This is a genomic window from Mesorhizobium sp. CNPSo 4671 (genome assembly GCF_057784245.1).
Genome location: NZ_JBWLUW010000004.1, coordinates 114881 through 171406, shown reverse-complemented (window position 1 = coordinate 171406; position 56526 = coordinate 114881). Strand labels below are relative to the sequence as shown.

At 64.5% G+C, this 56526-nt stretch carries 53 protein-coding genes (2 of these 53 only partly in view); 26 read left to right on the top strand and 27 right to left on the bottom strand.

All coding sequences use genetic code 11. The features are described 5' to 3' along the window. The 3 genes from AC04SF_RS12885 to AC04SF_RS12875 form a co-directional block, all read right to left on the bottom strand. On the bottom strand, nt 1-495 hold the 5' portion of the coding sequence (locus tag AC04SF_RS12885) for an MBL fold metallo-hydrolase (protein WP_488478595.1). It extends 225 nt beyond the left edge of the window; 495 of the gene's 720 nt are visible here — the first part of the coding sequence; the start codon lies at nt 493-495; its stop codon lies beyond the left edge, outside the window. Nucleotides 496-530: 35 nt separating this feature from the next. Next, the gene (locus AC04SF_RS12880) at nt 531-1697 is read right to left on the bottom strand and encodes a diphosphate--fructose-6-phosphate 1-phosphotransferase (RefSeq protein WP_096452713.1); all 1167 of its coding nucleotides are present in this window, start codon (nt 1695-1697) and stop codon (nt 531-533) included. Nucleotides 1698-1783: 86 nt separating this feature from the next. Continuing rightward, nucleotides 1784-2554, bottom strand: coding sequence for a L,D-transpeptidase (locus tag AC04SF_RS12875; RefSeq protein ID WP_488478101.1), 771 nt, complete (start codon nt 2552-2554; stop codon nt 1784-1786). 239 nt (nt 2555-2793) lie between these two features. Here AC04SF_RS12875 and AC04SF_RS12870 point away from each other — a divergent pair, with 239 nt between their 5' ends. Both AC04SF_RS12870 and AC04SF_RS12865 read left to right on the top strand, forming a co-directional pair. Then, nucleotides 2794-2916 carry a hypothetical protein gene (locus tag AC04SF_RS12870; RefSeq protein WP_488478100.1) on the top strand — a complete coding sequence of 41 codons (123 nt, stop codon included), beginning with the start codon at nt 2794-2796 and terminating at the stop codon, nt 2914-2916. Nucleotides 2917-3065: 149 nt separating this feature from the next. Continuing rightward, on the top strand, nt 3066-3689 hold the full coding sequence (locus AC04SF_RS12865; RefSeq protein ID WP_488478099.1) for a LysE family translocator: 624 nt from the start codon (nt 3066-3068) through the stop codon (nt 3687-3689). 51 nt (nt 3690-3740) lie between these two features. Here the strand turns inward: AC04SF_RS12865 and AC04SF_RS12860 are convergent, their stop codons facing one another. Then, nucleotides 3741-6587, bottom strand: a complete 2847-nt coding sequence (locus AC04SF_RS12860) for an autotransporter family protein (protein WP_488478098.1) — start codon at nt 6585-6587, stop codon at nt 3741-3743. 227 nt (nt 6588-6814) lie between these two features. Here AC04SF_RS12860 and AC04SF_RS12855 point away from each other — a divergent pair, with 227 nt between their 5' ends. Both AC04SF_RS12855 and xylB read left to right on the top strand, forming a co-directional pair. Further along, the gene (locus AC04SF_RS12855; protein ID WP_488478097.1) at nt 6815-8137 is read left to right on the top strand and encodes a tetratricopeptide repeat protein; all 1323 of its coding nucleotides are present in this window, start codon (nt 6815-6817) and stop codon (nt 8135-8137) included. Between the two features lie 81 nt (nt 8138-8218). Beyond that, on the top strand, nt 8219-9673 hold the full coding sequence (gene xylB, locus AC04SF_RS12850; protein WP_488478594.1) for a xylulokinase: 1455 nt from the start codon (nt 8219-8221) through the stop codon (nt 9671-9673). 197 nt (nt 9674-9870) lie between these two features. On the opposite strand, the gene AC04SF_RS12845 is transcribed toward xylB, so the two are convergent. Next, the gene (locus AC04SF_RS12845) at nt 9871-10233 is read right to left on the bottom strand and encodes a nuclear transport factor 2 family protein (protein ID WP_096452727.1); all 363 of its coding nucleotides are present in this window, start codon (nt 10231-10233) and stop codon (nt 9871-9873) included. A 113-nt stretch (nt 10234-10346) separates the two neighbouring features. Between AC04SF_RS12845 and xylA the strand changes: the two genes are divergently transcribed. The 3 genes from xylA to AC04SF_RS12830 all read left to right on the top strand — a co-directional run bounded on the left by xylA (nt 10347) and on the right by AC04SF_RS12830 (nt 12900). Continuing rightward, nucleotides 10347-11672 carry a xylose isomerase gene (gene xylA / locus AC04SF_RS12840; RefSeq protein WP_488478096.1) on the top strand — a complete coding sequence of 442 codons (1326 nt, stop codon included), beginning with the start codon at nt 10347-10349 and terminating at the stop codon, nt 11670-11672. Between the two features lie 202 nt (nt 11673-11874). Beyond that, nucleotides 11875-12078 (top strand): hypothetical protein, encoded by a 204-nt coding sequence (locus AC04SF_RS12835; protein WP_096452731.1) that lies wholly within the window; start codon nt 11875-11877, stop codon nt 12076-12078. Between the two features lie 60 nt (nt 12079-12138). Further along, nucleotides 12139-12900, top strand: a complete 762-nt coding sequence (locus AC04SF_RS12830; protein ID WP_488478095.1) for a TIGR01458 family HAD-type hydrolase — start codon at nt 12139-12141, stop codon at nt 12898-12900. Here the strand turns inward: AC04SF_RS12830 and AC04SF_RS12825 are convergent. Beyond that, complete coding sequence (locus AC04SF_RS12825; RefSeq protein ID WP_258587981.1) at nt 12881-13861, bottom strand: GlxA family transcriptional regulator; 981 nt, start codon at nt 13859-13861, stop codon at nt 12881-12883. The genes AC04SF_RS12830 and AC04SF_RS12825 overlap by 20 nt on opposite strands. Nucleotides 13862-13938: 77 nt before the next feature. On the opposite strand from AC04SF_RS12825, the gene bcoG reads away from it, so the two are divergent. From bcoG to AC04SF_RS12790, 7 genes are all read left to right on the top strand, one after another. Continuing rightward, nucleotides 13939-14862, top strand: a complete 924-nt coding sequence (gene bcoG / locus AC04SF_RS12820) for a 3-dehydrocarnitine:acetyl-CoA trimethylamine transferase BcoG (RefSeq protein WP_488478094.1) — start codon at nt 13939-13941, stop codon at nt 14860-14862. Between the two features lie 15 nt (nt 14863-14877). Continuing rightward, nucleotides 14878-15507 (top strand): HD domain-containing protein, encoded by a 630-nt coding sequence (locus AC04SF_RS12815; RefSeq protein ID WP_488478093.1) that lies wholly within the window; start codon nt 14878-14880, stop codon nt 15505-15507. Continuing rightward, entirely contained in the window at nt 15504-16616 is a 1113-nt protein-coding gene (locus tag AC04SF_RS12810; protein ID WP_488478092.1) for a carnitine 3-dehydrogenase, read from the top strand. Before AC04SF_RS12815 ends, AC04SF_RS12810 begins: the two co-directional genes overlap by 4 nt. Nucleotides 16617-16620: 4 nt before the next feature. Further along, nucleotides 16621-17784, top strand: a complete 1164-nt coding sequence (locus tag AC04SF_RS12805) for an acyl-CoA dehydrogenase family protein (protein WP_488478091.1) — start codon at nt 16621-16623, stop codon at nt 17782-17784. Nucleotides 17785-17848: 64 nt separating this feature from the next. Further along, nucleotides 17849-19927 (top strand): acetate--CoA ligase family protein, encoded by a 2079-nt coding sequence (locus AC04SF_RS12800; RefSeq protein WP_488478090.1) that lies wholly within the window; start codon nt 17849-17851, stop codon nt 19925-19927. After that, nucleotides 19920-20702, top strand: coding sequence for a carnitinyl-CoA dehydratase (locus tag AC04SF_RS12795; RefSeq protein ID WP_172220876.1), 783 nt, complete (start codon nt 19920-19922; stop codon nt 20700-20702). Before AC04SF_RS12800 ends, AC04SF_RS12795 begins: the two co-directional genes overlap by 8 nt. 115 nt (nt 20703-20817) lie before the next feature. Then, complete coding sequence (locus AC04SF_RS12790; protein WP_488478089.1) at nt 20818-21756, top strand: alpha/beta hydrolase; 939 nt, start codon at nt 20818-20820, stop codon at nt 21754-21756. Between the two features lie 34 nt (nt 21757-21790). On the opposite strand, the gene AC04SF_RS12785 is transcribed toward AC04SF_RS12790, so the two are convergent. The 5 genes from AC04SF_RS12785 to AC04SF_RS12765 all read right to left on the bottom strand — a co-directional run bounded on the left by AC04SF_RS12785 (nt 21791) and on the right by AC04SF_RS12765 (nt 27082). After that, nucleotides 21791-23449 carry an FAD-binding dehydrogenase gene (locus AC04SF_RS12785; protein ID WP_488478088.1) on the bottom strand — a complete coding sequence of 553 codons (1659 nt, stop codon included), beginning with the start codon at nt 23447-23449 and terminating at the stop codon, nt 21791-21793. 40 nt (nt 23450-23489) lie between these two features. Beyond that, entirely contained in the window at nt 23490-24479 is a 990-nt protein-coding gene (locus tag AC04SF_RS12780) for a Gfo/Idh/MocA family protein (protein ID WP_488478087.1), read from the bottom strand. A 265-nt stretch (nt 24480-24744) separates the two neighbouring features. Then, complete coding sequence (locus AC04SF_RS12775) at nt 24745-25320, bottom strand: YceI family protein (protein ID WP_488478086.1); 576 nt, start codon at nt 25318-25320, stop codon at nt 24745-24747. Between the two features lie 70 nt (nt 25321-25390). Further along, complete coding sequence (locus AC04SF_RS12770; protein ID WP_488478085.1) at nt 25391-25963, bottom strand: cytochrome b; 573 nt, start codon at nt 25961-25963, stop codon at nt 25391-25393. 228 nt (nt 25964-26191) lie between these two features. Next, nucleotides 26192-27082: a LysR family transcriptional regulator gene (locus AC04SF_RS12765; RefSeq protein WP_488478084.1), complete on the bottom strand. Its 891-nt coding sequence runs from the start codon at nt 27080-27082 to the stop codon at nt 26192-26194. Nucleotides 27083-27179: 97 nt separating this feature from the next. On the opposite strand from AC04SF_RS12765, the gene AC04SF_RS12760 reads away from it, so the two are divergent. Then, entirely contained in the window at nt 27180-28175 is a 996-nt protein-coding gene (locus tag AC04SF_RS12760) for an aldo/keto reductase (RefSeq protein ID WP_488478083.1), read from the top strand. Between the two features lie 222 nt (nt 28176-28397). On the opposite strand, the gene AC04SF_RS12755 is transcribed toward AC04SF_RS12760, so the two are convergent. The 7 genes from AC04SF_RS12755 to AC04SF_RS12725 all read right to left on the bottom strand — a co-directional run bounded on the left by AC04SF_RS12755 (nt 28398) and on the right by AC04SF_RS12725 (nt 34607). Continuing rightward, the gene (locus tag AC04SF_RS12755; RefSeq protein ID WP_202351864.1) at nt 28398-29000 is read right to left on the bottom strand and encodes a nucleotidyltransferase family protein; all 603 of its coding nucleotides are present in this window, start codon (nt 28998-29000) and stop codon (nt 28398-28400) included. 84 nt (nt 29001-29084) lie between these two features. Then, nucleotides 29085-31493, bottom strand: coding sequence for a phenylalanine--tRNA ligase subunit beta (pheT, locus tag AC04SF_RS12750; RefSeq protein ID WP_488478082.1), 2409 nt, complete (start codon nt 31491-31493; stop codon nt 29085-29087). Then, on the bottom strand, nt 31490-31912 hold the full coding sequence (locus AC04SF_RS12745; RefSeq protein WP_096452763.1) for a GFA family protein: 423 nt from the start codon (nt 31910-31912) through the stop codon (nt 31490-31492). The genes pheT and AC04SF_RS12745 overlap by 4 nt, the downstream gene beginning before the upstream one ends. Beyond that, a complete protein-coding gene (gene pheS / locus AC04SF_RS12740; protein WP_488478081.1) occupies nt 31909-33006 on the bottom strand; it encodes a phenylalanine--tRNA ligase subunit alpha in 1098 nt (365 codons plus the stop codon). The genes AC04SF_RS12745 and pheS overlap by 4 nt, the downstream gene beginning before the upstream one ends. Nucleotides 33007-33153: 147 nt before the next feature. Continuing rightward, complete coding sequence (gene rplT, locus AC04SF_RS12735) at nt 33154-33555, bottom strand: 50S ribosomal protein L20 (protein WP_006201247.1); 402 nt, start codon at nt 33553-33555, stop codon at nt 33154-33156. A 39-nt stretch (nt 33556-33594) separates the two neighbouring features. Continuing rightward, the gene (gene rpmI / locus AC04SF_RS12730; RefSeq protein WP_006201248.1) at nt 33595-33798 is read right to left on the bottom strand and encodes a 50S ribosomal protein L35; all 204 of its coding nucleotides are present in this window, start codon (nt 33796-33798) and stop codon (nt 33595-33597) included. Between the two features lie 182 nt (nt 33799-33980). Next, complete coding sequence (locus AC04SF_RS12725; protein ID WP_488478080.1) at nt 33981-34607, bottom strand: methyltransferase family protein; 627 nt, start codon at nt 34605-34607, stop codon at nt 33981-33983. Nucleotides 34608-34676: 69 nt separating this feature from the next. Here AC04SF_RS12725 and AC04SF_RS12720 point away from each other — a divergent pair, with 69 nt between their 5' ends. Beyond that, nucleotides 34677-34802 (top strand): hypothetical protein, encoded by a 126-nt coding sequence (locus AC04SF_RS12720; protein WP_274608644.1) that lies wholly within the window; start codon nt 34677-34679, stop codon nt 34800-34802. A 29-nt stretch (nt 34803-34831) separates the two neighbouring features. Here AC04SF_RS12720 and infC read toward each other — a convergent pair whose 3' ends face one another. Beyond that, complete coding sequence (infC, locus tag AC04SF_RS12715; protein ID WP_010912915.1) at nt 34832-35368, bottom strand: translation initiation factor IF-3; 537 nt, start codon at nt 35366-35368, stop codon at nt 34832-34834. Between the two features lie 221 nt (nt 35369-35589). Between infC and AC04SF_RS12710 the strand changes: the two genes are divergently transcribed. From AC04SF_RS12710 to AC04SF_RS12695, 4 genes are all read left to right on the top strand, one after another. Beyond that, entirely contained in the window at nt 35590-36360 is a 771-nt protein-coding gene (locus tag AC04SF_RS12710) for an alpha/beta hydrolase (protein WP_488478079.1), read from the top strand. Nucleotides 36361-36362: 2 nt separating this feature from the next. Next, entirely contained in the window at nt 36363-37505 is a 1143-nt protein-coding gene (locus AC04SF_RS12705; RefSeq protein WP_488478078.1) for a benzoate/H(+) symporter BenE family transporter, read from the top strand. A gap of 117 nt (nt 37506-37622) precedes the next feature. After that, nucleotides 37623-38105 (top strand): DUF2852 domain-containing protein, encoded by a 483-nt coding sequence (locus AC04SF_RS12700; RefSeq protein WP_488478077.1) that lies wholly within the window; start codon nt 37623-37625, stop codon nt 38103-38105. A 100-nt stretch (nt 38106-38205) separates the two neighbouring features. Next, nucleotides 38206-38964: a M48 family metallopeptidase gene (locus AC04SF_RS12695; protein WP_488478076.1), complete on the top strand. Its 759-nt coding sequence runs from the start codon at nt 38206-38208 to the stop codon at nt 38962-38964. On the opposite strand, the gene AC04SF_RS12690 is transcribed toward AC04SF_RS12695, so the two are convergent. Continuing rightward, nucleotides 38965-39183 (bottom strand): hypothetical protein, encoded by a 219-nt coding sequence (locus tag AC04SF_RS12690; RefSeq protein WP_096452773.1) that lies wholly within the window; start codon nt 39181-39183, stop codon nt 38965-38967. 121 nt (nt 39184-39304) lie between these two features. On the opposite strand from AC04SF_RS12690, the gene AC04SF_RS12685 reads away from it, so the two are divergent. The 6 genes from AC04SF_RS12685 to AC04SF_RS12660 all read left to right on the top strand — a co-directional run bounded on the left by AC04SF_RS12685 (nt 39305) and on the right by AC04SF_RS12660 (nt 45141). After that, on the top strand, nt 39305-39964 hold the full coding sequence (locus tag AC04SF_RS12685; protein ID WP_488478075.1) for a phosphoribosylanthranilate isomerase: 660 nt from the start codon (nt 39305-39307) through the stop codon (nt 39962-39964). 151 nt (nt 39965-40115) lie between these two features. Then, nucleotides 40116-41366: a tryptophan synthase subunit beta gene (gene trpB, locus AC04SF_RS12680; RefSeq protein WP_488478074.1), complete on the top strand. Its 1251-nt coding sequence runs from the start codon at nt 40116-40118 to the stop codon at nt 41364-41366. Nucleotides 41367-41428: 62 nt separating this feature from the next. Continuing rightward, on the top strand, nt 41429-42268 hold the full coding sequence (trpA, locus tag AC04SF_RS12675; protein ID WP_123168647.1) for a tryptophan synthase subunit alpha: 840 nt from the start codon (nt 41429-41431) through the stop codon (nt 42266-42268). Between the two features lie 48 nt (nt 42269-42316). Continuing rightward, complete coding sequence (accD, locus tag AC04SF_RS12670) at nt 42317-43243, top strand: acetyl-CoA carboxylase, carboxyltransferase subunit beta (RefSeq protein WP_488478073.1); 927 nt, start codon at nt 42317-42319, stop codon at nt 43241-43243. 123 nt (nt 43244-43366) lie between these two features. After that, complete coding sequence (locus AC04SF_RS12665) at nt 43367-44692, top strand: bifunctional folylpolyglutamate synthase/dihydrofolate synthase (RefSeq protein WP_488478072.1); 1326 nt, start codon at nt 43367-43369, stop codon at nt 44690-44692. Nucleotides 44693-44721: 29 nt separating this feature from the next. After that, on the top strand, nt 44722-45141 hold the full coding sequence (locus AC04SF_RS12660) for a VOC family protein (RefSeq protein WP_488478071.1): 420 nt from the start codon (nt 44722-44724) through the stop codon (nt 45139-45141). Nucleotides 45142-45179: 38 nt separating this feature from the next. Here the strand turns inward: AC04SF_RS12660 and AC04SF_RS12655 are convergent, their stop codons facing one another. The 7 genes from AC04SF_RS12655 to AC04SF_RS12625 form a co-directional block, all read right to left on the bottom strand. Then, nucleotides 45180-45461, bottom strand: a complete 282-nt coding sequence (locus AC04SF_RS12655) for a cupin domain-containing protein (RefSeq protein WP_010912930.1) — start codon at nt 45459-45461, stop codon at nt 45180-45182. 190 nt (nt 45462-45651) lie between these two features. Next, nucleotides 45652-45975: a thioredoxin gene (gene trxA / locus AC04SF_RS12650; RefSeq protein ID WP_096452785.1), complete on the bottom strand. Its 324-nt coding sequence runs from the start codon at nt 45973-45975 to the stop codon at nt 45652-45654. A 77-nt stretch (nt 45976-46052) separates the two neighbouring features. Then, complete coding sequence (gene addA / locus AC04SF_RS12645; protein ID WP_488478070.1) at nt 46053-49583, bottom strand: double-strand break repair helicase AddA; 3531 nt, start codon at nt 49581-49583, stop codon at nt 46053-46055. Continuing rightward, the gene (addB, locus tag AC04SF_RS12640; RefSeq protein WP_488478069.1) at nt 49580-52714 is read right to left on the bottom strand and encodes a double-strand break repair protein AddB; all 3135 of its coding nucleotides are present in this window, start codon (nt 52712-52714) and stop codon (nt 49580-49582) included. The genes addA and addB overlap by 4 nt, the downstream gene beginning before the upstream one ends. After that, on the bottom strand, nt 52711-53436 hold the full coding sequence (locus tag AC04SF_RS12635; protein WP_488478068.1) for a nucleotidyltransferase family protein: 726 nt from the start codon (nt 53434-53436) through the stop codon (nt 52711-52713). The genes addB and AC04SF_RS12635 overlap by 4 nt, the downstream gene beginning before the upstream one ends. Next, nucleotides 53433-54944: a tRNA (adenosine(37)-N6)-threonylcarbamoyltransferase complex ATPase subunit type 1 TsaE gene (gene tsaE / locus AC04SF_RS12630; RefSeq protein ID WP_488478067.1), complete on the bottom strand. Its 1512-nt coding sequence runs from the start codon at nt 54942-54944 to the stop codon at nt 53433-53435. Before tsaE ends, AC04SF_RS12635 begins: the two co-directional genes overlap by 4 nt. Before the next feature lie 8 nt (nt 54945-54952). Then, nucleotides 54953-56526: the 3' portion of a sensor histidine kinase gene (locus AC04SF_RS12625; RefSeq protein ID WP_488478066.1), read on the bottom strand. Its footprint extends 982 nt past the window's final position; only the last 1574 of its 2556 coding nucleotides appear in the window; its start codon lies beyond the right edge, outside the window — the gene reads right to left on this strand; it ends in the stop codon at nt 54953-54955.

Sequence of the window (56526 nt, the reverse complement as noted above, 5' to 3'; positions counted from 1 at the left end):
CGCGATCGAATCCGGTGAATGCCCGGGCAGATGCAGGACGCGGAATTGCCGGTCGCCGAGATCGATCAAATCGCCCTCGTCGAGGGTCCGCGTCAGCGGCGCCGTTGGGATCTTGTAGTCGGCGGCTTTCCAGCCCGGCGCCGGTAGTTTCGAAACGGCGCCTTCGAGATCGTGGAACATCCAGGCGTAGGTCGCCGCCTCATCCATGCTCTCGAAATGCGCCGCACTCATCTTCGGCCCCGCCCGCCACGGAAATTCGTGCAGCGAGCCGACGTGATCGAGATGGATGTGCGTGGCAACAACCAGCAGCGGTTTGCCCCGAGGCATCTCGATCTCCGGCGCCAGCGGGCAGATGCCCATGCCGGTGTCGACCAGGAGGTCGGTGTCGCGGCCGCGCAGATGCCAGATATTGGCACGCACATACTCATGCACGAACGGCTCGGTCAGCATCGTCGTCCTGTCGTCGACGATGCTCTTGCTGAACCAGCCCGGCATCACAAGTGAGCCCGGCATCAGGTGTGAGCCTGACATCAAACGAACGGCTTCCCGACCTTGTACTTTTCCGGCACCAGCCGCTTGAGATAGGCCATGCCGGCCTCCGACAGTTGGTTGACGTCGGGTTTCATGAAATTATCCGGCATGTGGCGGGTCTTGCCGGCGACGTTTTTCAGCGGCACCTTCTTCAGCACGGTTTTCGTTCCGTCAAATTGCAGCGCCACCGAGCCGCCACCCTGTTCGGCGACGGAGACGGCGAAGGCGCCGGCATCGAATGCCTCCTGCGCGTCGACGGCGCTGATGGCGCCGACATAGCCGCGCGGCATGTAGCCGAGTGCGTCGACGCGGGCCCGCTTGCCCGGCAGCCCCTCGGCCAATGCACGTTCGAGTGCGGCCGGCAGGTCGCTGCCCGACAATTTGACGTTGCCATGCGCGTCGCGCTCGAGCTTTTCCGGCGGCACCAGGCTTTCGACCAGTGCCTTGCCGTCGGCGGTGCTCACCCCTTCCGACACGGCGACGATGCAGCGCTTGTGGCGGTCGAGCGTGGCGCGCACGTCGTCTATGAAACCGGCCGCGGAGAATGGTCGTTCCGGCACGTAGACCAGATGCGGTCCGCTGTCTGGATCGAGTTGCCAGGCCGCGGCGGCTGCGGTGAGAAAACCGGCATGCCGGCCCATGACGATGCCGACATAGATGCCGGGGAGCGCACGGAAATCGAGATCGACGGACAGGAAGGCGCCGGCGACGAACTCGGCCGCCGAGATGAAGCCCGGCGTGTGGTCGTTTTCCTCGAGATCATTGTCGATCGTCTTCGGCGCATGGACGAAAGCGATGGAGCCGCCGGCGGCATCGGTCAGGATCTGCTGCGTGCCCGACGTGTCGTTGCCGCCAATATAGATGAAGGCATCGGCGCCGGCTTTCTTCAGCCCGTTGAGGATCACGTCGCAATAGGCGGCATCCGGCTTGTCGCGCGTCGAGCCGAGCGCTGCACTCGGCGTTCCGGCAATCAGCCGCAGCCGGTCTTCCGGGATGGCGGAGAGGTCGACATAATTGCCGTCACGGATGCCGCGCACGCCATGGATGGAACCCAGCACCTTGGCGCCGGGATGCCGCTTACGGATCTCCAGCGTGGCACCGACCACAGTCTGGTTGATGACGGCGGTCGGGCCGCCGCCTTGCGCGATAACAAAAGTTCCGGCCATTCCTGACGTCTCCCGAGCGATGGTTTTCAAGGCACCTTGGCCTGTCTTGCCGCATCACGCAACGGGAGAAACAGAGGGATAAAGGATCACATGACGACGACCGGGTTTTTCTTCGAAACGCGGCTGTAGAGGTCGATAATGTCCTGGTTGATCAGGCGCACGCAGCCCGACGACATCGCCTGGCCGATGCTCCACCATTCGGGCGAGCCATGGATGCGGTAGCCAGTGTCCTTGCCGTCCTGGTAGATGTAGAGCGCGCGCGCCCCAAGCGGATTGGTGAGGCCGCCGGGCTGGCCGCCTTGCCACTTCACCAGTTCGGGCTTGCGCTGGATCATTTCCGGCGGCGGCGTCCAGGTAGGCCATTCCTTGCCGTACTGGATGTTGGCGCGGCCGGACCAGCGGAAGCCGTCCTTGCCGATGCCGACGCCATAGCGGATGGCGTCACCACCCGGCTGGACGAGATAGAGCATGCGCTCCTTGAGGTGGACCACGATGGTGCCGGGCGCCTCGCCGGTGGTGTCGACGACGATCTGGCGGCGGAATTCCGGCTTGACCTTCAGGTACGGCACCTCAGGCACGTTGAAGCCGTTGTCCGTCAAAGCGGCATACATGACATCAGCGCTGGTGATGTTCTTGTCGACGCTGATCGCGGGCCGCATCGGCGGAACTGAACCGGTGACCGTATTGTCGAGCTGGAGCGCCGGCATACCGCCGTCACCCGAGGTCGAACAGCCGGCGGCGCTGAGCAGTGCCAGCGCGCCTGCTCCGGACAGGATGGCGCGGCGGGAAAGAACATGATCGGTATCGATTGCGTCGCCGTTTCGTGGCGGCGTCAGACCTTGCGGCAACTCACGCATATACCCAAACCCTACGCTGTCGGCGGGAAGCACGGTCCGGCCGGATAGTGGGCATTTTCATCATTCATGGTTGATAAAGCGTGAATGCCTTGCGCCGCCTGCATTGCGCCTTGCCTGGCAGTCTCGGGCCGTCGCGAATGATGCGCCAACCGGGCGCTCCTGCACAAAAAGACCCAGTTCGGGTCATAATCCCGGCACCGGTCTCTCCTACCCCATCAGGCGATCAGCGAGGGGCCTCCATGTGCAAGACGTTAAAAACCGACATCACGCTTTTTGCCGCTGCCATTGCCGCGGTCGCATTGGTTTTCGGTGCCGATGTCAGCCTGGCCGATATCGTGAGCACGCTGGGTGGCGCGAACTGACGCCGACCTGCCTTTGGCGCAATTGATATCGCGGCAATTCCGGCGCGGCGGGTTGCCTTCCGGAATTGCGTAAAAAACAAAAATCAGGCCTCTTTACATTCTCCCTGGGCTGAGGATTTATCCTTTTCCTTAACCCAAGGGAGACAGATATGTCCTTCGAGAACTGGGCCGCTTTCGCCGCCGCGTCGACCATCCTCCTCATCATTCCGGGTCCGACCATCCTGCTGGTCGTGTCCTATGCGCTGGGCCAGGGCTGGCGCACCGCCCTGCCGATGGCGGTCGGCGTGGCGTTGGGCGACTTCACCGCCATGACCTTGTCGATGCTCGGCATCGGCGCGCTGCTCGCCGCTTCGGCTGGTGTCTTCACCATCCTGAAGCTGATCGGCGCCGGCTATCTGATCTATCTCGGCGTAAAGCTGTTCCGCGCCGGCGACGCGCTGAAGGCAGAACCGCGAACCGATGCGGTATCCTCGGCCAAGATGATGGCGCATGCTTGGCTGGTCACCGCGCTCAACCCGAAAAGCATCACCTTCTTCGTCGCCTTCCTGCCGCAGTTCCTCGACCGGCATGCCAATTTCTGGACGCAGATGCTGATCTTCGAGACGACCTTCCTGGCGCTCGCCTTCGCCAATGCCTTCGGCTATGCGCTGGTCGCGGCACGCGCCCGCAATGTCGTGCGCAATCCCAAGGCAATCCGCATCTTCAACCGCACCGGCGGCACGCTGCTGGTCGGCGCTGGCATCGCCACAGTGGCGATGCGTTCGGGTAACTAGCCCGTCTATATTCGATCATCCGAAACCGGTTCCGGTTTCGGATGATCTGGTTCACCACTTGACGCTGATCCCGAGATTGCCCTCGAGGATGCGGCGCTTGTCGCCGCCGAGATTGGTCGTGTAGTCGCCGGTGGCAAAGAGGCTGACCTTGTCGGTCAGCTTGGCGACCACGCCGCCGCCGAACTCGAAGGAGGTCGACCGGCCCTCGGTCGAGATGTCGGTGGTGCCGAAATTGACATGGCTGGTGCCGCCGAAATCGTGCCAGATGTTGGCTTTGAGGTAAGGCTGCAGCGCCACGCCGTTGATGATGGTCTCGCCCTGCAGCCGCGCACCCAGCCGACCGCTGACGCTGTCGTCGGTGTCGAAGGAAACCGACGAGAAGCGGTCGTTGGTGTCGTCGAGCGACAGATGCTGCCAGACCAGTTGCGCCTGCGGTTCCAGCGTCCAGCCCTGCGCCAGCGCGATGGGATAGCCGCCTTCCAGCGAAGCGGTGACGCCTGTTCCGCCGACATCGATGCCGATGTCGCGCGACGACGTCGTGTCGCCGCCAAAAAAGGTGGCCATCAAGACACCGTCAACGTACCAGCCGCCCTGGCCGATGCGTGTCCAGTAACCACCGACGCTGGTGCCGCTGACATCGAGGCTGCCGACGGACAGATCGTTCCATCCCAGCGCCTGGCCGCGCACATCGCCCTTTATGCTGGCATAGGCTACGAACAGGCCGGCGCGATCGATCCCGCCTGAGGCGGTCTCGCGTCCGAACACGTCGAAGCCCGCCTGGAGGCCGAACAGCGTGCCGCCGAAGGAGGGCGACACCGTTCCCGACCAACCCATCTTGGCGTCCTGGCCAAAAATGCGGCCCCAGACCGGCGACAGCTCCGGGTCCGATAGCAGGCTTTGCTCACCCCGCCGTTCGTGGAACGTGCCGAGCGTCGTCATCGCCAGGTGCTCGGCCACCGGCGGCAAGGCCGAATAGACCGGCACCTCGATGCGGTAGAGTGGGATCACGGCTGCCTGCACCGCGGTCGCTCCCGGTGTCGGCGGCGTCGGCTGGACCGGCGGCGGACCGGGCAGCGTCGGCACCGGCAGCACGGGCGCCGCGGTCGGCACCACCGGCGGAGGTGGCGGCGGATCGGCGGGTGGCGCCGGCGGTGGTGGCGGTGGCGGCTCCGGTTCCGGGTCGCTGGCCTGCACCGGCGGTGTCGGATCGACCGGCGGGGTGTTGATGTCGCCCTCGGTCGGCGGTGGTGTCGGCGGCAGTTCCGAGGGCGGCGGTGGCGGCGGTTCCGCCGCGGGCGGTACCGGTTCCGGCGGCGGCGTGGGTTCGAGCGCCGGCGGGGCTGCCGCCGGCGTCGCCGGCGTGGTCAGCGTCGAGCGCAGGTACCAGTTTTCTTCGCTGCCGGCGCTGACGCCGCCCTTGAACAGGTAATATTCGAACGCGCCTGCGGCGACCGGCGCGTCGAGCGCGAAGGTCGTGGCGCCCGAGGTGGCGCCGTTGATGGACTGGACGACCATGATGCCGTCCTGCGCGGTCGCGGCCCCCGCGCCGCCGACATTGACCACTGAAATGCCGGTCGAGCCTGAGGCTGTGCCGCCCGACAGGACCAGCCTGTCGGATGCGGAGGAATCGTCACCGAGTTCGGTCTGGACAAGCAGCAGGCCACCGGCGCCGACATAATTGCCGGAGATCGTCAGCCGGTCGGTCGCGCCCGTGGTGCCGTTGGTCAGGTCGATCCGCCCGGCATTGGTGACCTGCGCCAGCTGGCCCGCTGTGAAGGCCTGGATCGCGGCGTTGAAGCCGCCGCCATAGAGCGTGCTCGAAGCATCGACGCTGAGCGAACCCGTGCCGGTGCCGCTGTCGCCGAGCACGAGATTGCCGTCGAGCGTCAGCTGTGTGTCGTTGGTGGCGCCGATGCTTTCCCAATTCTGAACCCGGCCGATCCCGTCCAGTTTGACGTTGTCGAAGGTCAGCGCATCGGTGCCGAGGCCGCCATTTATAGCATCCGTGCCGCCAAGATTGGCGTTGGTGAGGTTGCTAAGCTTGGCGGTATCATTGTCGGCGCCGAGATCGACCGCGCCGTAGATGATGCCGCCGCCATTCCAGACGAAACTGTCGGAACCAAAGCTCATCAGTACGTCGCCGCCGACGGTACCGCCGGTGATCGTGACGCTGTCATTGCCGCCGCTGACGCTGATGTTGCCACCGATCGTGCCGCCCGACAGGATGATGGTGTCCTGATCGAAGCCGGTAACGAGGTTGCGGTCGATGGTGCCGCCGGACATGTTGAAATAGTTCTTGTCGAGCTTCATGTTGACCCGGCCGATGCGGCCGCCGGTCATCACGGCACGATCGCCATCGTCGAAGAAGTCGACGATGCGCCCGCCTGTCATAGTGAATGTGTCTAGTCCGTCGCCCTGGTTGAGCGATCCGATCTGGCCACCGCTCATGTTGAAATCGTCGATGCCGGCGCCCTGTTGGACATTGCCGGTGACAGTGCCGCCGCCGATGGTGAAGAAATCCGTGCCGTCGCCCTGGTCGACCGTGCCGGTGATGGTGCCGGACTGCATGTTGATGCGGTCCGTGCCGGCGCCGAAGACGACGTTGCCGCTCACCTGCCCGGTGCCGCCGGCGGGAAAGGTCAGCGTATTGTCGCCGCTGGTATCGGTAAGACTGCCGCCCGAATCACCGCTGTCGCAGGTGAAGGTGGTATTCCCTGCCGACGGAATCAGCACGCAGGCCGCCAAGGCCGCGGAATTGGGCAGCAACGCAAATGCTGTAGCTGCAAGTAAGCTAATAAACCATGGATGGATTTGCCGCTGGCCTCGCCGCAACAAAGAAATCGAGTCACTAGCGTATTCCGAACAGCCGTTCGGACGCTGTATTTCAAAATGCCGCATCGCGTCCTCTCTCAGATCGCGATTACAAGCCCTTCGCCGCGCCGCAATGAAGCCACAATTCGTTCGCTTTTACAAAGCCTAATCTGCAGCCCATGGTTGATGAACTGCAAAGGCTACTGGGATAGACCTTATAGAGTGCGCGATTGGCACGTCTGTGGCCCATGCTTTAAGATCGCCTTGGCCCGAAGGGCCGAGGGGCTTATCCCGGGTCGATCAGAGGATGTTGCATGGGAATCAGGGACACATTCGGCCTGACATTTTCAGGCGCCACCGAAGCGGGGTTCACGCCATACAGCCAGGCCGTGCGTGAACTGGCGTGCTTCATCGGCGATCCCGTCGCCTCCGTCGACCGTGCCATATCGGAGGATCCCGGTTTCGTCATGGCGCATGTCTTCAAGGGCTATCTCTTTGGCCTCGCCACCGAGCGTGACGCGACGGCGGTGGCCAGGGCCTGCCATGAGGCGGCGCTGCCGCTTGCCGCGACGGCGCGCGAAGCGGCGCATGTCTCAGCCCTCGGCCATCTCGCCAATGGACGCTGGCATGACGCCGCCAGAATCCTTGAGGATATCGCCATCGAGACCCCGCTCGACGCCGTGGCGCTGCAGGTCGGGCACCAGATCGACTTCTTCACCGGCAATGCCCGCATGTTGCGCGACCGCATCGCCCGCGCCTTGCCGTCCTGGCAAAGCGACATGCCGGGATACCACGCCATCCTCGGCATGCAGGCTTTCGGGCTGGAGGAGATGGGCGACTATGCCAGGGCCGAAAAGCTTGGCCGTGCGGCCGTCGAGATCGAGCCGCGCGATGGTTGGGCGCAGCACGCCGTGGCGCATGTCATGGAAATGCAAAGCCGGCAAAGGGACGGCATCACCTGGATGCGCGCCAATCCCGAAGCCTGGACGAAGGAAAGTTTCCTGCAGGTGCACAATTGGTGGCATCTGGCGCTGTTTCACTACGATCTCGGCGAGATCGACGACGTGTTGGCGCTCTATGACGGACCGATCTATGGCACGCCATCGGCGATGGCGTTGAACATGGTCGATGCGTCGGCCATCCTGTGGCGGCTGCATCTCGGCGGCGTCGACGTCGGCAACCGCTGGGCCGAGGTCGCCGCCAACTGGCCCAGGGCCGGCCTCGGTGACTACGCCTTCAACGATGCGCACGCGATGATGGCCTTCGTCGGCGCCGGCCTCGACGGACCCGCCCTTGCCTTGCTGGAGACGCAGCGCGAGGCGATGCGTGGCAGCGGCGACAACGTCGCTTTCACCCGCGATGTCGGCCATCCGCTGACACGGGCGATCAAGGCATTCGGCGAGGGCAAATACACCGAGGCCGTGCAGCTGATCCGGCCGATCCGGGCGATCGCCAGCCGTTTCGGCGGCAGCCACGCACAGCGCGATGTCATCGACCTGACGCTGATCGAAGCGGCCTTGCGGGCCGGTGACCGCGCGTTCGCCGGGGCGCTCACGGCGGAGCGTTCGATGGCGCGGCCGGACAGTCCGCTGTCGGCGCTGCTCGCACGACGCGCGGCCGATTTGTCAGAGAATTGACCGCAAGCGGATCTTGCCTTAAAAACTGGCTCAGCCAGATTTTTTCGAGATCCGAAAAAAATAATGGCATGGGAGGAAAACATGTATCTCGGCCTCGACCTGGGCACGTCGGGCGTCAAGGCGCTGCTGATCGATGCCGGACAGAATGTCGTCGGCTCCGGCCATGGCGCGCTTGACGTTTCGCGGCCGCATCCCGGCTGGTCCGAACAGGATCCGTCGCACTGGATACGCGCCTGCGAAGACGCGATCGCCGAACTGAAGGCTTCCCATCCCAGAGAGTTCGCGGCTATGAAAGGCATCGGCCTGTCCGGCCAGATGCATGGCGCGACCTTGCTCGATGCGGCTGATCATGTGCTGCGCCCCTGCATCCTGTGGAACGACACGCGCAGCCATGTCGAGGCAGCAACGCTCGACGCCGATCCGCGCTTCCGCGCGCTCACCGGCAACATCGTTTTCCCCGGCTTCACCGCGCCCAAGCTCGCCTGGGTGAAGAACAACGAGCCCGCTGTCTTCGCCAAGGTTGCCAAGGTGCTGCTGCCGAAGGATTTCCTGCGGCTTTGGCTCTCCGGCGAGCACATTTCGGAGATGTCGGATTCGGCCGGCACGTCCTGGCTCGATGTCGGCAAGCGCCGCTGGTCGCCTGAACTGCTGGCGGCTACATCGCTTGACGAAAAGCAGATGCCGTCTCTGGTCGAAGGGACAGAGAAGGCCGGCGGGTTGCGCAGCGAATTGGCGTCGAAATGGGGCGTCGAGGCCGGCATCCCGGTTGCCGGCGGCGCCGGCGACAATGCGGCTTCCGCCTGCGGCATGGGCACCGTCGGCGCCGGCCATGCCTTCGTCTCGCTCGGCACGTCGGGCGTGCTGTTTGCAGCCAACGCGTCCTATCTGCCCAACCCGGCAAGTGCGGTCCACACCTTCTGCCATGCGCTGCCCGACACCTGGCACCAGATGGGCGTCATCCTGTCGGCGACTGATTCGCTCAACTGGCTGTCGGAGATCACGGGCAAAGGCGCAGGCGAACTGACATCGGAACTCGGCGATACGCTGAAGGCGCCGACCGGCGTGTCCTTCCTGCCTTACCTCTCTGGCGAGCGCACGCCGCACAATGATTCGGCCATTCGGGGTTCCTTCACCGGGTTGGCGCATGAATCGAGCCGTGCGGTGCTGACGCAGGCAGTCCTCGAAGGCGTCGCCTTCGCCTTCCGCGACAGCCTCGAAGCCTTGAAAACAGCCGGCACCACATTGACGCGCGTCACGGCGATCGGCGGCGGCTCACGCTCGCGCTACTGGCTGAAATCGATCGCCACTGCGCTGCAGGTGCCGGTGGACATACCCGCCGACGGCGATTTCGGCGCCGCCTTCGGTGCTGCCAGGCTCGGCCTGATCGCGGCGACGGGTGCGGATCCGTTGGCCGTCTGCTCAGCGCCCAGGACGGATGCCACGATCGAACCGGATGCCAAGCTTGGTGGGGCGTATGCGGACGCTTATCAGCGCTACCGGGCGCTGTATCCGGCGATCAGGGCGGTAACCGCGTGAGCATGTGCGAGGCCCCCCTCTCTGCCCTGCCGGGCATCTCCCCCTCAAGGGGGGAGATTGGCAGTGGGGGTGCCCCGCTCATTTCTGCAACGCAGGAGATTGGCGAAAGCCGACGCGACATCCGATCTCCCCCCTTGAGGGGGAGATGGCCGGCAGGCCAGAGAGGGGGGCCTCGCGCCGCCTCTACGAAATTGCCCTCACTGCGCCGGCACCTTGTCCAGAAACCCGGTGACGCTCTTGAGCCGCCCGTTCTCGATGATGCCGATGTCGGTGCCTTCGATGACCGAAGGGACGCCCTCGGGGCCGAGATTCCAGGAGAAGCGGATCTTGTCGGCGAAGCCGTCCGGCGTGCCCTTCAGCGAGAACCGGAAGCCGGCAAAGCGCTGCTGCACCCCGTCGATCAGCGCCGCGACGCCTTCATGGCCGTCGCCCTGCATCAGCGGATCGCGATAGCTGACGTCTTCGGTGAAAGCGGCCTTGAGCAATTCCGCACGGCGGCTGGCATCGCTTTCGTTCCAGGCGGTGATGTAGCCCTCGGCGATTTTGTTGAGGTCGGTCATGGTCTGTCTCCTTCGTTGAGTGGCTTTGACACGACCCTTTTCACCCCACGGCAGAGCGAAACCAATTACGCCTGAGGTAATCAGGGCGAACTATTCGAGAGAGGACAGAAATCATGAGCAGCGGATTTTTCGGCGACATCCAGAAGATCAAATATGAGGGGCCGGATTCGACCAATCCGCTGGCCTACCGCTTCTACAATCCCGACGAGGTGGTCGCCGGCAAGCGGCTGGAAGACCATCTGCGCTTCGCCGTCGCCTACTGGCACTCCTTCGCCTGGCCGGGCGGCGATCCCTTCGGCGGCCAGACCTTCGACCGTCCCTGGTTCCCCAAGGCGGGTGGCATCGACACGATGGAACTGGCGAAACTCAAGGCCGATGTCGCCTTCGAGATGTTCTCGCTGCTCGGCGCGCCCTATTTCTGCTTCCACGACGCCGATGTCCGCCCCGAGGGCAAGGACTTTTCCGAAAGCGCTGCCCGCCTCGATGAGATCGCCGATTATTTTTCGGCCAAGATGAAGCAGACCGGCGTCAAGCTGCTCTGGGGCACGGCCAACCTGTTCTCCAATCGCCGCTTCATGTCGGGTGCCGCCACCAACCCCGATCCAGACGTCTTTGCCTATGCGGCCGCGACGGTGAAGAGCTGCATCGACGTCACCAAGCGGCTGAAGGGCGAGAACTACGTGCTGTGGGGCGGGCGCGAGGGCTATGAGACGCTGCTCAACACCGATCTTGCCCGCGAGCAGGAACAGGCCGGTCGCTTCCTCAGCCTCGTCGTCGACTACAAGCACAAGATCGGCTTCAAGGGCACCATCCTGATCGAGCCGAAGCCGCAGGAGCCGACCAAGCACCAGTATGATTATGACGTCGCCACGGTCTATGGCTTCCTCAAGCGCTTCGGCCTGGAGAAGGAAGTAAAACTCAACATCGAGCAGGGCCACGCCATCCTCGCCGGCCATTCCTTCGAGCACGAGCTGGCGCTGGCCAATGCGCTTGGCGTCTTCGGCTCGATCGACATGAACCGCAACGACTACCAGTCCGGCTGGGACACCGACCAGTTTCCCAACAACGTGCCGGAAATGGCGCTGGCCTATTACCAGGTCCTGCAGGCCGGCGGCTTCAAGACCGGCGGCACCAATTTCGACGCCAAGCTGCGCCGCCAGTCGCTCGATCCGCAGGACCTGCTGATCGGTCATATCGGCGGCATGGATTCTTGCGCACGCGGTCTGAAGGCTGCGGCGCGCATGGTCGAGGACAAGGCGTTGTCGGGTCCGCTGGCCGAGCGCTATGCCGGCTGGAATACCGCCGAGGCCAAGGCGATGCTGTCGGGCAAGCGCACGCTGGAGGACATCGCCGAACGCGTGGTGAAGAAGAAGATCGAGCCGCAGCCGCGCTCCGGCCGCCAGGAATTGCTGGAAAACATCGTCAACCGCTACGTCTGACGCCGGACTCGCTGATTTGTACCTTTTCCCGGGCGGCGAGATAGCCAAACCGTCGCCCGGAACGCCTTTGCGCACGAGGCGGACCTACAACAAGGTTCTGCCCAGAACTGCCCCTCAATCGCCCCGCTCTTGCCTTCAAACAGCCGTCACGTACCTCGTATAGTGTTGGCATGTGGCGGGAAGGAAAGAAGGAGGCGAACACATGCAGCACGAGCGCGAAATCGACGCCCTGCTCTCTCCTGGCGAGGCCGGATCGATCATCGATCGGCTGATGGCGCTGCCACATTCGAAGGACAGTGCCCGCAAAGCAAATGAATGGGATCGCGCGGTCGCCGCGCGACTTGAAACAGTGTTGGCCAATAGCATGCGCTCGCGCATTGTCGGCGAAAGTCGCGACGCCGCCTGATAATGCCAATGATTTGACGAACGGAGGCAGTTTCTCCATCCTTCATCCATGATACGCGCGGTGCTCCTGGATCTTCTGGGTGTCATCTATGATGCCGACACCCCGATCGCGGGCGCCGTGGCCGCGGTCGAGCGCCTGCGTCGGGCCGGCTTGCCGCTCCGCTTTGTCAGCAACACGACACGCACGCCGCGCAAAGCAATGATCGATCAGCTTGCTGCTCTGGGAATCGAGGTGACCGATGCGGAATTGCTGACGCCGGCCCGTGCCGCTGTCGAATGGCTGCGCCGCCATGAATGCCGGCCCCATTTGCTCGTCCATCCTGACCTGGAAGCCGAGTTCTCCGGACTGGAGGGCGGGAACGGGTGTGCTGTCGTCGTCGGCGATGCCGGTGACGCCTTCGACTATGCTGGTCTCAACCGGGCGTTTCGCGAACTCGTTGCCGGCGCCGATTTCGTGGCGCTTGCCACCAACCGTACCTTCAAGGATGCGGACGGCCTGTTTAGCCTCGACGCCGGCGCGTTTGTTGCGGCGCTCGAATTCGCCAGCCGCCGTCCCCCCGTAGTGCTCGGCAAGCCGTCGCCGGATTTCTTCCTTTCGGCGCTCGCCGACGTGAACTGCCCGGCGGCCGATGCGGTCATGGTCGGCGACGATGCGGAAAGCGATGTCGCCGGCGCGCTGCGTGCGGGACTTGGCGCGGCACTGCTCGTTCGGACGGGCAAGTATCGCCCGGGCGATGAAACACGCTTCGATCCGCCCCCGACGGCGATCGTCCACGATCTCGCCGCTGCGGCGGATTGGATACTCAACCGCGCCGCAGCCTGACCGGCGCTTCGCCGAACGCTCTTGAAAACGCTCTTGAAAATGCCGCGGCGGACGAGAAACCTGTCCGCCCGGCAATGTCGGCCATGGCCACCCTGGTGTCGACCACCAGCCTGCGCGCGGCACCCAGGCGCAGCCTGAGATAATAGGCACCCGGCGTTTCGCCGATCGACTTGCGAAAAATGCTTTCCAGGGTGCGTGCCGTCACCCCGGCACGCTTGGCGATGGCCTCTATGGTCAGCGGCTGGTCGACATGCGCTTCCATCAGCCGGATGGCCTGCGCCAAGCGTGGGTCGTAGCCGTCGAGCCGGCCAAGCGAGACCAGCGGCTGCGCATCGGTCGCCACGCGCGCTTGGTCGTAGATGAAGGCGCTTGCCACATCGAGCGCCACAGCCATGCCGAGCCGGGTGCGGATCAGGTGCAGCATCAGGTCGAGCGTCGGCGACGCACCGCCTGTGGTGAAGACCGGCCCATCGATGATGTATCGATCGGGGCGCACGTCGACGCCGGGAAAGGCCGACGAAAAATCCTCCATGTCTTCCCAATGGGTGGTGGCGCTGCGCCCTTCCAGCAGGCCGGCGCGCGCCACCAGCCAGGTGCCCGCCTCGACGCCGCCGCAGGCGCGGGCCGACCGTGCCGCCCGCCGCAGCCCGGCGAGCAAGGCTGACGTGGCATAGTTCTGCGTGCCGAAACCCGCGACCACGACCAGGACGTCGGTAGGCTCCGTCGCATCGAACCGGCCGCTGACCGCCACGGGCAGCCCACATGTCGTGACCGGGGCCTCCCCGGTCACCGAAACCAGTTTGAAGTCGAACAGGGTTTCGCCGGCGATGCGGTTGGCGGCGCGTAGCGGATCGACCGCGCATGCCACGCACATGATGGACGCCCCGGAAAACACCAGCAACGTCACCTTCAGCGGCGATTGCTCTGAGCGAAAGATTGTCATCTTTTCGTTTTTTATCATGTCGTCTTCGTAAAGCGCAAAGCAACCTCCCGCAAGTCGCGCAATGCTGTGCTCTCTGTTTGATTAGGGAGAATTCCATGCCGCTTGCGATGAACCGTGAGGTTTTCATTACCTGTGCCGTGACCGGGTCCGGCGGCTCGCAGGATCGCTCTCCGCATGTGCCGCGTTCGCCCAAGCAGATCGCCGATTCGGCCATCGACGCGGCCAAGGCCGGTGCGGCGATCGTCCACTGCCATGTGCGCGATCCCGAGACCGGCAAACCGCGCCGCGATGTGCATCTCTACCGTGAAGTGACCGAGCGCATCCGTGACGCGAACGTCGATGTCATCCTGAACCTGACCGCCGGTATGGGCGGCGACATGGTGTTCGGCTCGCCGGAAGCGCCGCTGCCGCTCAACGAAAAAGGCACCGACATGGGCGGCGCCACCAACCGCATGGAACATGTGCGCCAGTGCCTGCCGGAAATCTGCACGCTGGATTGCGGCACCATGAACTTCGCCGAAGCCGACTACGTCATGACCAACACGCCGGGCATGCTGCGCGCCATGGGCGGCATGATGACGGCGCTCGGCGTCAAGCCCGAGATCGAGGCCTTCGACACCGGCCATCTGTGGTTCGCCAAGCAGTTGGTCGACGAGAAGGTGCTCAACCCCGACGCGCTGGTGCAGCTCTGCATGGGCGTGCCGTGGGGGGCGCCGGACGATCTCAACACCTTCATGGCCATGGTCAACAATGTCCCGTCGACCTGGAACTGGTCGGCTTTCGCCATCGGCCGCAACCAGATGGCCTATGCGGCGGCGGCGGTGCTCGCCGGCGGCAATGTCCGCGTCGGTCTCGAAGACAATCTGTGGCTCGACAAGGGCGTGCTCGCCACCAACGCGCAGCTGGTCGAGCGCGCCGCCAGCATCGTCACCAATCTCGGTGCCAGGATTTTGGGGCCGGAGGAAGTGCGCAAGAAGCTCAACCTGACCAAGCGGGCGCCGATCGCAGCCGCGGCATAAAGACGGGAGTGCACCATGGCTACCGTCAAATTCTCCGCGATGAAGGATGGCGACAAGGACGACTACGAGTTCCTGACCGCCCATGAAATCGACTATGCCGCCAAGACCGGCGAGCGGCTGCTCGACGCGCTGGTGCAGCTCGACGAAGGCTTGTCGGGCTACAAGATCACCCGGCTTGGCCATTCGCTGCAGGCGGCTACGCGCGCCTGGCGCGACGGCGCCGATACCGACTGGATCGCCTGCGCACTGCTGCATGATATCGGCGACATCTACGCGCCCTACAATCACGACGAATACGCCGCTTCGATCCTGAAGCCCTTCGTGCGCGAGCAATGCACCTGGGTGGTGGAAAAGCATGGCGATTTCCAGCGGCTCTATTACGCCCACCATCTTGGCGGCAACCGCCATGCCCGCGACCGGTTCGCAGGCCATGCCTTTTTCGACGATTGCGACCAGTTTTGCGAACGCTGGGACCAGTCGAGCTTCGACCCCGATTATGAGACGTTGCCGATCGACTTCTTCCGGCCCTTCGTGCTCGAAGTCTTTGCCCGCAAGGCTTACGACCCGGCCGTGATCCGCGCCGGCGAGCGTGTGCCTCTCATCGATCCCGAAACTGCCAGGACAAGAACCGGAGCCTCAGCATGAGCATCATCAACAAGGCGGCCGCCATTGGCGGCGGTGTCATCGGCGCCGGCTGGGTGGCGCGGCTGCTGCTCAACGGCATCGACGTCTCGATCTTCGATCCGGATCCCGAAGCCTCGCGCAAGGTTTCGGAAGTGATGAAAGGTGCACGCCGCGCCTATAAGCAGATGGTTCCCGGCGGCCTGCCGAAAGAGGGCAAGCTGACCTTCGCCAAGACCATCGCAGAGGCGGTGGCCGATGCCGATTTCATCCAGGAAAGCGTGCCGGAACGGCTCGACCTCAAGCACAAGGTGCTGGCCGAGATCGATGCCCATGCCCCGGCCAATGCTATCGTCGGCTCGTCGACCTCCGGCATCAAGCCGACCGACATGCAGGTGGCGATGAAGAAGCACCCCGAGCGGCTGGTCGTCGGCCATCCGTTCAATCCGGTCTATCTCCTGCCGCTGGTCGAAATCGTCGGCGGTGATCAGACTTTCCCCGAGGCCATCGAGGTCGCCAAGGAGATCTATGCCTCGATCGGCATGAAGCCGGTCGTCATCCGCAAGGAGATCGAAGCTTTCGTCGGCGATCGCCTGCTCGAAGCGGCCTGGCGCGAAGCGCTGTGGCTGATCAAGGACGGCATCTGCACCGTCGAGGAGCTCGACGACATCATGCGCTACGGCTTCGGCCTGCGCTGGGCGCAGATGGGCATGTTCCAGGTCTACCGCGTCGCCGGCGGCGAAGCCGGCATGCGCCACTTCATGGCGCAGTTCGGCCCGTGCCTGAAATGGCCGTGGACCAAGCTGATGGACGTGCCGGAGTTCAATGACGAACTGGTCGACCTGATCGCCACCCAGTCGGACGACCAGGCGCATGGCCTGTCGATCCGCGAGCTGGAAAAGATCCGCGACGACAATCTGGTTGCGATCATGGATGCGCTGTCGAAGCAGAACAAGGGCAAGGGCTGGGGCGCCGGCGCCTTGCACAAGGATTACACCAAGCAGCTGGCCAAGCTGGCGGCGAAGAAGCCGGCGGCTTCCAAGGCCGCCGAGAAGGCCAAGGCCTCCAAGCCGGTGAAGAGGGCCGAAAAGCCGGCAAAGGGCGGCAAGGCGAAGAAAAGCAAGAAAGGCTGAGACGATGGATTTCGGTCTTTCGGAGGAACAAAAACTCATCGTCGAGACGACGCGCGCCTTCGTCGAGAACGAGCTTTACCCGCATGAGCGCGAGGTCGAGCGCACCGGCGTGCTGCGCCGCGATCTGATCGAGGAGATCAAGGCCAAGGCGATCCAAGCCGGCCTCTATGCCGCCAACATGCCGGCGGACGTCGGTGGCGCGGGCCTCGATACGGTGACCTGGCTGCTCTACGAAAAGGAGCTCGGCCGCGCCAACTACGCGCTGCACTGGACCTGCGTCGCGCGTCCCTCCAACATCCTCTTGGCCGGCACGCCGGAGCAGCGCGAAAAATACCTGTTCCCCTGCATCCGCGGCGAGAAATGGGACTGCCTGGCAATGACCGAGCCGGGCGCCGGTTCCGACCTGCGCGGCATGAAGGCATCAGCCGTGCAGGATGGCGACGACTGGGTGCTCAACGGCACCAAGCATTTCATCTCCCACGCCGATCTCGCCGATTTCGCCATCGTCTTCATGGCTTCCGGCGAAGAGGATTCGCCGCGCGGCAAGCGCAAGAAGATCACCGCCTTCTTCGTCGACAAGGGCACCAAGGGCTTTGCGGTGCGCGACGGCTATCGCAATGTCTCGCATCGCGGCTACACCAACGCCATCCTCGAATTCGACGATTGCCGGCTGCCGGCAAGCCAGGTGCTCGGCGAAGTGCATAGAGGCTTCGAAGTCGCCAATTCTTGGTTGGGCGCCACCCGCCTGCAGGTTGGCGCCACCTGTCTCGGCCGGGCCGAGCGGGCGCTCGGCCACGCCATCGAGTATTCCGCGCAGCGCCAGCAATTCGGCCAGCAGATCGGCAAGTTCCAGGGTGTGTCGTTCAAGCTTGCCGACATGGCCACGGAACTGAAAGCCGCCGACCTGATGGTGTTCGAAGCCGGCTGGAAATACGATCAGGGCACCGTCACCGACCAGGACATGGCCATGGCCAAGCTGAAGGCCACCGAAATGCTGGCCTACGTTGCCGACGAAGCGATCCAGATCCATGGCGGCATGGGGCTGATGGACGATCTGCCGCTGGAGCGCATCTGGCGCGACGCCCGCGTCGAGCGCATCTGGGAAGGCACGTCGGAGATTCAGCGACATATTATTTCGCGGGCGCTGCTGCGTCCGTTCGGAGCTTAGAGCATGATGCGCCAAAGCCGGGATTCGGCTCTGGCAGACATCGCGCTCAAACGAAAAGATGACCATGCATAAACTTGAACGTCTCCTGCGCCCGAAATCGATCGCCGTCTTCGGTGGTGTGCAGGCCGCCGCCGTCGTCGCGCAATCGATCAAGATGGGTTTTGCCGGCGAAATCTGGCCGGTGCACCCGACCAAGGACGAAGTTGCCGGGCGCAAGGCCTATCGGTCCGTCGCGGATTTACCCGGCGCGCCGGATGCCGCCTTTGTCGGCGTCAACCGCCATCTGACCATCGAGGTCGTCAAGGCGCTGGCCGAGCGCGGCGCCGGTGGTGCCGTCTGCTTTGCCGCCGGCTTCCTCGAGACCGAGGCCTATGATGACGATGGCGAACGATTGCAGGCCGAGCTCGTCGCCGCAGCCGGCGAGATGCCGATCATCGGCCCAAACTGCTATGGCCTGATCAACTATGCCGATGGCGCGCTTTTGTGGCCGGACCAGCATGGCGGCATCAGGTTGGACGAGGGCGGCAAGGGTGTCGCCATCATCACCCAGTCCTCCAACATCGCCATCAACATGACGATGCAGAAGCGCGGCCTGCCGATCGCCTTCCTGATGACCGCCGGCAACCAGGCGCAGACCGGTCTTTCCGAAATGGCGCTCGGCCTGATCGAGGACGATCGGGTGACATCGCTCGGCTTGCACATCGAGGCTTTTGACTCCGTAGCCGGCTTCGAGAGGCTGGCGGCACGGGCGCGCGAACTGAAAAAACCGATTATCGCCATGAAGGTCGGCCGCTCCGAGCAGGCGCGGCAGGCGACGGTGTCGCATACCGCCTCGCTGGCCGGCTCGGATGCGGCATCGGGTGCCTTCCTGAGGCGGCTCGGCATTGCGCGTGTCGATTCCATTCCCGCCTTCATCGAGGCGTTGAAGCTGCTGCACATCACCGGTCCGCTGCCCGGCTATAGGCTGTCGTCGATGAGCTGCTCCGGCGGCGAAGCCTCCGTCATGGCCGACAGTGCCGAAGGCCGCTGGGTCAATTTCCCGGTTCTGACGGAAACGCACCGCGCCCATGTCAAATCGACGCTCGGGCCGCTGGTCGCGGTCGCCAACCCGTTGGATTATCACACCTTCATCTGGAACAACGAGCCGGCGATGACCGCCACCTTCACCGCCATGGTGTCGGGCGGCTTCGACCTCAACATGCTGGTGCTCGACTTTCCGCGCCCCGACCGCTGCTCGGTCACCGACTGGTGGGCGACGCTGCGCGCCTTCGAATCGGCGCTGAAAACCAACAAGGCGCATGGCGCCATCGTCTCCTCGCTGCCGGAAAACCTGCCGGAAGAATACACCGCCGAACTGATGGCGCGCGGCATGGTGCCGTTGTTCGGCATTTCCGAGGCGATGGATGCCGCAGGCGCAGCAGCCTTCATCGGCTGGGCGTGGGCTGAGCCGCAGGCGCAGCCGATCGACACCTCCGCTTCCGGCGCCGCCGGCGGCGAGCATGTCACGCCCGATGAGGCCGAGGCCAAGGCGCGGCTGATCAAGGCCGGGCTGCCAGTGCCCAAGGGCGAGCGCGCCGGCAATGCGGTCGAGGCGGTGATCTCGTCGATGGCGCTAGGCTTTCCCGTCGCGCTGAAGGCGCTGGGTGTCACCCACAAATCCGAGGTCGGCGCTGTCAGGCTCAACCTCAAGGACGCGGAATCCGTGAGCACGGCGGCGCATGATCTGCTGCCGCTGGGCACCGGGCTTTATGTCGAGCGCATGGTGCGCGACGGCGTCGCCGAACTGATCGTCGGCTTCACCAGGGATCCGATGTTCGGCGCGGTGATGACGCTGGGCACAGGCGGCGTGCTGGTCGAGTTGCTGCGCGACAGCGTCACGTTGATGCTGCCGGCGACCCGCGACGACATCGAGGCGGCATTGCGCGGCCTCAAACTGTTCCCGCTGCTCGAAGGCTATCGCGGCCGGCCGAGGGCCGACGTCGCGGCCGCCATCGACGCCATCGCGGGCATTGCCGGCTTCGTGCAGAAGAATGCCGGCGAGATCGAGGAACTCGACATCAACCCACTGATCGTCTGCGTCGAAGGCAAGGGCGCCTGGATCGCCGACGCGCTGCTGGTGCTGGGAGAGAACAAGAATGTCTGACGTCATTTCGACCCGCCGCGAAGGCTCGATCCTCGAGGTCACACTCGACCGGCCCAAGGCCAACGCCATCGATCTGAAGACGTCGCGGCTGATGGGTGAAACCTTCAAGGCGTTCCGCGACGATCCGGAGCTGCGCGTCGCCATCGTCAAGACAGCCGGCGACAAGTTCTTCTGCGCCGGCTGGGACCTCAAGGCGGCCGCCGGCGGCGATGCGGTCGATGGCGACTATGGCGTCGGCGGCTTTGCCGGCCTGCAGGAACTGCGCGACCTGAACAAGCCCGTCATCGCTTGCGTCAACGGCATGGCGGTGGGCGGCGGCTTCGAACTGGCGCTGTCCTGCGACCTCATCTACGCCTCCGACCACTCTTCCTTCGCGCTCCCCGAAATCCGCGCCGGCACGCTGGCCGATGCCGCGACGATCAAGCTGCCGAAGCGCATTCCCTACCACGTCGCCATGGACCTTCTGCTCACCGGCCGCTGGATGGATGTCGCCGAAGCGCATCGCTGGGGCCTGGTCAACGAGGTGCTGCCCAAGGAGAAGCTCGAGGACCGCGTCTGGGAGATCGCCCGGCTTTTGGCCAGCGGCCCGCCGCTGGTGTTCGCCGCGATCAAGGAGACGGCGCGAGTGGCCGAGGCGCTGACCTTCCAGGACGCCATGAACCGGGTGACGCGCCGCCAACTGGCAACGGTCGATGCGCTCTATGGCTCGGAAGACAACATGGAAGGTTTCCGCGCTTTCGCCGAAAAGCGCGATCCGGTGTGGAAGGGGAAGTGAGCCGTTTTGCCCTCTCCTTGATGGGGAGGGTCGGACCGAAGGTCCGGGGTGGGGTGAAGCGCCGCCCTCCGCCACTTCGCGGCGACCTCCCCGATCACGGAGGCAAAGGAATTCCATGACCGACTACACAAAGCTCATCGACGCCGAGACCTGGGCCTTCATCGAGCGGACCAATTCCTATTACCCGCCGGATACGATCGACTACACCATCACCCAGCAGCGCGAGATCTATGACCGCATGTGCCGGGAGTTCTTTGCCGGCTACCCCCAGGGCGTGACGGTCGAAACCTCCGCCATAGCAACGCCCACGCACGACATCCCGATCCGCACCTACCGCACCACGCCGCAACCGGCAGCCACCGTGCTCTACATCCATGGTGGCGGCTTCATCCTTGGCGGGCTGGACAGCCATGACGATGTTTGCGCCGAGCTCTGCGCCCGCACCGGCTACGAGGTGGTTTCGGTCGACTATCGGCTGGCGCCGGAGCATCTGCATCCGGCCGCCTTCGACGACGCCATGAGCGCCTTCGCATGGGCTGCGTCCAGCCGCGACCAGCCCATCCTACTCTGCGGCGACAGCGCCGGCGGCAATCTCTGCGCCGCCGTTGCCCACGCCACGCGCGGCCACGCGAAGCGGCCGGTCGGCCAGGTGCTGATCTATCCAGGCCTCGGCGGCGATCGCTCGCAAGGCTCCTACGTGACGCATGCCGAAGCGCCGATGCTGACCATGCGCGACCTCGAATTCTACAAGCACATCCGCACCGGCGGCGCGGACCGGGCCGGCGGTGCGACGCTGGCGCCGTTGGCCGACACCGACTTCGCCAATCTGCCGCCGACAGTTCTCATCACCGCCGAATGCGATCCGCTGTCTTCAGACGGCGAAGCCTATCGCGACCGGATCACCGACGCGGGCGGGAGGGCCGCTTGGTTCGAGGAGGCGGGCCTGGTGCACGGCTATCTCAGGGCCCGCCACACCGTCGGCCGAGCTCGCAAAAGTTTCACGCGTATCGTCGATACCGTAGCCGCCCTAGGGAAGGGCACCTGGCTTTGGTGAGCGGGTTCGCGTCTCACCACGGACCAAGGTCGGCTCACGCCACCGAGCGTCCGGATGCCCTGCCGGCGCTGCGGCCGGAAAAGATGCAGCCGCCAAGGAACGTGCCTTCAAGCGCCGCATAGCCATGCACGCCGCCGCCGCCGAAACCGGCGGCTTCACCCACCGCATAAAGGCCGGCGACCGGCTGGCCATCGGCGCCCAGAACGCGGCTGTCGAGATCGGTCTGCAGGCCGCCCAGCGTTTTGCGAGTCAGGATGTTGAGGCGCACCGCGATCAGCGGGCCGTTCGCCGGGTCGAGCATCTTGTGCGGCTTGGCCGTGCGGATGAGCTTGTCGCCGAGATAGGCCCGAGCCCCGCGCAGCGCGGTGATCTGCATGTCCTTGGAGAACGGATTGTCGAGTTGTCTGTCGCGGGCACGGATCTCACGCTCGACCTCAGCGACATCGAGCAGCGGCTCGCCGCCGGCCAGCGCATTCATGCGCGCCACCAGCGTCGAAAGATCGGCCTCGACGATGAAGTCCTCGCCCTTCTCCATGAAGGCTTTTACCGGTCCCGGAATGCCTGAGGTGGCGCGGCCGAGCACCTGGCGCCAGCTCTTGCCGGTGAGGTCCGGGTTCTGTTCGGAGCCCGACAGGGCGAACTCTTTCTGGATGATTTTCTTTGTCAGGATGAACCAGGAATAGTCGAAGCCGGTGCTCATGATGTGGCTGAGCGTGCCGAGCGTATCGAAACCGGGATAGAGCGGCACCGGCAGGCGTTTGCCCCGCGCGTCGAGCCACAGCGAGGACGGGCCGGGCAGGATACGGATCGCATGCTCGGTCCAGATCGGCGCCCAGTTCCTGATGCCCTCGACATAGTGCCACATGCGGTCGCGGTTGATGATCGAACCGCCGGCAGCCTCGGTGATCGCCAGCATCCGGCCGTCGACATGGTCGGGCACGCCGGTGATCATGCGCTTGGGCGCGGCGCCCAGCCGCTTGGGCCAGTTTTCCCGCACCAGCTGATGATTGGCGCCGATGCCGCCGGAGGCGACGATCACGGCTTGCGCATGCAGCTCGAAATCGCCCGATATGTCGCGCGAGCTCTTATGGCCGCGCTCGACCGTGCTCGGCTGGAGGATATCGCCGTGCACGCCGGTCACGGCGGCGCCCGTTCGCGTCAGTTCATTGACCCGGTGGCGAAACCTGAAGCTGATCAGTCCACGTTTTTGCGCCTCGCGCACGCGCAGGACAAAAGGTTCGAGCACGCCGGGGCCGGTGCCCCAGGTGATGTGGAAGCGTGGCACCGAATTGCCGTGGCCGATGGCATTGCCACCGCCGCGCTCGGCCCAACCGACGACGGGAAAGAATTTCAGGCCGCGCTGCAGCAGCCAGGAGCGCTTCTCGCCGGCGGCGAAACCGACATAGGCTTCCGCCCATTTGCGCGGCCAGAAATCCTCCGGCCGGTCGAAAGCAGCAGTGCCCATCCAGTCCTCGAGCGCCAGATCATGCGAATCGCGGATGCGCATCCGCCGCTGCTCGGGCGAATCGACGAGGAAAAGCCCGCCGAACGACCAGAACGCCTGGCCGCCGAGCGACTGTTCCGGCTCCTGGTCGACGATAATGATTTTCTTGCCGGCCTCGGCAAGCTCGGCGGCGGCAACCAGCCCGGCCAGGCCGGCGCCGACAATGATCACGTCCGCATCATCAGCCATTTTCCCTCCCAGGATTAGCCGGCTATTTTAATGCAGGCAGTTAGACGGTCTCCCAGTTGCCGTCCTTGCCGCCGGCGCGGAAGATGGCGTCGATGACCTTCTGGTTGAGCACGGACTCCTCCAGCGTGAAGACGCGCTCCTTGCCGCCCTGTGCGGCGCGCGCGAAAGTTTCGACCTCCAACCGGTATTGCTGCGTGCCGGGAAAGCGGAACACTTGTGCTTCGGTGTGGTTCTGATTGTGCAGTTCGACGCGGTGATGGTCGTAGAGCCCGGCATTGAACGGCGAAAACACCTCGATGAAACCCTTCTCGCCGTGGAACACCATCACCTGGCGTGCCGCCATCTGCGTCGACAGATAGAAGGACAGTTCGAAATCGCCGAAATCGGCGCGGATCGAGGAATAGATGTCGGTGCCGAATTTCTTATCGCGCTCGATTGTCGCTTGCACGCGTAGCGGCTCCTTGCCGGTCGAAAATCGCGTCGACACGGTCGGGTAAACGCCGATATCGGGCAGCGCGCCGCCGCCGAGATCGAGCTGGTTGCGCATATTGTTGGGATCGACATTGTAGTAGGAGAACGCGCCCTGCACATGGCGCAGCCGGCCAATAGCGCCGCTGGCGATGAGGTCGCGCACCTTGATCCATTGCGGGTGGTAGATGACCATGAAGGCTTCGCAAACCAGCACCTTCCTGGCATCGCGCAGCTTGATCAGCGGCGGGATATCCTTGGCGTCGAGCGCCAGAGGCTTCTCGACCAGCACATGTTTTCCGGCTTCGATAGCCTTTGCCGTCCATTCGACATGCTGCGAGGTCGGCAGCGGGATATAGACGCCGTCGATGTCCTTGGAAGCCAGCAATTCCTCATAGGAGCCGAACGCATGGCGCGCGCCAAACCGCTCGGCCAGGGCCTTGGCCTTCGACAGGTCGCGGCTGGCGATCGCCGACAGCACGCCGTTCTCCGCCTCGACCATTGCCGGCAATAAATGCTCGCGGCCGATCTTGGCCGTCGACAACACACCCCATCGGAACATCACGCTTCTCCATGTCGGTTATATCGATGGAGGTGTGCCCCAATTTCGGAGAAAAGCCAATCGCAGACGCGGATCACAAAGCGCCTTCGTCATCCTCGGGCTTGACCCGAGGATCCAGGCCGTGACCTATGACACAAAGTGCAATGGTGCAGAATCTTGTAACCGTTGCAACGCCTTAGCGTCACGGAATGGATCCCTTGGGCTGCGCGCGTCGCTGCGCTCCTTGCTTCGCCCTAGGATGAATCCGAGGAGGCGGAGCTTAGAGCTAGCCCCGCTTCCCCGTCAGCGTCATGTCGAAGTCGACGACGTTGGAGTAGAGCGGCGTGCCGACATCCATGCCGTAGCGCGACCGCAGCACCTTGCCGGTGACGTGGAATCTGATCGTGCCGCCCTTCAAACCGTCGAGCTCTGCGGTGAACTTTTCCGCAAACGTCTTGCCGCGCGCCGTCAACCTGCCGGTGACAAGCGCCGACGTGTCGCCGGTGCGGGTCACGCTGGTCGAGCGGAACTGGATCTCCGGGCTGTTGGCCGCATCGAACACCGCGTCGGAGCGCAGAAAGGCGTCGATGCGGCTCTGGCCGGTGCCGACGCTTTCCGGATAGATGGTGAGATCGACCTTCGAGCGCCCGACATCATCATTGTCGATGCGGATCGTGCCCTTGAAGCGGGCGAAGGCGCCGTCGAAGCCGCCGCCGCCGGCCTTGCCGATGGTGAAACGGATGCTGGAGCCTGCCGGACTGACGGTGTAGCTGCCCGCGGCGTCGCTCAACGCCACTGCCGCGGCTGCGGGCACGGCAAGGCATGCAGCAAAAGCCGCGAATCCAAGGATGCGCGCATGCATGGGATTGTTCCTTTCCTGGAGGCAACGCTTGTTCGCGTCCTCACCCCCACAAACGCGCGGGGCCTCTGCTCTATTCCCCACCTGACGAAGGTGTGATCATACGCCTGAGCACGCTGTCGCGCAGCAGGAAGTGGTGGCGCAGCGCGGCTGCGACATGCAGCGCGACGAGCGCGATGCCGGCATAGGCGAGATACCAGTGCGCCGCCGCCCAGAAGCTTTCGGCGGCATCGGATTCGGTGAGCGGCAGATTGGGCATCACGAACAGGTTGAACGGCATGGTCGGAATTTCCAGGGTCGAAACCGAAACCAGCGCCCAGCCCGACAAGGGCAAGGCGACCTGGAAGGCATAGAGCGCCAGATGCGCGAGCGGCGCAGTACGCCGCTCCAGAACGCCGACCGAAGCCGGCAGAGGCGGCGCCGCATTGCCGAGCCGCCAGGCGATGCGCACGATGATGAGGCCAAGCAGCAGAAAGCCCAGGGATTTGTGCAACTGGATCAGCTCGAAGGCCGTGCGCTGGCTGGTCAGCCGCACCATGATGAAGCCGAGGGCGAACTGGCCGATGAAGAGGACGCCGATCAGCCAGTGGAGGAGGATCGTCGCCCAGCCGTAGCGGGTTGGCGTGTTGGTGATTGAGTCTTGCATAGCACTTGAACGAACGCCGGGTCGGCTTTCTTCCAGCGCCCTTCACCCTCCCCCTTGTGGGGGTCTGGAAGACGGGCGAGACACGCGGCTCGCCCAGGCAAGTCGATCCGCGAAGCGGATCGGGGTGGGGGTCCTCGTAGGGCGCTTACCCCACCCCGTCTCGCAATCTCCGCTTCGCCGCGACTGCGAGCCGACCCTCCCCACAAGGGGGAGGGTGAGGGGCGCTCCCTACCCACTCACCTTGAAAAAATCCACAAACGCCCTGAGCGCTGGCCGCATCTGTCGGCGGCTGGGATAATAAACGAAGAACCCGTCAAAGGGCGGGCACCAGTCCTCCAGCACGCGGATCAGCCTTCCGTCGGCGAGCGGGGCCTGGACATACGGCTCGAAGACGAAGGCGAGCCCGGCGCCGTCGCTCGCTGCCTGCGCGATCAGATGGTCCTCGTCGAGGATCAGCGGCCCTTGCGCGGCGATCTCGATCTCCTCGCCGTCTTTCTCGAACTCCCAGCGGTAGAGGATGCCGCTGGAAAAGCGGAAGCGGAGGCAGCGATGATCGGCAAGGTCGCGCGGATGGCGCGGCTTGGGGTTCGCCGCGAAATAGGATGGCGCGCCGACCACCGCGCCGCGCATGTCCGGCCCGATGCGCACCGCGATCATGTCGCGCTGCAGGCTCTCGCCAAGCCGCACGCCGGCGTCGAAACCGCCCTCGACAACGTCGGTGAAGCGGTCCTCGATGACGATCTCCAGCACGATGTCGGGATAGGCCCTGGCAAAGGCGCCGAGCCGCGGCGTCAGCACCAGATGCGCCGCTGTGCGCGGCACGCTGAGCCGCAGATTCCCGGCCGGTCGCTCACGCGACTCGACCGCCGTCTCCAGAGCCAGGTCGATCTCGGAAAGGGCCGGCCGCAGCCGCTCCAAGAGTTGCGCGCCTTCTTCCGTCGGCGCGACACTGCGGGTGCTGCGCGCCAGCAGTCGCACGCCGAGCCGCGCCTCCAGGCTGGACACCGCATGGCTGACCGCCGATGGCGCGATGGCCAATTCCCTGGCCGCGCCGCGAAAACTGCCGCATTGAGCTACAGTTGCCAGCACGGCCAGTTGTGAGAGATGCGCTCGGTTCATTGATCTATTTCTTAGAACGACCCGTGCGCAGATGAGCCGATTATCGAGCATGGCGCAAGGTGCTACATCAGCGGCATCACAACAAGGAGATCTCGTGATGCAAACCCGCAAGCTAGGAACTGAACTGAACGTCTATCCCGTCGGCCTCGGCTGCATGGGCATGAGTTTCGCCTATGGCGGCCAGCCGGAGGCAGAGGCGATCTCCACGTTGCACCGCGCCGTCGAGATCGGCGTCAACTTCTTCGACACGGCGGAAGTCTATGGCCCTTACGAGAACGAGATCCTGCTCGGCAAGGCGCTGAAATCGGTGCGGAACAAAGTGACGATCGCCACCAAATTCGGCTTCAAGATTCTGGAGGAAGGCACCGGCCTCGACCGCATGGCCGGCGTCGACAGCCGCCCCGAGCACGTCAAGGCGGTGGCCGAAGCCTCGCTGAAGCGGCTCGGCACCGATGTCATCGACCTCTACTACCAGCACCGCGTCGACCCCAACGTGCCGATCGAGGACACGGTCGGCGCCATGGCCGAGCTGGTGCGCGAGGGCAAGGTGCGCGCGCTCGGCCTGTCGGAGGCAAGTGCGGCGACCATCCGCCGGGCGCATGCCGTGCATCCGATCGCGGCCGTCCAGAGCGAATATTCGCTGTGGAGCCGAGACCCGGAAGAGGAGGTGTTTGCCGTCTGCCGCGAACTCGGCATCGGCTTCGTTCCCTACAGCCCGCTCGGCCGCGGCCTGCTCACGGGCACCATCGCCAAGCCCGAAACGCTCGATGACGGTGACTGGCGCCGCACCTTGCCGCGCTTCCAGGCCGAGGCCATGGAAGCCAATGCCAAGGTGATCGCCACGCTGGAAAGGATGGCGGCGGAAAAGGGTGTGACCTCGGCGCAGCTGGCGCTCGCCTGGGTGCTGCACCAGGGCGATTTCATCGTGCCGATCCCGGGTGCGCGGAAAATTCGTCATCTCGAGCAGAACACAGCGGCGGCGAGTATCGAGCTGAGTGCTGCCGAGATCGCGGCGATCGGCGATGCGCTGTCGCCGGATAAGGTGATCGGCAAGCGCTATACGGAGGAGCTGCTGGCACTGGTGAATGGGTAGGCAATGGGGCGCATCGGCGCCCCATTTTGTTGAGACGCCAACGCGAGGCGCCCCCCTCTGTCCTGCCGGACATCTCCCCCACAAGGAGGGAGATTGAATGTCGTCGCGGCTTTCGCCAATCACCAGCGCTTGAAGGAAGGGCGGCACGGCCAAGCTGCCAATCTCCCTCCTTGTGGGGGAGATGGCCGGCAGGCCAGAGGGGGGCGCCTCGCGCCTACTTCTCTACCACGGCACCAACTCAATCTCAGGCCAGTTCTCCTTTGCCCGCTTCCCCTTCGCCTCATGGGTCTGCCGGTTGTCCATCATCCGGTTCGGCGTGATGCGAAACGAAAAAATGTCGCTCAGCCCGAACGGCGCCACCAGCTCCAATTGCCCGTCAGCATCGTATCGCACCCCAACCGCATGCGTCTTCGAGGCGAAATGGCTGACGGATTGGCTGGAACTGGTGTAGCGCGGGCAGGGCTGCCCGAACTTTTGCGGATACCACAGATGCACCCGCGCCTGGTTGCGCACCTCGACGGGCAAGGGCAGCCCCTCGAAATGTCCTGCCGCCCGGCGGATGACCGCATCCTCAGCCTCGTAAGACAGGTCCGACTCGTCGAAATAAAACAGGTCGACATCCCTAATGCCGTAACCTGACGGCTTGCCGGTCAGATGGTTCCAGACGCTGTTATAGAGCGCGCCGGAAACCACCAGCCAGTCCGGCAGCGCCAGCGCGCGAGCCCGCACCAGCGCGTCGCGAACCAGCGGGTCCGCCGACACGATGTCGAGAAACGCCTCTCGCTGTGCTTCGAACGGCAGCCCGGAATAGCGCAGATGGTCCATCACCCTTTGGAGAACGATTCGCCATCTGCTCGCAATCCGTAGTTTCCCGTGGGAAAAACGCTAAGCACTTTTCCTGGAATTGCTTCAGCCGCGCAGCACGCCACCCGTCTGCTTGCCGACATTCTCGACGACGCGCTTGGCCAGCGCCTCGAAATCCTCGTCGGTCAGCGTCTTCTCGACCGGCTGGATCGACACTTCGATGGCGATCGACTTCTTACCCTCTCCGAGCGACGCGCCTTCGAAGATGTCGAAGACCGAGACGGCTGTGATCAGCTTCTTGTCGGCGGCCAATGCGGCGCGCACCAGCGTGCCGGCTTCCACCGTCTTGTCGACGACGAAGGCGAAGTCGCGCTTCACCGCCTGGAAAGCGGAGAGCTCCAGCTTCGGCTTGGTCTTCGTTGGCTTGGCCTTCGGATCCGGCACGGCGTCGACGAACACTTCGAAGCCGCACAGCGGACCGGAAACATCGAGCCCTTCCATCGTCTTGGGATGGAACTCGCCGAACGTGCCGAGCACGGTTTTCGGCCCGAGCTTGATCGTGCCGGAACGGCCGGGATGATACCAGGCCGGACCGCCGGCCTCGATCTGCAGCCGCTCGACCGGCGCACCGCAAGCTTCCAGTGCCGCGATCGCATCGGCCTTGGCATCGAACACGCCGACCGGACCTGAATTGCCGGCCCAGTTGCGGCCCGAGCCGTCGAGCTTGGCGGTGCCGCGGCGCACGCCGGCGGCGACGCGCCGCTGCTGGTCGGCGCCGTCGCCCTCATAGGTGCCCGACACCTCGAACAGCGCGACGTCGCCAATGCCCTTGTCGGCATTGCGCTGCGCGGCTGCGATCAGCCCCGGCAGCAGCGACGGCCGCATGTCGGACATGTCGGCGGCGATCGGGTTGGCAAGCTTCAGCGCCGTCTGGCCGCCGCCGAACAGTTCGGCGTGTTTGGCCGGGATGAACGACCAGGTGACTGCCTCCATCATGCCGCGCACCGCAAGCGCCCGCTTGGCCGTGCGAGTGCGGACCTGCAGTGTGGTCAGGATTTTCGAATTGACCGCGTCATGCGCGCCGAGCGGCTGCGGCGCGATGTTGTCGACGCCGTGAATGCGCATCACTTCCTCGACGAGATCGGCCTTGCCGTCGACATCCGGCCGCCAGGAGGGCACCTTCACCTTGACGATGTCGCCCGAGCCCTGCGGCTCGAAGCCGAGGCGAGTGAGGATGTCGAGGCTTTCCGCCTTCGGCACCTCGATGCCCGTCAGCCGCTTCACTTCCGACAGCGGGAAGGACACGATCTTCGGCTTGTGCCCGGCATAGCCGGCCACTTCCATTTCCGTCGGCGTTCCGCCGCAGAAATCGAGCACCAGCCTGGTCGCGAGTTCGACGCCCGGCACCATGAATTCGGGGTCGACGCCGCGCTCGAAGCGATAGCGGGCGTCGGTGATGATGCCGAGCGCACGGCCGGTGCGGGCGGTTGCGATCGGGTCCCACAGCGCTGATTCGATCAGCACGTCGGTGGTGCTCTCATCGCAGCCCGAATGTTCGCCGCCCATGATGCCGGCGATCGATTCGACACCGTTGTCGTCGGCAATCACGCACATCTCCGGCGTCAGCGTGTATTCGCGGCCGTCCAGCGCCAGCACTTTTTCGCCGTCCCTGGCGCGGCGCACCACGAGGTTGCCGGCCACCTTCGCGGCGTCGAACACATGCAGCGGCCGGCCGCGGTCGAAAGTGACATAGTTGGTGATGTCGACCAGGGCGCTGATCGGGCGCAAACCAATGGCGATCAGCCGCTGCTGCAGCCATTTCGGTGACGGGCCGTTCTTGACGCCCCTCACCATCGTCAGCGCGAAGCCGGGGCAGAGTTCCGGCGCCTCGATCGTGACCTTCACGGGGCACAGCCCGTCGCCGACATGCGGCATGATCGCGCCACCCACGAGCCGTCCGAGCCCGCTCGCCGCCAGATCCCTGGCGATGCCGTAGACGCTGGTGGCATCGGGCCGGTTCGGCGTCAGATTGATCTCGATCACCGGATCGTCGAGATGCGCGTAGGACGCAAAGCTGGTGCCGACCGGCGCGTCGGCCGGCAGATCGATGATACCGTTGTGCTCGTCCGACAGTTCCAGTTCGCGCTCGGAACACATCATGCCATGGCTCTCGACGCCCCGGATCTTGCCGACCGTCAGCGTCACGTCGATGCCGGGCACATAGGTGCCGGGCGCGGCGAAGGCGCCGATCAGCCCGGCGCGGGCGTTCGGCGCGCCGCAGACGACCTGAACGGGCGCTTTGCCGTCGCCGGTATCGACGGTGAGCACGCGCAGCCTGTCGGCATCAGGGTGCTGCACCGCCGTCAGCACCTTGGCGATGACGAAGGGTTTCAGGCTCGACTTGTCGTCGACATGCTCGACTTCGAGGCCGATCGAGGTCAGCCGCTCGACGATCTCGTTGAGCGAGGCGTCGGTCTCGAGATGATCCTTGAGCCAGGAGAGGGTGAATTTCATGGGACTGTTCCGTCTGGTCTTTTGACGCTTGATTTCAGATGTCTGGGCAGGTCGTCGGACATGTGCAGGAAGGGAAGCTGCTCGCTGACATAGGCATGCAGCCTTGGTTTGAAATCGGCCGGCGCGTCCATGGCGCCGAGCATGAAGTAGATGTCATCCTCCAGCCGCTCGTCGACATAGGCGATGGGCGAGCCGCAGACGCCGCAAAACGAGCGCGTCACCGGGCCGTTCTCATACATCTTCAGCGCCTTGCCGGTGAACGCCACCTGGTCAACCAGGAAGCCGACAAAGGCCGAGACCGGCGCGCCGCTCGCCCGCCGGCAATCGCCGCAATGGCAATAGCTGACGTGATGCGGTTCAGCCGAAGCCTCGAACCGCACGGCGCCGCAGCGGCAGCCGCCGAGATGGGGCGCTGTCACGCGCTCAGGCCTCCGAACAGCGTCGGCATATCGAGCGGCCGGAAACCGTAATGCGACAGCCAGCGGACATCCGCGTCGAAGAAGGCGCGCAGATCCGGCATGCCGTATTTCAGCATGGCGATGCGGTCGATGCCCATGCCCCAGGCAAAGCCCTGATATTCGTCGGGATCGAACCCGCCGGCGCGCAGCACGTTGGGGTGCACCATGCCGCAGCCGAGGATCTCCATCCAGTCGGAGCCTTCGCCGAAGCGCACTTCGCCGGGCCGCGAGCGGTCGCACTGGATGTCGACCTCGAGGCTTGGCTCGGTGAACGGGAAGAAGGACGGCCGGAAGCGCATCTTGACCGAGGGCACCTCGAAGAAGGCCTTGCAGAACTCTTCCAGCACCCACTTCATGTTGGCGATGTTCGCCGTCTTGTCGATCACCAGACCCTCGACCTGATGGAACATCGGCGAGTGCGTGGCGTCGGAATCCTGGCGGTAGGTCTTGCCCGGAATGACGATGCGGATCGGCGGCTTCTGCTTCTCCATGGTGCGGATCTGCACGGGCGAGGTGTGCGTGCGCAACAGCTTGCGCTCGCCCTTCTCGTCCGGCTGGAAGAAGAAGGTGTCGTGCATCTCGCGCGCCGGATGGCCCTCGGGGAAATTCAGCGCGGTGAAATTGTAATAGTCGGTCTCGATATCGGGACCTTCGGCGATGGCGAAGCCGAGATCGCCGAAGATCGCGGCGATCTCGTCGATGACCTGGCTGATCGGATGGATGCGGCCGCGCTCGGCCGGCGACTGCCGCACCGGCAGCGTCACGTCGACCTTTTCGGCGGCGAGACGCGCGGCGATCGCCACATCCCTGAGTTCCGCCTTGCGGGCCGTCAGCGCCTCGGTCACCCGGTTCTTGAGGCCGTTGATGACAGGGCCCTTGAGCTGGCGCTCCTCGGCGGTCATCGCGCCAAGCGTCTTCAGCATCTCGGACACGGTGCCCTTCTTGCCGAAGGCGGCGATGCGCACGGCCTCGATGGCCGGCTCGTCAGCGGCCGATGCGATGTCGGCCAGAAGTGAATCTTCCAGGGCTTCAAGATTTCCAGCGGTGGCGTTCACAGTGAAGCTCTCTCGATAGGGCGACCGACACCATTTTGGTTCGTCGTCACCATTTTGGTTACATCAGGGTCAAAAAAGAACCCGCGCCAGCCGTGCCAGCGCGGGTTCCCCATAATCAGAATTGCGAATGCTTGGGAAGCGCTGGTCTTAGGCGACAGCGCTTTCAAAAGCGTTCGGCGTGGTGTTCTTCAGATATTCGAGCGCCACCTTGGCCTTGGCCACGAGCGCGGCGAAAGCCTGCGGCTCATGGATGGCCATGTCGGACAGGATCTTGCGATCGATCTCGATGCCGGCCTTGTTGAGGCCGTCGATGAAGCGGCCATAGGTCAGGCCATGCTCGTGGGTCGCTGCATTGATGCGCTGGATCCACAGCGCGCGGAACGAGCGCTTGCGGTTCTTGCGGTCGCGGTAGGCATACTGCAGCGACTTTTCCACCGCCTGCTTGGCGATGCGGATGGTGTTCTTGCGACGGCCGTAGAAGCCCTTGGCGGCTTTCAGGACCTTCTTGTGCTTGGCGTGCGAGGTGACGCCTCTCTTTACGCGTGCCATGTCATGATCTCCTTAAACGCTGTTCCTGAAACCGAATGCTCAGAGGCCGTTCGGCAGAAAATTCTTGATGACCTTCTTGCCATCCGGTTCAGCCAGAACCATCGTGCCGCGGGCATTTCGAATGAACTTGTTGGAACGCTTGATCATGCCGTGACGCTTGCCGGCCGCAGCCGACAGGACTTTACCCGTACCTGTGATCTTGAACCGCTTTTTGGCGGCCGACTTGGTCTTCATCTTGGGCATTTTGCTACTCCGTATTGTTGGCGCACTATCGCGCTTCTTGTTCGCTCCGGGCCGACCAAAGCCCGAAAAGCAAATGAAACCGCCACGGCATGCCCTGCCGGGCGGTTTTCTTGAACGGCGGTCCTATACGTCAAAGACGGCCTGTGCGCAACACCTGAAGCCGTGCGAGGCTCTGTCCCCACTCAGGGCAGCGTGAACCACACCGGCAGCATGCCCGACTGCTGCGCGCCGTCGATCAGTTCGAAGGCCGGTAACGCAACCAGGAACACCAGCCCGTCGAGCAGCGTGGTCAACAGCAGGCGTGGCTTGAAGCTGCCTGTGTCGCCCTCCCGGTAGAGGGAGAGCTTCGGGAAGAAGCGCGGCACCTTGTTCAGATAGGCCTGATAGGGAGCGCCGAGCGCTTCCTTGAGGAATTTCTCTTCGCGCAGGATGACGATATGGAAGGCGCCCGCGCACAGCACCGCGAACAGGATGATGCCGGAAAACGAGCCGATCTGTGCGCCGACGCCGGCCGCGGCCACCGTCGAGAACACATAGAGCGGGTTGCGGGTGATCGAATAGGGCCCGCCGGTGACCACCTCGGACGATTTGCGCCCGCCTATATAGAGCGTCGCCCAAAGCCGTCCGACGATGCCGAGGAAAATCAAGAGCACGCCGAACATCTCGATCGTTTCATGCACCGGCGTGTCGGGCGGGAAGGTCGACTGGCCAAACAGCAGCGCCAAAAACAGCACCACCACGAGCACGGCAAGCACCAGCCGACGCATTTGCTGGTAATTGCCCAGCCCGTATTTGAGTTCGTTGTCCAAGGGGGTGTCCGATCGTCGAAGAGCCAATTGCATGTCGCCCAAAAGTGGGTCCGGTTTTGGGAGGACGACATGCATAAAAACAAAGCCGGCGATCGCAGCTTTAGCCGAGAAACAGGCGTCCCGCCGATCGCCGGGACGCTCTGCAAGACAATTCAGGCGGATTTGGAGCGCTGGCCACGCCTGACTTTATCGTGATCTCAGGTGGTGTTGATATTCAGCACACCTTAGCGCGGCGCCAGCACCATCATCATCTGGCGGCCTTCGAGCTTCGGCTCCGCCTCGACCTTGGCGATGGTCGCCACTTCCTCGCGCACCTTGTTCAGAAGCTGCATGCCGAGTTCCATATGCGCCATCTCGCGGCCACGGAAGCGCAACGTCAGCTTGACCTTGTCGCCTTCCTCGAAGAAGCGGCGCACCGCCTTCATCTTGGTCTCGTAGTCATGGCTGTCGATGTTCGGGCGCATCTTGATCTCCTTGATCTCGATGACCTTCTGATTCTTGCGCGCCTCGGCCGCCTTCTTCTGGTTGGCGTATTTCAACTTGCCGAGATCGAGGATCTTTACGACGGGGGGCACCGCATTGGGCGATATCTCGACGAGATCGAGCCCGGCCTCTTCGGCGAGCAGCAATGCGTCGTTGATGGAAACATCGCCACGGTTCTGGCCTTCGGCGTCGATAAGCTGGACCCGGGGAACCCGGATATCACGGTTGGAGCGCGGCCCATCCTTGGTCGGCGCCGCTGCTTTGAAAGGTCTGCGAATGGTCGTGGTCTCCTTGGGCCGTTTCGTTCAGGATTTGTCGGTCTTGATGCGTGGACGCGCCAATGTGGGGAGCGCGCGGGCGGAGTCAATAGCACAGCATTGACAGAAAATCACCCTGATCACCGCCTGCACCAAACAAAGAAACAGCGCGAGCACTTTTCGCCACGCCCGTGGCTGTGCCACAAGAACCCGAGCCAGAAGAGGGGCCTGAGGAAAAAGCCATGACCGTCACGCCTCCAACCTTTCTCGATGTCGATGGGTCGCGCATTGCAGTACGCCACACGGCAGGCTCGACGCCCGGCTTTGTCTGGCTGGGCGGCTACAAGTCGGACATGCTGGGCACGAAAGCGCAGACGCTGTCGGACTGGGCGGCAAAAGAAGGCCGCGCCTTCCTGCGCCATGACTATTCCGGCCATGGCGAATCCGGCGGTGCGTTTGCCGACGGCACGATCTCGAAATGGCTTTCGCAGAGCCTTGCCGTGTTCCGGCATTTCACCAGCGGCAGCCAGATCCTGGTAGGCTCGTCGATGGGCGCCTGGATCGCGCTGCGCATGGTGCAGGAATTGCGCAAGGCGGGCGACGCCAGCGTCGTTGGCCTGGTGCTGCTGGCGCCGGCGCCGGATTTTACCGCCGAACTGGTCGAACCCGTGCTGACCGCGGCGCAAAAGCGCGACCTCGCCGAAAAGGGGTTCTTCGCCGAGCCCTCCGACTATTCGACTGAGCCCTACATTTACACGCGCGCGCTGATCGAGGACGGGCGCAATAACCGGGTGATGACCGGGCCGATCGACACGCATTGCCCGGTCCACATTCTGCAGGGCCTGGCCGATCCGGACGTGCCGTCGAGCCACGCATTGAAACTGGTCAGCCTGCTGCCGGCCGATGACGTCACGCTGTCGCTCATTCCCGACGGCGATCATCGCCTGTCGCGGCCGCAGGATCTCGACATGCTGGTGCGGGCGGTCGGCGACATGGCCGGGCGGGGCAGGTGACGATGCGCCTTTCCATTCCGATCTCGGCCTTCGTCGCGGCTATCGTCGGCTTTGGCGGCACGCTGGCCATCGTCATTGCCGCCGCCCACGCGGTCGGCGCGACGCAAATTCAGACGGCGAGTTGGGTGACGACGATTTGCCTGGCCATGGCGATCGAGAGCCTGTGGCTGTCCTGGCGCACGAAAATGCCTGTCATCACCGCATGGTCGACGCCAGGCCTGGCGTTGATGGCGGCGTCGACCGGCTTTTCGATCGGCGAGGCCGTCGCCGCCTTCATCGTCACCGCCATCCTGTTGATCGCCACTGGCCTGTTCCGGCCCCTGACGCAATTGATCTCCAGGATACCGCCCTCGGTCGCCTCAGGCATGCTCGCCGGCATCGTCGTCACCTTCGCCCTCAATGCGGTCAAGACCGTTCCTGTCGACCCCTGGCTGATCCTGCCTCTGATCACGGCCTTCTTCTTGATCCGCCTGTTCCACCCGGCGCTGTCGGTGCTGTCGGTGCTGATCGGCGGCGGTCTCGCCGCGTTTCTTACCGGCCGCGTCGGCGGCCTGCCGACACCCGAACTGTCGACTCTGACGCTGATCGCGCCCGATTTCACCGTCAAGGCAATCATCGGCCTGGCGCTGCCGCTCTATCTCGTCACCATGGCTTCGCAGAACCTGTCGGGCCTCGCCGTGCTGCGCGCCGCCGGTTATCATCCGGAGCCCGGCCCGCTGATCGGCGTCACCGGCCTGTTTTCCCTGCTGTCGGCGCCGTTTGGCGGCTCGACCACCAACCTGGCGGCGATTTCGGCGGCGATCTGCACCGGGCCTGACGTCCATCCCGACCCTGCCGAGCGCTGGAAGACCGGCCCCTTCTATGCGCTCGCCTATCTCATTTTCGCGATTTTCGGCGCGTCGCTGGTGGCGATCTTCGCCGTTCTGCCGCAGAGCCTGATCGTGCTGGTCGCGGGTCTTGCGCTGATGGCCTCGCTCGCCAACGCGCTGGCGATCGCGCTGAAGGAGGAGGGTGACCGCATGGCCGCCACCGTCACCTTTGTCGTCACCGCTTCTGGGTTGACCCTGTTCGGCGTTGGCGCCGCATTCTGGGGGCTGATCGCCGGGCTGGTCGTGCTTTTCCTCGACAGGCTCAAAAAGCGATAATCATTTCAGCCGCTTGTCCGGTTTTGGCGGACCTTGTCTTGAATCGCCGTTTTTGCCTTCCCATTTCGATTCCACGCAGCCGGTCCTGGCTGTCTCCAACCGAAGGAATGGGAGAAAATGAACACATCTGCATTGATCCGCCCGGCCTGGACGCCGGCAACCATCGCGTTGATGGTGATCGGGTTCATGGTGTTCTGGCCGCTCGGCTTCGCCATGCTCGCCTACATCATATGGGGCGACCGGCTCGACGGCTTCAAGCGTGACGTCAACCGCGCGACCGACGGCATCTTCGCCGGCTGCCGCCGTGGTTCCGACAAGGCCGCGCGCTGGGGCCATGGCTCCGCCCGCACCGGCAACGTCGCTTTCGACGACTGGCGCGAAAAGGAGCTTGAGCGCCTCGCCGAGGAACGCCGCAAGCTCGACGACATGCTGACCGAGTTCGACGACTATGCCCGCGAACTGCGTCGGGCCAAGGATCAGGACGAGTTCGATCGCTTCATGGCGAACCGCAACAAGTCGACCGCTCCGGCAAAGACCGATCCGAGCACCGGCACGACCCCGACCAAGCGTGGCAAGGGCTCGAACCTGCTTGACGACTGAGGCCGAGCGACAGGCCCGATCGTGAAAAAACGGCGTCGCGCGAGCGGCGCCGTTTCTTTTTTGTTCTAGTCGTTTTTCTCGAATCGCGTATCGTCCCGCCATGACCATCGGATTCTTCCGCAATCTGACGAAGCCCAAGGCCACGCCAGTCGTGGAGCGCGAATATTGCGTCGCTGGCCGCACGCTCCCGCTCAAGATCGTCGAGAGCGCCCGGGCCCGGCGCCTGACGCTGCGCATCGATTCCGGCGGCCAGGGCCTGCGCATCACCGTGCCGCCCGGCCTGCGCCGCGGCGAGGTGGACAGGTTCCTCGACCGCCATCAGGACTGGCTGGAGCAGCGTCTCGCCAAAGTGCCGACGCGGCCACAGGTGCGGCCGGGCATCAAGATTCCGATCCGCGGCGTGCCGCACCGCATCGTCCATGAGCCGTCAAAGCGCGGCACCGTGACGGTATCGCGCGACGAGCGCGGCCCGCTGCTGATCGTCCATGGCGACCGTGCGCACCTGCCGCGCCGCATCGCCGACTTCTTGAAGCGCGAGGCCAAGAAGGAGATCGAGAAGCTGGTGGTCAAACACACCGAGGCGCTCGGCAAGCGCGCCAAGGCGATCCGCTACAAGGACACGTCAAGCCGCTGGGGCTCCTGCACCTCGGAAGGCAATCTGTCCTTCTCCTGGCGCATCATGATGGCGCCGCAACCGATCATCAACTACCTCGTGGCGCATGAGGTGGCGCATCTCAAGGAGATGAACCACGGCTCGAAATTCTGGAAACTGTGCGAAAAACTCTGCCCCGACACCGACCGCTGCAAGGACTGGCTGAAGCGCAATGGCGGCGCGCTGCAGGCGATCGTGTTCGAGTAGTCAGTCGTCATTCGCGGCATTGAGCTCATCCGGCCGCAGGCCCTCATCGCCATGATGCGGCCAGGGCAGAAAATTCCGGTCGAACGCATCGCTGCCGAAATAATCCAGCGCCCGGTGTGCCTCGGCGCCGTTGAAGGCCGCCTTGTCCATCAGATGCGCGATCACCTCACGTGCCTGCGCGACCTTCTGCTTCAGTTCCGCAACCGTTCTGTCGGCCATGATCGTTCTCCCACCCGGTATGCTGTCAATCCCGTCCATCAATAGTTAGCGCCTTTGGCGTTGCCGGCAAACAGCATGCTTTTTCTCGACTCTGTCGCGATTTCATGCCAATTCCCGCGCCATGGCGCTCGACATCAAAATCTGCGGCTTGAAGACCGACCAGGCAATGGCCGCGGCGCTCGCCGGCGGCGCCAGCCATGTCGGCTTTATTTTCTTTGCGAAGAGCCCGCGTTATGTCGAGCCGGCGGAAGCCGGGCGCCTGCGCGAAGCCGCGCGCGGCAAGGCCTTGGCGGTCGCCGTTACCGTCGATGCCAGTGACGCCTTCCTGGACGGGATCGTCACGGCCATGCAACCCGACATGCTGCAGCTGCACGGTTCGGAAACGCCCGAGCGCGTGGCTGAACTCAAAGCCCGCTATGGCCTGCCGGTAATGAAGGCATTGCCGCTCAGCGAGGCCGCCGACCTCGACCGGATCAAGCCGTTCATCGGCGTTGCCGACCGGTTCCTGTTCGATGCCAAGCCGCCGAAAGGCTCCGAGCTGCCGGGTGGCAATGGCGTCGCCTTCGACTGGCGCATCCTTGCCGGCCTTGACGCCGGCGTCGATTACATGCTTTCCGGTGGGCTCAACGCCGCCAATATCGGCGATGCCCTTCGGCTTGCGAATCCGCCCGGAATAGACATTTCTTCCGGCGTGGAAAGCGCGTCGGGCGTCAAAGATCCGGCGTTGATCGAACAGTTTTTCCGGGCCGTCCGGGCAGCACGCGACGACCGCGCCGCCTGAGCGTGATTCCAATCAGAGCATGTCCCGGAAAAGTGGAATCCGGTTTTCCGATAAGGACATGTTCAAGAACTAGATAGGTAGCATGTCCCGGAAAAGTGGAATCCGGTTTTTCGACAAGACATGCTCAAACATAAGATTTAGGAGATCGGCGATGGACCAGCCGGCGATGCCCAATTCCTTCCGCACCGGACCCGACGAACAGGGCATGTTCGGCATTTTTGGCGGCCGTTTCGTCGCCGAAACGCTGATGCCGCTGATCCTCGACCTCGAACGGCACTGGAATGAGGTCAAGAACGATCCGGATTTCAGGGCTGAGCTGACCGATCTTTCGACCCATTATGCCGGGCGGCCGTCGAAGCTGTATTTTGCCGAAGGCCTGACCAGGCATCTTCGTGAGGTTTCCTCGGCGAAGGGCCTCGGGGGCGGCGCAAAGGTCTATTTCAAGCGCGAGGACCTGAACCACACCGGCTCGCACAAGATCAACAACTGCCTCGGCCAGATCCTGCTGGCCAAACGCATGGGCAAGAAGCGCATCATCGCCGAGACGGGTGCCGGCCAGCATGGCGTGGCGTCCGCCACCGTCGCCGCCCGCTTCGGCTATCCCTGCGTCGTCTATATGGGCGCCACCGACGTCGCCCGTCAAAGCCCCAACGTGTTCCGCATGAAGCTGCTTGGCGCCGAGGTGCGGCCGGTCACCGCCGGCCACGGCACGCTGAAGGACGCCATGAACGAAGCCCTTCGTGACTGGGTCACCAATGTCGAGGACACCTATTATCTGATCGGCACCGCCGCCGGCCCGCACCCCTATCCGGAACTGGTGCGCGACTTCCAGTCGGTGATCGGTACGGAAGCCCGCGCGCAAATCCTCGAGCAGGAAGGCCGGCTGCCCGACACCATCATCGCCGCTGTCGGCGGTGGCTCCAACGCCATCGGCCTGTTCCACCCCTTCCTCGACGACAAGGAGGTACGCATCATCGGCATCGAGGCCGGCGGGCGCGGCCTTGACGGCATCGAGCACTGCGCCTCGATGAATGCGGGTTCGCCCGGCGTGCTGCACGGCAACCGCACCTATCTCTTGCAGAATGCCGACGGCCAGATCATGGACGGCCATTCGATCTCGGCCGGTCTCGACTATCCCGGCGTCGGCCCGGAACATTCCTGGCTGCGCGATTCCGGCCGCGTCGAATACGTGCCGATCCTCGACGACGAGGCGCTCGAAGCCTTCAAGCTGACGACGCGCGTCGAAGGCATCATCCCGGCGCTGGAATCGGCGCACGCCATCGCCCACGCGGTGAAGATCGTGCCTGAAATGGACAAGGACCAGATCGTCATCGTCAACCTGTCGGGCCGTGGCGACAAGGATGTGCACACAGTGGCCTCGATGCTGGGCATGGAGATCTAGGCCCTTTGGACGGTTTCGACTTGGGAGTTGATTATGAGCAAAATTTGTCCAAAGGGCCAGACATGACGACCCGCATCGACCGCCGCATGGCGAAGCTGAAGACCGAAGGCCGCCCGGCGCTCGTCACCTATTTCATGGGCGGCGACCCCGACTACGACACCTCTTTGTCGATCATGAAGGCGCTGCCCGGCGCCGGCTCAGACATCATCGAGCTCGGCATGCCGTTTTCCGATCCGATGGCCGATGGCCCGGCGATCCAGGCCGCCGGCCTGCGCGCTCTGAAAGGCGGCCAGACGCTGGTCAAGACGCTGAAGATGGCGTCCGAATTCCGCGCAAGCGACAATGAAACGCCGATCGTGCTGATGGGCTACTACAACCCGATCTACATTTACGGCGTCGACCGCTTCCTCAAGGACGCGCTGGCCAGCGGCATCGACGGGCTGATCGTCGTCGACCTGCCGCCGGAAATGGACGAAGAGCTCTGCATTCCGGCGCTGAAAGCCGGCATCAACTTCATCCGCCTGGCGACGCCGACCACCGATGACAAGCGCCTGCCGAAAGTGCTGCAGAACACGTCGGGCTTCGTCTACTACGTGTCGATGACCGGCATCACCGGCTCGGCGCTGGCCGACACCGGCAAGGTGGCCGCCGCCGTCAACCGCATCAAGGGCCACACCGACCTGCCGGTCTGCGTCGGCTTTGGCGTCAAGACCGCCGAGCAGGCGCGTGTCATCGGCGCCAATGCCGATGGCGTCGTCGTCGGCACGGCCATCGTCAATGCGGTCGCCAATGTGCTGGGGCCGAAGGGCGAAAAGACCGCCGACCCGGCCGAGGCCGTCGCCACGCTGGTCAGCGGCCTGGCGCAAGGCGTGCGCTCGGCCCGCCTTGCTGCTGCCGAATAGTTTTCCTACGTCTTTAGCCAACTCTTCGTCAGGACAGGAGCCGAAGCGATGAACTGGATCACCAATTACGTTCGCCCGAAGATCAATTCGATGCTCGGCCGGCGTACCGACATGCCCGAGAATCTCTGGATCAAGGATCCCGAGACCGGTGAAATGGTGTTCCACAAGGATCTGGAATCCAACCAGTTCGTCATCCCGTCTTCCGGCCATCACATGAAGATCTCGGCCAAGGAGCGGCTGAAATTCTTTTTCGATGACGGCAAGTACGAGACCCTGGACAATCCCAAGGTCATGCAGGATCCGCTGAAATTCCGGGACGAGAAGCGCTATGTCGACCGGCTGAAGGATGCCAAGGCCAAGACCGGCCTCGAAGACGCGATCATCAACGCGCTGGGCACCGTCGAGGGCCTGCCGGTGGTGGTAACAGTGCAGGACTTCGCTTTCATGGGCGGTTCGCTCGGCATGGCCGCCGGTGACGCTATCGTGCACGGCTTCGAAGTCGCCTTGCAGCGCAAGCGGCCGCTGATCCTGTTCGCCGCTTCCGGCGGCGCCCGCATGCAGGAAGGTATTTTGTCCCTGATGCAGCTGCCGCGCACTACGGTCGGCGTCGACCGGCTGAAGGAAGCCGGCCTTCCCTACATTGTCGTGCTGACCAACCCGACCACCGGCGGCGTCACCGCCTCCTACGCCATGCTGGGCGATGTGCACATTGCCGAACCCGGCGCGCTGATCGGTTTTGCCGGCCCGCGCGTCATCGAACAGACCATCCGTGAAAAGCTGCCCGATGGTTTCCAGCGCTCCGAATATCTGATGGAGCACGGCATGGTCGACATGGTGGTGTCGCGGCTGGAGATGCGGGCCACGATCGCGCGCCTGCTGAAGATGCTGCTCAAGATACCGGAGGCGGAAAAGCCGCTGGAGCCGGAAATCCTGCCGCCTGCGGTGATCCCTGCCGAAGCCCGGCCGCAAGCCTGAGGACGCGACACCAGCCACCGCGAACAGTGATTGCGCCATGTCCATGGCGCGCTGTAGCCTTTTGATTGCCATGGCCATTCTGGGAGCGATTCTGGCTCTCGGGCCATGCGCGAGGATTCTGTCATGACAACGCTCGCCGCCGACCGCGAAATCGAAGCCCTGATGGCGCTTCACCCGAAAGGCTTTGACCTTTCGCTCGACCGTATCACGCGGCTCCTGGAGCGGCTGGGCAATCCGCAGGATCTGCTGCCGCCGGTCATCCATATCGCCGGCACCAACGGCAAGGGCTCCTGCGCCGCCTTTTCGCGCGCGCTGCTCGAGGCCGCCGGCCACCTTGTCCACGTCCACACCTCACCACATCTGGTGAACTGGGCTGAGCGCTACAGGCTCGCCGCCGAGGGGGGCGGCAAGCTTGTCGACGACGAGACCTTCGCCGAGGCCATTGCCCGCGTCGCCAAGGCCAATGACGGCCAGAAGATCACCGTCTTCGAGATCCTTACCGCCGTCACCTTCATCCTTTTTTCCGAACATCCGGCCGAAGCCGCCATCATCGAGGTCGGCCTCGGCGGCCGCTTCGACGCCACCAATGTCGTCGCCAGGCCTGCGGTGTCGGTGATCATGCCGGTGTCGATGGATCACGAAGCCTATCTCGGCGACCGTGTCGAACTGATCGCGGCTGAAAAGGCCGGCATCATGAAGCGCGGCTGCCCGGTGGTCATCGGCGCACAGGAAAGCGAAACGGCGCTGCAGGTGCTGATCGAGACCGCCGAGCGGCTGGAGTGCCCGACCTTCGTCTACGGCCAGGATTTCCTCGCCTTCGAGGAAAACGGCCGCATGGTTTACCAGGACGAGGACGGCCTGATGGACCTGCCGCCGCCGCGCCTGCCCGGGCGCCACCAGTTCGCCAATGCGGCCGCCGCGATCGCCGCGGTCAAGGCGGCCGGCTTCGAGATCAGCCACCGCGCCGCCGAGAAGGCGATGACCCATGTCGCTTGGCCCGGCCGCATGCAGAAGCTGGCGCAAGGCCGGCTGGCGGAGCTGGCGCCGAAGGGCGCCGACATCTGGCTCGACGGCGGCCACAATCCGGGCGCCGGCGTGGTCGTCGCCGAAGCGCTGGCCGAGCAGGAGGAAAAGAACCCGCGCCCGCTCTTCCTCATCTCGGGGATGATCAACACCAAGGACCAGAGCGGCTATTTCCGCGCCTTCAAGGGTCTCGTCCGGCATGTCTACACCGTGCCGGTGAGCCTGAGCGACGCCGGCGTGCCGAACGACGAACTGGCGATCCGGGCCACGGAAGCCGGGCTGACTGCCGAGCCGGTGAGTTCCGTCGCCAACGCACTGATGCTGCTGCGCGACACCTGGGACGGCCCGCCGCCGCGCATCCTGATCGGCGGATCGCTTTATCTGGCCGGCGCGGTGCTGGCCGAGAACGGCACGCCGCCGACCTGAGAGAGCCTGGCCTGCAAAAGGAGCTCATGATGATCAAGGTGAAGCAACTCGCCCATGTCTGCATCTTCGCGCAAGACCTGGAAGCGACGCGCAGTTTCTACCGCGACGTGCTCGGCATGGACACAAGGTTCAATTTCCTGCGCGACGGCAAGATTTTCGGCTTCTACCTGGATTGCGGTGGCCGAAGCCATGTCGAGGTGTTCCAGAAAGACGGCACGAGCTTCAACGAGCTCAATCAGATCAACCATTTCTGCCTGGAAGTCGAAGACATCGACGCCGCGATCGTCCATATCAAGTCGAAGGGCATCGACGTGACCGCCAAGAAGCATGCCTGCGACGACACGTTTCAGGCCTGGATCCGCGACCCCAACGGCGTGAAGATCGAGCTGTTCGAATACACCGCAAAAAGCGCGCAGTTCATCGGCCGCGATCGCATCGCCGACTGGTGACCGCATTCCAAGCTACACCAGGGCCCGGCCCTGGCGGCTCACTTCAGCTCGATCTCGATAAAAGCATATTCGCCGTCATTGGCGCTGATGACGTCGTGCTCGACGCCCTCCTTGCGGAAATAGGGCGCGCCTTTCTTCATCTCGGCGAAGGTCTCGCCATCCTTGGTCACCAGCTTCACTTTGCCGTCCATCAGCGGCACGACGACATAGTCGTGGCCATGGCGATGCCAGCCGGTGTTGTCGCCGGGCTGGAAGCGGTACTCGGTGACGATGACGCGCTCATTGTCGATGAAGACGGTGGCCTTGGCGGATCCGGTCATGTCGCTCTCCCTGTTTCTGCTGCCAGCAGAAGACATGGCGTGCCCTGATGTGAGGGCCAGAGCGGGTTGGCCGATGGCGCCAACAAAAAGCCCGGCGCGACGGCCGGGCTCTTGCAATCAGAAATTTCAAAGCAATTCCAAGAAAAGTGTGAAGCGGTTTTCAGTCCGGAATTGCGTCTAAACAGTTGGATCAAAGGCTACCATTGATCCAGTGCGACAGCGCAGTCTTGGGCGCGGCACCGACCTTCATATCGGCGACTTCGCCGCCCTTGAAGATCATCAGCGTCGGGATCGAGCGCACGCCGAACTGCGCGGCAAGCTCGGGATTCTCGTCGATGTTGAGCTTGGCGATCTTAACCTTGCCGCCGAGCTCGTTGGCGATCTCTTCCAGCGACGGGCCGATCATCTTGCACGGGCCGCACCATTCAGCCCAGAAATCCACCACGACCGGCTCCTTGGCGTTGAGCACGTCGGCCTGGAAATTGTTCTTGTCGACCTTGACGGTGGCACCCATGCGGAAAATTCCTTTCGAGAGTTCTTTGTCGCACCAAATGTGGTGGCTGTCGCGCCCTTCTTCAAGCAGGTCTTGTGTCACGCTCCTGTGAGTCGGGCAAGGGCGTCATCCATGGCCCGGGTCGGCAGTTCGATCAGCCGTGGCGCTTCGGTGAACAACAGGGCCGCCTTGACCTCACGCCCGGGATAAAGCGGCTGCAGCAGGGCGCGATAGAGCGCCAGCTGCAGCAGATAGGCTGGCGGAATCTCGGCCAGCGAGGCGGGGGCCGGCCGATTGGTCTTGTAGTCGACGATCGAAACCGTGTCCGCGGTCACCGCCAATCGGTCGATCTTGCCGGAAATCGAACGCATTTTGCCCCTCACTTCCAGGCTACCCATGATCGCGACCTCGGCGCGCGAGGAGGGTGCGAACAGCTGGCCGAGGCGTGGATCGGCAAGAATGGCGATGACCGACGCCAGGGCCTTTTCGCGCTCTGAGGGCGGCCATGCGGCACCTGTTCGCGCGAGATAACGCTCGGCCGCGCCTTGGCGTTCACCCTCGGCAAGGCCGGGCAGCATCTGCAGCAGCTTGTGCAAAGCGAGCCCGCGCAGCACGGCAAAGCCCGGTTCGGCGTCGGCGTCCAGCACCGGTGAAGCCTTGTCGACGACCGCTTCCTTGCCTTCGTCGATCAGCGCCGAGGCGCCAGACGGCGACAGCGGCCGCGGCAGGTCCTCGAAGGGCGGCAAGGGCTGGAACAGGGTTCCAGGCAACGGACTGAAAGCATCGGCCCGCCGCGCCTGTTCATCGGCGCTCGCCGCGACGGGCGGCAGTTTGGTGACATGGAAACGGTGCACCGGCTCGCCGCCGGCGGGGTGCGGACGCGGTTCGCTCTCGGGCGCGCCGATCAGCGCGCGGCTGACGATCGAATGCCAGGTGCCGGTGTTCGGCGCCCGCTTGCCATGATAGCCGCAGACGATCAGCCGGTCCTCGGCGCGGGTCATGCCGACATAAAGCAGCCGGCGGTATTCGTCGTCTGCAAGCTCCCGTGCCCGTGCCGCCGCCGCCTTCGAAAAACCGTTGGCGACATCGCTGGCCGAACGCCAGAGATAGCCCTTGCCGACGAAATTGCGGCCCGAGCCGTCGAAAGGCATCAGCCGCGGCAGATGCTGGTCGCTGAACGGCGCGGAGCCGCCATCGACCAGGAACACCACCGGCGCCTCCAGCCCCTTGGCGGCGTGCACGGTCATGACGCGAACCTCGTCGCGCGTCTGGTCCATCTCGCGCTTGATCTCGGGGCCGGCATTTTCCAGCGTCGACAGAAAAGCTTCCAGCCCGGGTAGGCCGGTCCGTTCCTCGGCCAGGCAGAAACTCAGGAATTCATCGAGAATATCGCCGGCTTCCGGCCCGAGTCGCGCGATCATCCTTCTACGCACGCCATCGCTTCCGCCAACGCCATGGCATGCCAAGAGGCCGGCATAGAACTCGAACACCGGCTTGAAAGCGGCCTCATCAGCCCAGAGGTCGAGCTGGGAGACAATCTTCGCAAGGGGCTCGTTTTCTGTGGCCTGCTGGCGCAGCGATGCGGCCAGCGACAGGCCGGGCGGCCTCTGCGCGGCGAGCGTGAACAGCGCCTCCTCCGGCAGGTCGAAGATCGGGCTGCGCAGCACGGCGGCGAGCGACAGATCGTCCTGCGGCTGGATCAGCAGATGACCAAGCGCGATCAAATCCTTGACCGCGATATGGCCGGGCAAGCTCAGCCGGTCGGCGCCGGCGACCGGAATGTCGCGGCGCTTGAGCGCCCGGGTCAGCGCATGGACAAAACTGTCGCGCTTGCGCACCAGCACCAGCACGTCGCCCGGGCGCAGCCGCTTGCCACGGCCCTCGATGATTTCGCCCTTGCCGATCCAGCCGGCAATGGTCGCCGCGACATTCTCGGCAACGCGCACCGCCGGCGCATGGGCATGGTCGATCGCTTGCGTCCAGTCATCGGGTTCGTCAACCACATCGGCACCGATCGACGGCCAGACCTCGACATAGCCCGGTGCATCGGTGCGGATAGCCTTATGGCTCAGCGGATCGGGATCGTGGCTGATGCCGCGCCGCACGATCGGGTCGGCAAAGACGCGGTCGACGGCGGCGAGAACGTCGTCGGTCGAGCGGAATGACCAGGTGAGCTTGAGATCGGCAAAGGACGCTTCGGCGTCGCGCACTCTGCCGGCGAACAGCAGCCGGCTGTCGGCGAAAGAGTCCGGCGCTGCGCCCTGGAAGGAATAGATCGACTGCTTTTCGTCGCCGACGGCAAACACCGTGCGGTGGACCCGGTCGCGCGCGCCGAAGCCGGCGAAAAATTCCTCCGCCAGCCGCTTCACCACCTCCCATTGATCCGGGCTGGTGTCCTGCGCCTCGTCGAGCAATATGTGGTCGATGCCCTGGTCGAGCTTGTATTGCACCCAGGGTCCAGCATCGGGCCGCGCCAGAAGGTTGACCGTGCGGGTGATCAGATCGTTGAAGTCGAGAAAGCCCCGGCCGCGCTTCAGCACTTCGTAGCGGGCGATCAGCCAGTCGGCGATGGTCAGTGCCGCGCGTGTGCCTTCCAGCATGCGGAACAGCGCCAGCCGGTCGACGGTTTCGATGATGGCGCTCGACGCCGAGAGGTAGCACTCGGCCAGATCAGGCAATCGGTCGGTCAGCGCCTTCTTGAAGGCCTTTGCCGGGTCGTAGGGATCACCATCGGTCTTGAGGAAGGCTCTTGCCAACAGTTGCAGGCAGCGAACGGGATCGTTCTCGGCGAAAGCCTGACGCGCATAGGGCAGGATGTTGTTCAGCACCGATCTGGCGTCGGTGGATTCGGCGGCCTGGGCGAAGCCGGCAAAATAGTCGGGCAGGAAGCCGGGCAGTGGCCAAACCGATGCTGCTATCCCTTCGGCGGTCTGCCCGGGGCGGAAATGGAATTCATCGAACAATGGCTGGAAGCCGTCACGCCCGACCGCATCGAGGAAATGACGCAAGCCGTCGCGCTTGCGCACGATTTCGCCGAGCAAGGCATCGAGACCGGCCTCGCCGCCTCGCTCCAGCACGGTGGCGAAGGCGTCGGCCAGATCCGGGTTGCCGGCAGCCGTGCCGGAGATCATCTCGCGGCGCGCGGCGGCGAACAGCGATGCTTCCATCTGGCCGTCGAGCATCTCGAAATGGGCCGGGATGTTGGCTTCGAGCGGGAACTGGTGGAGCACCGATTCGCAGAAGGCGTGGATGGTCTGGATCTTCAGCCCGCCCGGCGTTTCCAGCGCTTCGGCGAACAGGCGCCGCGCCCGGCGCATGGTGTCCCGGTCGGGCCGCCGCCCTTCCAGGGCCTCGATCTTCGCGGCCAGCTCGGCGCCACCGAGGACCGTCCAGTCCGACAGCGTGGAAAAGACCCGGTTCGACATGTTGGCGGCGGCGGCGCGCGTATAGGTCAGGCACAGGATTTTCGACGGGTCGGTGCCGTTGAGCAGCAGCCGGATGACGCGCTGGGCCAGCACATGGGTCTTGCCGGAGCCGGCATTGGCCGACACCCAGGCCGAATTTCGCGGATCGGCGGCGCGGGCCTGGCTGTTGGCGGTGTCGCTCGGGATGGGATAGGCTTTCTTCATGCCTCCCCTCCCTCGTCGCCGGCATCGCCGCCGGCCGACCATTCGAGCACGCGGGCGAGATGGTCGTAGTCGCCATCGGTCTCGCCCTCGCGAAACGGCAGCGCGCGCGACAGATAGAAGGTCTGCGGATCGGCATAATGGATCAAAAGCTTTTCCAGCCGCGCCCAGGCCTCTTCGGCCAGATCGGCGGCGGTCCGTGGCTGACGGTTGTGCTCGAGAATGGACTCCTCGAACACTTCGCCATTCGGCTTCAGCCTGATGAAGGCCAGTTGCGACGGCTCGCGCGTGCCCAGATCCTTGAAGGCGCCGCGCCGCAGCAGTGCGCCTTCCAGCGCCAGCTGCGGCGCAAGCAGCGTGTGTGCCTGCGCCTTGGAGGGCGAGGAGCCCGTCTTGTAGTCCAGAATATCGGCCATGCCGCCGGCCAGCAGGTCGACGCGGTCGGCATAGCCCGACAGCGTCACGCCGGATTGGCCGACGGGGGTCTTCCCGGCACGCTCCTCGGCATGGCGCCGGACCACCGCATCGGCGCGCGTGCGCTCCCATTCGACGATGTTGGCCGCAAGCTTCTCGAAGCGCGGCCACCACACCGCCTCGACATCGGCCGGAAGGGCGGCCTCGGCAAAGCAGGCGCGGCCGGCGGCGATGAGGCCGGCTAGCGCTTCCGGCGCACGCGGATCGGCAACGCGCGACGAGAACAGGTGCAGGATGGCGTGGAACAGCGTGCCACGCTCGGCCGCACCGGGATCGCGGATCAGCGGATCGAGCGGCATCAGGCCGAGGATTCGTCTGGCATAGACGGCGTAGGGATCGCGACGCAACGTCTCGATCTCGGTGACCGAGAAATGCGTCGGGCGTACCGCCAATGGCGGCTTCGGCTGCGGCCGCGGCGCGAAATCCTGCTTTGGGCCGGTGTCGAGCGCGCGTGCCCAGGCGAGCAACTCGTCGCCGCGCCGGCGAAGGCTTGCCGCCTGTTCGCTGCCGATGAAGGTGAGCAAGCGCTGCAGCCAGCGCGACGGCACGGCGGGTGCGTCGCCGGCACGCGCCGAACGGGCCAGCACCACGTGTTGCGCGCCCATCGCCATCTGGAAATCATGCGCGGCGAGGCCGATGCGCCGCTCCGGCGGTTCGAGATCGATGCCGGTCTTCATCAGCCGTGACATGAAGCGGTCGCTCTCCGGCTTGCGCGGCCAGACACCTTCGTTGAGCCCGCCAATGACCAGCGTGTCGACATCCTGCAACCGCGCTTCGAGCGCGCCCCAGATGGCGATGTTCCTGTCGGTGCCTTGCGCCGGCTTCACCGTCTCGGGCGCGATCAGCGCGTCCATCACGTCAGGCCATTCGCTCGCCGCGAACGACAGCGGTGCCGACGCCGCGACCAGCCCGCGCAGCAATTCGGCAAGTTTTTCGCCGGCGTCACCGGCATAGAGTTCGCCCAGGCCGCCATCGGCGGAGCGCCCGAGGTTTTCCAAGGCCACGATGCTGGCTTTGACCAGCGCGGCAAGATCGGCATCTGCCTGGTCGCGAAAGGCCGAAAGCGGCGACAGCGCTTCTGTCAGGCGTGCGAGCAGGTTGCGAGCATCCTCGATAGAGCGGACGGTCAGGCGGGAAAGCCAGAAGGGCGGCCGGCTGTCGTCGCCGAGACCGGTGAGGCGGGTTTCGAACAATTCCGGCAGCGAAACGATGTCCGGGCGGCCGGTGCCGCCGCGCAGCGCCACCAGTTCGACCAGTTCCGCCGCGTGGCGCACAGCGGCGCGTTCGAGGCCGAGGCCAAGCAGCGGATGCTTGAGCAACGACAAAAGGCCGACCGGATCGCCCGGCCGGAACACCGCTTCCAGCGCCAGCCGGAGCAGGCTGGCTGCTGGGCTGTTGGCGAGCGGCGTGCCGCCGGAATCGTCGGCAACCACGCCGAAACGCTTGAGCTCCACCGAGACGCGCCGCGCCAGCGCCCGGTCGCCGGTGACGAGCGCGGCCCTTTGGCCGGGGGTTTCCACGGCCTGCTTCAGCGCAACGGCGATGGCGACGGCTTCATCGCGCTCGCTGGCGGCTTCAAGCAGAGTCACGTCGGCGAACGCGCCGGCAATATCGGACGCCGAAAACCCGCTACGCGTCTCGGCCCACAATTCGGTGGTCTCGGCTGGCCGCAGCGCTTCGCCGACAAGCGCGGCGCGAAGCGCAAGGTGCGGCTCGGGCGCGCCGACCTCTTCGACATCCGATCGCAGGACGCCGATCTTGCCGATCAGCCTGGCCAGGCCATATTGCGGGTGGCCAAGCACGGCCGGCCGCGCGCCGGGGGTGACGAGCGCCTGGAAGGATGCTTCGTCCAGCGTGCGGTCGAGCCCGGGCAGCACGATGGCGCCGGCGGGCAAGCGGGCGATCGCGGCAAGCAGCTCCGCCGTGGCCGGGATGGAGCCGGTCGAGCCGGCGGCGATGACCGGTCCGGCCGGTGGATTGCGCCGCAGCCGGGCCGCTTCGGAGCGGATCAGTGCGCTGCGATGCGCGGCCGGATTGGAGCGGTCGCTCTCGCTCAGGAATTTCGGCCAGGCCTCGGTGACGATGCCGAGGAATTCGAGCGTCACCTGCCACCAGCCGGCGAGATTGCCGGTCACCAGGCCTGCAAGCTTCGCCCAGTCGGTGCCTTCCGTCTCGATCTCGTCCATCAGCCCCGCAAGATCGCGCGCCAGCCAGATCGCGTCGGCAGTGGAGGCGGGAATGACGATTTCCTCGGCGAAAAGCTTGGACACATGCTCCGGCAGCCGGCGTTTCCAGGCGCGTACCAGCGGCGTCAGCAGCAACAGGCGTTCGGTCGCCGCGATCGGTGGCGCGAGATCGATCGCTGCCGATGGCTCGGCGTCGAACGCGGCCTCATCCTCGTCGAACTCGCCGAGCGGGCGGATGACGGGCAGGATCGCCGAACCGCCGCCGCCGCGTGCCTTCAAACTGTCGACGAAGACACCGCGCAAGGCACGCGCGGCGCGGCGCGTCGGCACATATATGGTGACATCGGCCAGAGCGAGCGGTTTACCGTCAAAGCGAAATCCCGGGACCAGGCGGCCGGCAAGCAGCGCCTCGGCCAGCGTCGGCAGAAACGGCGCTCCGGGCGGGATCGAGAAAACGCGGCTTGAGCCGCTCATTGCGACTCGGTTAGCGCGCCGGCGACCGCTGCTTCCGCCTGTGGAATGGCATCGGGCGTGCCGACGGTGATCCAGTGGCCGTGCATCGGCATGCCGAACAGCCGGCCGGCGGCAATCGCTCTATCGAAATAAGCGTTGAGCGAATGCGGTTCGGCCAATGCGTCCTTGAACAGGCGCGGATGGATGATCGCCGCACCGGCATAGATCAGGCCGGCCGGATCGCCTTTTGAACGCCGCAAGCCGCCGTCCGGCGCTACCAGGAAATCGGTGCTGCCACAGTGTCCTGTCGCCTGATGGAGATCCGCCAGCATCAGCAGAATATCCATTTTCGCGGCGTCCCATGCAAGGGCGAGCCGCCCGAGATTGAGCGGGCCGTGGTCGATCCAGAAGGTGTCGGCGTTGAGGATGTAGAACGGCTGTTGACCGAGTTCCGGCAGCGCCTTGACGATGCCGCCGGCGGAGTCGAGCAGCCGGTCGCTCTCATCGGAAATGATGATCCGCGGAGCGCTACGCGCGGCGACATGGACAACGATCTGTTCGGGCAGATAATGGACGTTGACCACCGCCTTGGCGACGCCGGCGGCGGCGAGGCTGTCCAGCCCCCAGTCGAGCAAGGTCTTGCCGGCGATCCTGACCAGCGGCTTGGGGATCGTATCGGTGATCGGCCGCATGCGCTTGCCAAGCCCGGCGGCGAGCACGATGGCGGTATCCGGTCTTGTCACAGTGTTCGTTCCTCAAGCAGCCCGTGCGTGTCGTAGAAATCCCGCAGGCTGGCAAGCGCCGGGTGGGACAGCGCCCGGCGCAGATAGTCGCGGATGCGCGGCAGGTGCTTCAGATAATAAGGTTTGCCGTCGCGTTTTTCGAGGCGCACGAAAATGCCGAGGATCTTGGAGTTGCGCTGCGCGGCCATCATTGCATAGGCCTCCAGGAAACTCACTTCGTCGAAAGCCCCCGCTGCATGGCGCGCCGCGACATAGGCGTCGAGCGTCTGCCTTTCGATCTCGGGCGATAGGGTGACGCGGGCATCCATGGCCAGCGAAGCGACGTCATAGGCTGAGGGCCCGATCAGAGCGTCCTGGAAGTCGACGATGCCCAGCCGGTCATGGCCGGCGCGGTCGCCACGCCAGATGATGTTGGGCGAATGGAAGTCGCGCAGCATCAGCGTGTATTCGCTGCCTTGCAGCCGGTCGAAAAGCGCGTTCCATTCCCTGGAGTAGCCGGCGCGAAGATCGTCGCTGGCCGGGCCGCCCGATATCGCCGGCACATACCAGTCGACCAGCAAATCGGCTTCGATCATCATCGCGTCGCGGTCGAAAGGCGGTACTTCGTGGAAACTGCCGGGTCCGGCTTGTAGGCTCCGCGGCCAAGTCTTGCTATGCATCATGGCCAGCAGCTCGGCGGCAGCGGCGTAGCGTTCCGGTAGAGGCTCGCCGTCCTTGCCGAGAAACCCTTGCGAACCGAGATGTTCGAGCAGCAAAAAACCTTGGTCCTGGTCCTCGGCATGGATTTCTGGAGCGCTGACGCCGCCGGCCTTCAAGGCGCGGTCGATGGCCACGAAAGCGGTGACCGACTGGGCGGTGTGGGCGATCACGGCATAGGGTTTGCCGTCGCGCACGGGCGGGCCGAGCACCAGCCGCGGCGAGTTCATCAGCACGCGCGGCTCTTGGCCGGGAAGCGTTACGATCTCATAGGAGCGGGCCGAGGCGTCGCCGATGAAATGGCGGCGCCGCGCTTCGCCCCAGCCGGCACTCTCCAGAAAGCCGCGCATGGCCAGCGACCGCGCCGCGCGGTCGAAGGCCGCCCCTTGCCCTGACAACCGCGCCAGCCGGCCTTCGCCATGCTGGACGAGTTCGATCAAGAGCGTTGTCTTCGGCAGATAGCCTTCGGCCCGCTCAGGCCATTCGACGAGGGCAGCCCCTTGCGTCAGCGCCTCGTCGAAGCCGAGTTCGTCGAGCTCGCTCGCCGAGGACAGGCGGTAGAGGTCGAAATGGTGCACCGGAATGCGCGTGTCGTAGCTCTGGACCAGAGTGAAGGTCGGGCTCGGCACATCGAGACCGGCATCGTCCGCAAGCGTCCGGATCAGGGCCCGTGCGAGAGTGGACTTGCCGGCGCCGAGATCGCCTTGGAGCGCCAGCACGTCGCCGGCACGCAGCGCCAGCGCCAGGTCCTCGCCTAGCCGCGCCGTCTGTGTCTCATCGGTGAGCAACCGCTCCAGCACCAGGCCCGTCATCGAGCGGGCTACTCGGCCGCGGCGCGGATGCCCGGCATGTCGGGGAAGGTGCAGATGACGGTCGTGCCCTTGTCCTTGCCGGTTTCGATGCGAACGTGGCCGCCATGCAGTTCGACGAAGCTCTTGACGATCGACAGGCCGAGCCCGGCACCGCGCCTACGGCCACCATTGGTGCGCGGTTCGAAGCGGCGGAACACCGAATCGAGGACATCCGGTGGCATGCCGGGACCATCGTCATGCACCGAGAATTCCACCCCGTCCGCCAGATGGCGGCAGGCGAGCCGGATGGTACTGGCCTCTGGCGCGTAGTTGGCGGCATTGCTGAGCAGATTGTAGAGGATCTGGCGGATGCGGGTCTCGTCGCCGTGGAAGGTCTTCGGTGCCGCGGCGGCATCGACCTCGAGCCGGATCGAATGCTCCTGCAGCCGGTCGGCAACCAGTTCAGCAGCCGCCGCGATGGTGCGGTCGACATGCACCTCGGAAATGTCGAGCTGCATGATGCCGGCGTCGACGGTCGCAAGGTCGAGTATGTCGTTGACGATGGTCAGCAGCACCGAAGAGGACGAGCTGACATGCTCGACATATTCGCGCTGCTTTTGATTCAGCGGTCCGGTGGTGGGCAGTGAAAGCAGTTCGGTGAATCCGATGATGTTGGTCAGCGGCGAACGCAGCTCGTAGGACACGTGCTGGACGAAGTCGTTCTTGAGCTGGTCGGACTTTTCCAGCGCCTCGTTCTTGTCCTTCAGCGCACGTTCGACATGCACGCTGTCGGTGACGTCGACGAAGGTCATCATCACTTGCCCGTTGGGCAGCGGAATCACGGCATAACGCAGCACGGTGCCGTTGTTGAGCTCGGTCTGGCCGTGGCGTTCGCGGCGTTCGTCGTCGAAACCGGTGATGGCGGCGACAAAACCGGGCCAGGGGCTGTCGACCGCCTGCCGGTCGCTAAGATCGCGGATCGTGGAAACGTGCACATTGGGCTTGGCGGCCTCCGTGCCCAGGCCCCACAGCGTGGCAAAGGCCGGGTTCGACAGCCGCAGCCGGCCGTCGGGGCCGAACACCGCCACGCCCTCGGCGAGATTGTCGAGCGTCTCGCCTTGGACCCGCACCGCGGTCCGGTAGCGGCTTTCCAGGTCCATCTTTTCGGTCAGGTTCTCGAACACCCAGGTGACGCCGCCCTTGGGCTGCGGGTTGGCGACGACGCGGATGGTCTTTCCATCAGGCAGATGCCACCAATGCTCCTGCGATTCCACCGCGCGGTAGGCACCGAGCAGGCCTTCCTTCCAGCGGCGCCATTCGGGCTGCTCGGCGATCTTGCCTTCGCTGCGCAGCCGGTCGAGCAACAGCGCATTGTCGGGCGCGCTGTGCAGGAAGCCGCTGTCGAGGCCCCACAGTTTCTGGAACGCCTGGTTGAAAAAGCGCAGCTTCTCGTCGGTGTCGAAGATGGCAACGGCGGTGTTGAGTTGGTCGAGCGTGTCGGCGTGGCTGCGCACCGTGCGCTCATATTCGCCGCGAATGGTCTCGATGGCGCTGGTGTCGCAAGCAAGGCCGGCCGAACCGTCCGGGCCGGCGAAGTCGGTCA

Coding starts and splice junctions, on each gene's coding strand:
- AC04SF_RS12685 (WP_488478075.1), top strand. CDS start 39,305: ATGGCGCTCGACATCAAAATCTGCGGCTTGAAGACCGACCAGGCAATG.
- AC04SF_RS12710 (WP_488478079.1), top strand. CDS start 35,590: ATGACCGTCACGCCTCCAACCTTTCTCGATGTCGATGGGTCGCGCATT.
- AC04SF_RS12655 (WP_010912930.1), bottom strand. CDS start 45,461: ATGACCGGATCCGCCAAGGCCACCGTCTTCATCGACAATGAGCGCGTC.
- AC04SF_RS12810 (WP_488478092.1), top strand. CDS start 15,504: ATGAGCATCATCAACAAGGCGGCCGCCATTGGCGGCGGTGTCATCGGC.
- AC04SF_RS12695 (WP_488478076.1), top strand. CDS start 38,206: ATGACCATCGGATTCTTCCGCAATCTGACGAAGCCCAAGGCCACGCCA.
- AC04SF_RS12775 (WP_488478086.1), bottom strand. CDS start 25,320: ATGCATGCGCGCATCCTTGGATTCGCGGCTTTTGCTGCATGCCTTGCC.
- AC04SF_RS12755 (WP_202351864.1), bottom strand. CDS start 29,000: ATGGACCATCTGCGCTATTCCGGGCTGCCGTTCGAAGCACAGCGAGAG.
- xylA (WP_488478096.1), top strand. CDS start 10,347: ATGAGCAGCGGATTTTTCGGCGACATCCAGAAGATCAAATATGAGGGG.
- AC04SF_RS12835 (WP_096452731.1), top strand. CDS start 11,875: ATGCAGCACGAGCGCGAAATCGACGCCCTGCTCTCTCCTGGCGAGGCC.
- trpB (WP_488478074.1), top strand. CDS start 40,116: ATGGACCAGCCGGCGATGCCCAATTCCTTCCGCACCGGACCCGACGAA.
- AC04SF_RS12705 (WP_488478078.1), top strand. CDS start 36,363: ATGCGCCTTTCCATTCCGATCTCGGCCTTCGTCGCGGCTATCGTCGGC.
- pheT (WP_488478082.1), bottom strand. CDS start 31,493: ATGAAATTCACCCTCTCCTGGCTCAAGGATCATCTCGAGACCGACGCC.
- AC04SF_RS12865 (WP_488478099.1), top strand. CDS start 3,066: ATGTCCTTCGAGAACTGGGCCGCTTTCGCCGCCGCGTCGACCATCCTC.
- AC04SF_RS12765 (WP_488478084.1), bottom strand. CDS start 27,082: ATGAACCGAGCGCATCTCTCACAACTGGCCGTGCTGGCAACTGTAGCT.
- AC04SF_RS12700 (WP_488478077.1), top strand. CDS start 37,623: ATGAACACATCTGCATTGATCCGCCCGGCCTGGACGCCGGCAACCATC.
- addA (WP_488478070.1), bottom strand. CDS start 49,583: ATGAAGAAAGCCTATCCCATCCCGAGCGACACCGCCAACAGCCAGGCC.
- AC04SF_RS12860 (WP_488478098.1), bottom strand. CDS start 6,587: ATGCGGCATTTTGAAATACAGCGTCCGAACGGCTGTTCGGAATACGCT.
- xylB (WP_488478594.1), top strand. CDS start 8,219: ATGTATCTCGGCCTCGACCTGGGCACGTCGGGCGTCAAGGCGCTGCTG.
- trxA (WP_096452785.1), bottom strand. CDS start 45,975: ATGGGTGCCACCGTCAAGGTCGACAAGAACAATTTCCAGGCCGACGTG.
- AC04SF_RS12815 (WP_488478093.1), top strand. CDS start 14,878: ATGGCTACCGTCAAATTCTCCGCGATGAAGGATGGCGACAAGGACGAC.
- AC04SF_RS12790 (WP_488478089.1), top strand. CDS start 20,818: ATGACCGACTACACAAAGCTCATCGACGCCGAGACCTGGGCCTTCATC.
- AC04SF_RS12785 (WP_488478088.1), bottom strand. CDS start 23,449: ATGGCTGATGATGCGGACGTGATCATTGTCGGCGCCGGCCTGGCCGGG.
- AC04SF_RS12660 (WP_488478071.1), top strand. CDS start 44,722: ATGATCAAGGTGAAGCAACTCGCCCATGTCTGCATCTTCGCGCAAGAC.
- AC04SF_RS12880 (WP_096452713.1), bottom strand. CDS start 1,697: ATGGCCGGAACTTTTGTTATCGCGCAAGGCGGCGGCCCGACCGCCGTC.
- AC04SF_RS12805 (WP_488478091.1), top strand. CDS start 16,621: ATGGATTTCGGTCTTTCGGAGGAACAAAAACTCATCGTCGAGACGACG.
- AC04SF_RS12720 (WP_274608644.1), top strand. CDS start 34,677: ATGCATAAAAACAAAGCCGGCGATCGCAGCTTTAGCCGAGAAACAGGC.
- AC04SF_RS12825 (WP_258587981.1), bottom strand. CDS start 13,861: ATGATAAAAAACGAAAAGATGACAATCTTTCGCTCAGAGCAATCGCCG.
- AC04SF_RS12795 (WP_172220876.1), top strand. CDS start 19,920: ATGTCTGACGTCATTTCGACCCGCCGCGAAGGCTCGATCCTCGAGGTC.
- trpA (WP_123168647.1), top strand. CDS start 41,429: ATGACGACCCGCATCGACCGCCGCATGGCGAAGCTGAAGACCGAAGGC.
- rpmI (WP_006201248.1), bottom strand. CDS start 33,798: ATGCCCAAGATGAAGACCAAGTCGGCCGCCAAAAAGCGGTTCAAGATC.
- AC04SF_RS12855 (WP_488478097.1), top strand. CDS start 6,815: ATGGGAATCAGGGACACATTCGGCCTGACATTTTCAGGCGCCACCGAA.
- AC04SF_RS12665 (WP_488478072.1), top strand. CDS start 43,367: ATGACAACGCTCGCCGCCGACCGCGAAATCGAAGCCCTGATGGCGCTT.
- tsaE (WP_488478067.1), bottom strand. CDS start 54,944: ATGACGGGCCTGGTGCTGGAGCGGTTGCTCACCGATGAGACACAGACG.
- AC04SF_RS12845 (WP_096452727.1), bottom strand. CDS start 10,233: ATGACCGACCTCAACAAAATCGCCGAGGGCTACATCACCGCCTGGAAC.
- AC04SF_RS12875 (WP_488478101.1), bottom strand. CDS start 2,554: ATGCGTGAGTTGCCGCAAGGTCTGACGCCGCCACGAAACGGCGACGCA.
- bcoG (WP_488478094.1), top strand. CDS start 13,939: ATGCCGCTTGCGATGAACCGTGAGGTTTTCATTACCTGTGCCGTGACC.
- AC04SF_RS12690 (WP_096452773.1), bottom strand. CDS start 39,183: ATGGCCGACAGAACGGTTGCGGAACTGAAGCAGAAGGTCGCGCAGGCA.
- addB (WP_488478069.1), bottom strand. CDS start 52,714: ATGAGCGGCTCAAGCCGCGTTTTCTCGATCCCGCCCGGAGCGCCGTTT.
- AC04SF_RS12780 (WP_488478087.1), bottom strand. CDS start 24,479: ATGTTCCGATGGGGTGTGTTGTCGACGGCCAAGATCGGCCGCGAGCAT.
- AC04SF_RS12800 (WP_488478090.1), top strand. CDS start 17,849: ATGCATAAACTTGAACGTCTCCTGCGCCCGAAATCGATCGCCGTCTTC.
- AC04SF_RS12760 (WP_488478083.1), top strand. CDS start 27,180: ATGCAAACCCGCAAGCTAGGAACTGAACTGAACGTCTATCCCGTCGGC.
- accD (WP_488478073.1), top strand. CDS start 42,317: ATGAACTGGATCACCAATTACGTTCGCCCGAAGATCAATTCGATGCTC.
- AC04SF_RS12770 (WP_488478085.1), bottom strand. CDS start 25,963: ATGCAAGACTCAATCACCAACACGCCAACCCGCTACGGCTGGGCGACG.
- rplT (WP_006201247.1), bottom strand. CDS start 33,555: ATGGCACGCGTAAAGAGAGGCGTCACCTCGCACGCCAAGCACAAGAAG.
- AC04SF_RS12870 (WP_488478100.1), top strand. CDS start 2,794: ATGTGCAAGACGTTAAAAACCGACATCACGCTTTTTGCCGCTGCCATT.